The sequence below is a fragment of the Acidovorax carolinensis genome, assembly GCF_002157145.1.
Classification (GTDB): domain Bacteria; phylum Pseudomonadota; class Gammaproteobacteria; order Burkholderiales; family Burkholderiaceae_C; genus Acidovorax; species Acidovorax carolinensis.
In genome coordinates, this window is sequence record NZ_CP021361.1 from 3,789,221 (window position 1) to 3,846,891 (window position 57,671).

Here is a 57,671-nt window from a genome sequence, read left to right on the forward strand (position 1 = left end):
GCATGGCGCCTTGGCATCACCGACAGTTGTGCGCACGACCTTGCCACGCATCACGCCGCGCAGCCCCAGCTTGCGCATCAATCGCTCGACCGTGCAGCGAGCCACGACAACACCTTCGCGCCCCAGTTGGCGCCACACCTTGTCAGCGCCGTAGACCTGCATGTTGGCCTGCCAAACGCGTTGAATCTGCGGCACTAACTGCTCATCGCGCAGAGCCCGCTCACAACGCCTGTGGGGCTCGCGCAGCAGCGCAGCATGTCTTCGATAAGCCGACGGGGCAATCTGCAAGACCTTGCAGAGCGGCTCGACCCCGAAGGTATCGCGATGCTTGTCAATGAAGTCCTTCAGGACTTGAGTCGGCGGTCGAGCTCCGCCTGGGCGAAAAACGCGCTGGCCAGCTTCAGTATCTCGTTGGCCCGGCGCAACTCCTTGACCTCGCGCTCCAGATCCTTGACCCGCTGCGCCTCGCTAGTGGTGACGCCTTCGCGCACGCCAGTATCGACTTCGACACGCTTGACCCATTCATGCTGCGTTTGCGGCACGCAGCCAATCTTGGGGGCGATGGATTCAATGGCAGCCCATAACGATGGGTACTCCCCCCGGTGCTCCTGCACTAATCTCACCGCACGTTCACGGACTTCGGGTGAGAACTTGTTTGACTTCTTCATGGCTCAATCCTCTCAGAGAAAAGAGCCTCCTCAAAAACCGGGGCGGTTCATGTTGCCAAGTGGACTGTCGCAAACGCTGGTTCGCCTACCCCGGCAATCTTCGACATGTGAACACAATGGGATCAAGCTGCATGGATCGAGTAGGCGCAGCAGGTTACGGGCAACGACTCCATGTGCGGGCGCAAGCTGAGTGAACAACTCCGTCTGCGGCAGTTGTTGCTCAGACAGGCACTTGGACATACGATCTCTGCGGACGGCCGAGCAGGAATTGCCTCGGAGTGCCGGTCGAATCCCCTCCTTCCTTGAAATATCGGGTGCTGCGCTTCAGACATGAATCCGCCCCATACCACCGAAAATACTTATGCGCGTGTGTATTGCCCTGTTCGGCTTGAATCGCTCACTTCCATGGACACACAGAAGCATTCAAAACAACTTGATACATCCGCTGATGCAATACGGCGCACAAGTCAAATTATTCGGGCACTTCAATATTCCACAGGGCATCAATAACCCGCGCAGCGGCGAAAACGTAGGCTCGTTCAAGAACCGCGGAGTCGATCTACTTCAGTTTGATCAGGTCATCATGGCGCCGCAGAGAGATGAGGAAAATGCAGTCTTGCTTGAAACATTCAAACATCACGACTTGCAGAGCAATGACCCTACCACCAACTCACACCGAAACCTCATTAACCAATACCGCAGCCTGCAAGCCGTAATGCAAATGATAAAAAATGCAGAGGGCGATGAAATAGACGCCATATTATTTGCCCGCCCTGATGTCGAATATTTGGATCAACTCGTGCCGGCAGATGCATTGCCAAAGTTGCTAGATGGTCGATTTGACCTGTTGACACCTACATGGCAGCGTTGGGGTGGGCTCAACGATAGGGTTTGCATGTGCAACCTGCGCGCCGCAAAAGTTTATGCCGACAGAATATCTATAATTAACGACGTGGTTGCAACAAACAAACCAATGAACGCCGAATCGATTCTATTGCACACGGTTCAAAATAATTTATTGAAGAACGGGGACTTATCTCTCCGTGGAGTCCGGGTAAGAGCCACTGGGTACACAGTCGATGAAGGACTTGACCTCGACTACTTCACACGGCTCCGATTCTTCAAACGAAGGGTTATCAGCAAAATTCGGCGCACGCTCAATCAATAAGTGCCACAACAGTCAATTTGCCTCAACCAACGAATCGTTACAGATATCTCGGAGCGCAGCGGCAAAACGATGAGCAAACGCCTCATTTCCATAGAGTTGCACCACCCGCTCTCTCGCCAACCGCCCCATTTGCTCCATACGATTGTTATCAGCCAGTAGTGCTTTGACCGCCGTGCGCAAGGCTAGAGCGTCTCCGACAGGTACAACATCTGCGGTTTTTCCGGGTTCCAGGTAATCTCGAATAGGAGGATTGTCGCTGATCACCAAAGCTTTCCCCATCGCCATGGATTCCAGAACGCTGCCTACACCACTTACATTCAAAGTCTCCGATAAAGGGATCACGACAATACTAGCTTTCGCGTACAAATCCCTCAACTCACGGAAACTGACACGCTTCGAAATCTGTCGCACCCTCAAGCGTGCTCCTTCCGGCAGCTCTACTTTGCTACGTGTCTTGAGGACGAGTTCAATGTCCAGCGGCGCCAATGCCTCGATCAATGTTGGCCAATCCCGTCCGTGGTCGTCTCCTATAGCTAAAACTGGCCCCTGCGGCTGAGCAGGTTCAGGCTGATAAAAATCAGTATCTACGCTTTGCCAAATCATCTTCGCCTTGTCACCGGCATGCCAGCGCGCCTCAAGATAACTCTGTTGCTGAGATGACAGCAGCAATATGTTATCAACCCGAGGAACCGTTAAATTCTGCAACAAGCGTCTGGGCCGCCAAACCTCGTCAGGCGCTATATCCCACATAATCAACTTCGGCTTAAAGGGAATCAATGAACGCAGGAATGAGAGCACCGTGGCTGAACTCTCAAAAACAGAAATAACAACATCAACCTTGCGACGGCCAAACAGCACTTTGATAGCTCGAACGGGATCCAGCCCTCTATATATAGGATGCCTGTGCACCAGAGGAATCCATTTCGGAACCCCTGGATCGATCAACTCTACATCAATACCATGATTATTGGCGAGCAAATCAAAGAACACCACAGGATCGGGGCATTCTCCATGGACAAATGTTTCCATACCAGGAAGCCATTCTTCTGGCGGAATCAGAACAACTTTCAATCGTTTTGAATCGGCAATCATCAACCACTCTCCATTATTCAAAAATCATTCCAGACGCAATTCGAAATTTCACACCGATAATTGCAGAAATTGTCCACGCGATAACAACGACTGCAAATTCACGAGTGAAATTTCTACTTCTCACGGCCCTGATCGAGAACGCCGCAGCCGTTTCCACAGCGCCTATCTTGAACACTGCAGTTACTTTACATAGCAATCACGCAGTTTGCGCGAAATTTTGAAGAACAACATCAATCAATTCAAGAAAAGACGTGCAAACGATGACTGAACCTGTAGGATGGGCAGGCCAAGCACCGCCCAGGTGACCATGTGGCTCTGAAGAAACTGCAACGTGTCATCTGTTCGTCAAAAAGTCGCCCTTCAATTCATTGTCAGCAATTTGGCCCTGATAGCCAACTTTGTGCTGACCATCGTGCTGGCGCGCCTGCTCAGCCCGCAAGACATTGGGATTTTTTCCATGAGCGCGGTGCTGATGGCCGTTGCCCACGTTTTCCGCGACTTCGGTGTTACTTCATTCATCAAACGTGAAAAAGAGCTCACACCAGATAGCCTGAGCAGCGCGCTGGGCGTGCTCCTGATCACCTCTTGGAGCGTGGCAGCTCTGATGTTTCTGAGCGCACCTTACTGGGCCCATTTTTTCCACGAGGCACGCGTCGTACCCGTGGTTCAAGTGCTCGCCCTGGGTTTTGTGTTCATTCCATTTGGCTCCATCCCCATGGCCATCATTTCGCGTGAGATGGACGTGAAGAAGTCGGCCGCCATAGGCGCGGTGGCCACGGTGGTGTATTTCGGCGCCTCTCTAGGGCTGGCCCTGGCGGGCTTTGGTCCCATGACCATGGCTTGGGCCAATCTGATCAACATCATCATCACCGGAGCAATGGCCAGATGGCTCTTGGGTCGACCGTTGCCTTGGATGCCGAGCTTCCGCCAGATCAAAGGCATAGTGCACTTCGGCCTAGGCAACCTGCTGACAGCCCTGCTCAAAGCTGCCGACAACGCGCTACCCGACATCTTGCTCGGCCGGTGGATGACACCCACCGCGGTGGGCCTGTTCAGTCGCGCCAATTCCACCGTGAACATGGTCAGCACGGCCCTGCTGCCCACAGTCAACTACTTTGCCTTGCCTTACATGGCCAAAGTGCACCACGCCAACGGGCCAGTGGCTGGCGAATACCTTCGTGCCACATCACTGATCAATGCACTGATATTGCCAGCCCTCGCAGCCATCGCGGTGCTGGCGCAAGACATCGTGAGCCTGCTGTATGGCAGTGCCTGGATGCAGGCTGTACCCGCCATCCCCTGGCTGTGCCTGGCCTATGCAATCAACAGTTTGTTCACGCTAAGCGCCCCGGTGTTGACCGGCGTTGGCAAGCCTTACGCGGCCATCGGGCCCAACGCCTTGCTGGTGGTCGCCAAAGTGGCTTGCGCTGCTTGGCTGATGGATGGCACTCTCGGCACCTTCGCGCTGGCAATGGCGCTCGGTCAGTTGCTCAGCGTGCCGTATAACCTGTGGATTCACGAGCGTTACCTTAAACTGGGATGGACAGCATGGGTCCGGAGCACTCTGCCCGTGCTGGCGCAGGCCCTTCTAGTCGGAGGCGTTTGTTTGGGCATCCGTGAAGCACTACCCCTCGACCTTGCCTCATGGGCCGCTATATTGATAACGGGTGTTGGTGCATTCGCAGCATTCCTAGCTGGCTGCTTCCTGCTTTCGCTGCCTATGGCCGACGAGTTGAAACGGATGCACAAAGCCCTGTTACGGCGGCAGCAGAAGATATGAGGCCGTACAGTTCTAGACGAAGCATCGTGTACTCACACGCCTCCACCGTTTGGCCGCCGGGTTACACGAACTGGAGAGCTAAGTGAAATGATGTCATCTCATCGATTCAATGCAGCCCCGAGTAAGCCACGAGTCTCTGTCGTCATTCCGGTGCGCAATGGCAAGGACTACCTGCAGGAAGCCCTCGACAGCGTGCTGCAGCAATCGTTCACCGACCTGGAGTTGCTATTGATCAACGACGGATCCACGGACGACAACTATGACCGGTACGCCCTTCAGGATGAGCGCATACGAGTGATTCACCTGACGGGCACTGGCGTATCACGGGCCCGCAATGTGGGCATGGAGCAGTCGCGGGGCGAGTTGATTGCCTTTCTCGATGCCGATGACGTCTGGTTTCCCGGAAAGCTTTTGGCGCAGATTCAGTATTTCGACAGTCACCCCGCGGTGGGCGTTGTGTTTGGCAAATTTATTCGCTGGCCTGCTTTACCCAAGGGTGGGTTTGCACCGGCCAGCGCGCTGGCAGAAGACGCGAGCCAACTCACCGCCGCAGACCCCGAGCGATCTGGCTGGCTTTACACCAGGCTGCTTGACGGGCTGCTGGTGGGAATGAACACGGCCGTAGTGCGTCGCACGGTGTACGAAGCGATTGGGGGCTTCAACGAGGCCATGCGGCTGGGCGAAGACTATGACTTTTGGCTCAGGGCGTCGCGGGTGACTGAAATGCATTCGCTTAACGGCCCCGTGGCCCTGTATCGAATCCACGGCGCGAGTGCCATGCACAGGTTGTCGCCGCAAAATCACCTGGCCAACCTGCTCAAGGCTGCCTCGATGCGCTGGGGCCTGAACACGCTCGACGGCCAGAGGCTGTCGCCAACGTCATTTGATGAGCGTATGGGAAGCGTTCATTTTGACCACGCATATTCCCATTACTGGCACGGAGACCGAACCGTCGCACGCGCTGCTTTCTACCAGGCACTTCGCCGCGGCCATCGCCCTCTGCGCTGCTTGACCTATATCGCGCTATCTTTTTGGACGGCCCACGCGAAAGCGCCCAGTTCCTGATCAAGCAGAAAAACGCCAGATCAGGCGTTGCACCATGCACAGGATCTGGCCGCGAAATCCACTGCCGACAAGGCCCTTGAGAAACAGATGCTCTTCGTTGGCGAAGTCCCGCTTTGACGGGGAATCGCCCTCCCCCCGATCGATACATTCAATGCCGTGCGCCTGAGCCGCCAAGAGGATGTGCCGATACAAAATCCGCCCTGGCGAATAGGCAGAAAACCGGTTGTCGTACACAGGAAACCAATAGTGCAACAGAGGCCCGCACTGCAGACCGAAATGACTTGCCACCAATTGCCCTCCACAACGCAAAACACTGAGGCGGGGCTGGCAGTTGGTATCTTGTGAGGCCTGCAAACGGGCCAACAGACGCGCATTCGCCGGATCCAGCAGCGCGCCACCTTCATGCCCGGTTCTCCGGTACTGGGCGTTCTTCATGTTGACCAGGGACTCCAGATCCTGCATTGGCGAGGTTGACTGCATCTCAAACTGAAGCGGGCCGTGGTCCGCAACCAGTTTTCGTTCGCGCCGCTCCGTGTCACTGACCAGTTTTTTATCCTGTGTACGCAGCCATTCCCAGTGCGCCTCGCCGCCCGCGGGAAGAACACGGGTCCGAAGGCCAATTTTCGGGCTGTCACCGTCGAAGCCAACTGCTGACTGACTTTCGTCGAGGTGAGTGAAGTAAAGGCACGGAATACCCGCCTTCAGCAGGAGTGAGCGCCAATCAAGCTGAAGACCGGGCTTAGCCAGCAGACCAAAATAGTCAGTCATGTGCCGGCCCACCGGCTCTCGCATGCCCAAACGCCCCAGCCAGCCGCTAGCACGCTGCAAGGGCATCACGCCCACCAGCTCGTCGCCCTGCCACAGCAGCAGCACATCCACTGGCCCCAAGGTGGTGGTCACCGCCTCGGCATAAGTTGGCGACAAAAATGCCCAGCGCGAAGTAGGACTTTCACGCAGCAACTGCGCCCATCCAGCGCTTTCTGCGACTGTCAATTTGTCAAAGGGCTTGCGCTGGATGCGCAGGCGATGCGCATTCATCGAAGATAGCACCCTTGTATGGGGCGAAAAAACAAAAATGTGGCAAGGCGGGCCGGGTCAATGCGGTTCGCCCTGCAGGTCCAGACATTTTCAGGGACATGTATGCGACCCAGCGCCGGCATTGGGTCAAGCCAGTGAGATGCATCAACCAGCACGGGGTCGCTGGTAAATATCCAGTCGAACCCGCTCTTTCTCGCCAACGAAACCAGTTCACCTGACCACACGCCATGCGGGAACGACATACTTCTCACCCGCTGATTCACATCGCTCAGCATGCGCTGGCTGGCTTGCAGTTCAGCCTCAGGGTCGGGAGACAGGGTCAATGGGCTGTGCGTGTGCCCGTGCCCGCCTATGGCAAGGGAACACGGTTTCATGGCCTTAAGCTCGCTCAGTGTCACCATCTGGCGGACAGTAATCTGACCCAAGACGCCGGGCGTATGCTGCACCAACCACGCCTGACGCTCCGCCTCGTTCATGGCACCCAAGTGCGCCGCCAATGCCTGCCCAATGCTGCCAATCGGCTGCTCTGCCCATCCGGCAGCCGCACACAGGCGGGTCGATGCCCCGGGCTCGGCCAGAGCCGCCACCAAGGCGTCCTGCCACCAGCGTGGACTGTCAAGCTCGACGACCTCGCTGGCCAAGAACAGCACAGCCGGCAGACCGCGGCGCTCCAGTTCGGGGAGCGCATGGGCCAAGGTGTCGCGCCACCCATCGTCAAAGGTGATCAACAAGGGGTTGCGCGGCAAAGCCGTCTGCCCCAGGCGGGCCGCCTGCAAGTCGTCCAGGCTCACCACGCTGTAGTGGCGTTGCACAAAGTCCAGCGTGCGGCAAAAGCCGTCCTGGGAAAAGGTGAACTCCCTCTCGGCAAGCGCGAAAGCCGGGTCATCGGCGGGCAAAACCCGGTGAAACATCAACACAGTGAGGGCGCGGCGGTTACGCCAGCGGTGCAATGCCCCCAAAGCGCCACTACGGTATAGGACAGTGCGCAACCTGTCCTTCAGCATCACCTTTGCACTCATGTCGCGATCTCCGGCACTTGCATTGGCTCGGTCATCAGGTTGCGCACCAATTGAAAGGTAACGTGCCAATCGCGCTCGGCCCAGGGGGTAAAGCGCGGAATCTGATAGGGCGATGTCGAAACACCGGCCACGCCCCAATGGGTGGTGACGGCATAGCGATAGCCCGCCCGTTTTACGGCATCCACATGCAGGCGCGAAAAATCGGCATAGGGTCTGCCATTGGGGTACGCGAAACCATTCACTGGCCCGCGCACGATGGCTTGCAAGCGCTCGCGGGCCCCCCCAACTTCACGCTCGACCTCGTCGGCGTTGCAGTAGTCAAGGATGGGGTGCAAGGCAGTGTGGGCGCCAATGCCAAAGCCCTGGCTATGCAGGTCGCGCAACTGCGCCTCACTCATCACCGGCACGTCGGTCGCCCGCACCCCAGCTTCGGCCTCCAGACGCTGCAGGATCTGCTCGCGGCGGTAGAGGGTGAGGTACTTCAACTCCTGCTCCAGGCGCTGAACCTGACTGCGCCGGTCGTCGGTGGAGCCCACCGTCTGCGCTGGCAGGAAAGGAATGCCCAAATCTAGCGACGGTCCGGGCAGCCGACGCACTGCTGCCAGGATGCGCTCATGCCACAGTGGCACGCCGTCGAACTGGCCCGAGGTGATGAAAAAGGTGGCGTGCAGATTGCGCCGGCGCAGGGCCGGGACAACGCCCGCCAGCCAGTCGGGGTAACCATCGTCAAACGTGATGCAGGCGGCACGACGCGGCAGGGTACCGGCTTGCAGACGGCCAATGGCCTCTTCCAGCGGCAGCACGTGCAGCTTGGAAAACGTGTGGTCCAACAGTTGCTCGAATCGCGCAATGCTCACGTCGGTAGGTACCAGCGGGTCACATTGCTGCGGCACCTTGTGAAACAGAAACACCGACAACTTGTCTTTGGACAAGGATTGCAGGACGAGTCTGGAGATCACAGTTTCCCCCTTGGTCCCGGTGCAATGGCCTGTCGTTCGGGCAATGCGAAGGCACCTGCCACGTGCAGGCGCAGCAGCTCCATGAGCATCACGACCATGTAGATGACCTCCAGGTAAGCCAGGCTGACCGAGGCTCCACCCACCATGTAGGCCAGCACAGCCAGCATGAGCATGTCGGCCATGTCTCGCGCCCATTGGTACGACACGCCAAGTTGGTTTGTCATGCGCTTGATGGCCAGCCGGCTCCAGAGCGCCCGCAATAGGATGAACAGAAAGAGCCCCAAGCCCACAAAACCCAGGTCGCCCATCACCTCAAAGTAAATGCTGTGTGCTGCCTTGGCAGAAAATTCCGGAACGGGCAGATCCAAAAAACCAAGCAAGCCCGGGGACATTTTGAATCTGTCCCAGATCGCCTGGACCTGGACGGCATGAAACCCGCCACCAAAAACCGGGTTTTCCAGTGCGATGGCCGAACTGATCTTCCAGGCGATCACACGGCCCATGAAGGAGCTGTCTTCGCCTGCCTCTTTGATGGTGGTCAGGCGGCTGGTGATGTCTTCGGGCGCAAACGCCAGAAACGCCAGAACGGCGCCTCCCACCAGCATCAGCGCCATGCCTTTGCGCCGCGCGGTGAGGACGAGCCACAGCCCCACCACCGACACGGCAATGAAACCCGCCCGCGACCCGCCACCCAGAATGGCGAGCACCACAATGCAAAATGCGCCCAGGTAACCCAGGCGAATAAGGCGGTTGACTGTATGGGTCTGAAGGTAAAAGAGCACCGGCAGCACCAGTGCCAGCGCGGTGGACAGATGATTGCGGTCGCCCAGCATGGTGCCCGCAGGGCCCATCATGTTGTGACCACCACCCGAGGCCAACGTCTTCAGACCATTGAGTACGCCATGAACCCCCAGTCCCAGGGCAATGACGATGAACATGGCGTGAAAATGCACGCGCTCGCGCACGAAGAAGGGCATGACCAGGCAAAACAGCAAGCCCTTGATCAGGAACTCAAGGTACTTTTCGTTGTCGGGATTGCCAGGATAGGCCAGTAAAAAGGCCAGAGTGGCGTGGGCCGCCAGCAACACATAGAGCCACGTCACCTTGTTGGGCTGGTAGTCGCGCCAGGGCACCCGCCCAAGCGCCAGCAACACCAGGGTAAGCACAGCGCATACGAAATTGACCCGGTTGCCAACCATCCAGCCATAAAAGTATGTGGTCGGCGCGAGCAAGGCTGTCCACCCCCACAGCAGATAGGCGTTGAAGGGGCGCGCCAACGCCAGCGGCAATGCGGCCAGCAGCATCAGGGCAAAAGCCAAATCACGCATAGGATTTTTCGTGGATAAGGGAGACCGGCGGCTCAGCGCTGACGGTCGATATCGTCATAGCGCAAAAAACCCAGGTCGGTGTTCTTCTCGCGTTGGCCACGAAATAAACGCCAGCACAAATACAGCATGACACCCATGTCGATCACCAGAATAAATGCTTCCACTGAGAGCCTCCCTATATTTCGATCAGTCGGCGGAGATGCGCCGGTTAATGATCTTCAGTTCGATGTCGGTACCGTGCCGACGGGGCGCCACCGCCCCCTTGTTCCGGTAGATCACCAGTTCGGTCTCGTGCGCATTGTGGTTGGCCGGGGTGGCAATGCGCGCCACTGCTTCAAACTGGTCGCTGGCCATCACCCGCTCAAAGCGCTGCATGGCCTCCAGGTCGATCCAGAAGCCGGGCTGCATCACCACATAGTGCACACCGTTGGCATTGATGGCCTCGGCAATTTCGGCCTCGGTCAGGCCCTTTTGCTCGACGCCCAGTTCCCGCCGCACGGCCACGCCCAGCAGCAGTTTGTCAGCCCGCATCACCTGCAGGTCCCGGCGGTCTTCCCTAGCACGCATGCTGAACACAAACGAGCCGTCGCGATAACCCGAGAACATGACTGTGCTGTCACGCGGTGCAAGCCGTGCCACCTCAGCCGCGGCCTGGGCGTAGCCCTGCACGTAAAACACGGGGCGAGTCCACACGGTCAAGCCCACGGTGGCAAGCACCAACATGGCCAGCGCGGCATGCGCCCAACGGCCCAGGCGGGGTGGCACCACGGTGTGCACACATAGCACCGCAAAAAAGACCACCGAGGGCAGCAAGAAGACGCTGTGGCGGGCTTCCTTCAAATCGATGGATGAAAAGAACAGGTAGCCCACCGCGAAGCCCAGCCACCAGAAACCCAGGCCGGGTATGCGCCGCCATGCGGCCATGATGGCACCGGCCAGGCCTAGCAGAGTCAGTGGCCACCCTGCCTGCGCGGGGATCTGCTGCAGATACCACACCCAGCCTTGCCAGCTTGCACGCGAGGCCACGGCATCGGCCACGCCAGTGACCGACTGCAGGTTGGCCTGGCCGAACTTGAGGGTGAGCACGGCCAGGGGCAGCAAGCCCACCACAGACAAACCAGCCACCCACCAGTGGTGACGGTTGCGCAAGGCCGCCCAGCCATCGCGCTGCGCGATCAAGGCAGCATAGACCACCGCCATGTATGCCACACTGATTTTTGTGTACATGCCCAGCACTAGCAGCGCAGCCCCTAGGTACAGCCATCTGGGTGGCCCGCCACGCAGATAGGCCATCACAGCCACTGCGCTCCACACCAGAAAGGCAAAGGCAGGCACCTCGAGCATCACCTGTCGCCCCCAGAAGGCCACTTCGGGCAGCCAGAGCACGAGCACTCCAAACGCGAGCGATGGGGCGGCCGGCAGCCAATACCGCGCCAAGCGCCAGCAGCCCAGACCCAGCGCCAGGTAGTGAATTGCCACCACCAGCAGCGCCGTTTCGTGCGACACCCCGAGCACCGCATAGAACGGTGCACTGATGGCGTAGAACAGCGGGGGGTAGAACAAGATCGTGAGCGCCGGATACTGAGCGTAATACCGATAGGCATAGCCGGTCGGATCGTCGATGGGCATGGCCTTAATCATGTCCATGACGAACACACCGTTAAGGGCATGGCGCGGCGAGTCGCTCCAGTAAAAGGCACCGCCATGGGGTGCCTGCGCAAACAGCAAAGCCACACACACCAGTACCAGCGCCCACGCCAGCAGGCGCTCAGCAGCATGGATGGCAAGCGTGTCAGGCCGTGGCATCGACAACCCTCTGGAAAAGCTGCAGTTGCCCTTGCGTCGTCGCCTCCCACGAGAAGGTCTGCGCGTGGGCGCGCGTTGCTTCTCGCGCAGGCAACTGGGCGTGCAGTTGAACCCAGGCCTCAGCCAGTGCCGACGCATCGCGGCGCGCCATCAGCACGCCGGCCGCTGGGTTGCTCACCACCTCGGGCGTTCCCCAGGTGTCGGTAGCTATCACCGGCGTGCCACAGGCCATGGCCTCCAGCAGCACATTGGCCCAGCCCTCGCGGCTGCTGCACAAAGCCAGTATGTCGGCCGCGCTATACCACCACCTCAGTTCGGTCTGGGGAATCACGCCGACCCAGCGCAATCGATCGGCCACGCCCAAGCGCCTGGAGAGATTTTTCAGGGCTGCCTCCTCGGGGCCTGCACCCGCGATTAGCAGGGTCACCTCAGGCAAATGCTGCAGCGCTTCAACGGCAATGTGATGCCCCTTGCGCGCAATCAAATGCCCTACCGACAGCAGGTAGCGTCCATCGACCGGCAGACCCAGACGCCTGCGGGATTCTGCGCGGTCTTCAGGGACGAAGCGCTCCAGATCCACGCCGTTGCGCAAGGTATTGAGTTTGGAACGGTCGGCGCCCAGTTCACCCAGCTTGTCCATGAGCGCCTGGCACACACCAATGGACGCGTTGGCCCGCGCGGCAGTTTCCAGAATCAGTTTGCGCGGAAATGGGTACTGCGAAATGAGGGTCAAGTCGGTACCGCGCGCCGTTACCACAAAGGGCTTGCCGAGCCACTTGGCCAGCAGCGCGGCCGCCACACCGTCGGGATAGTAATAGTGAGCGTCGATGAGATCAAAGTCAAAGCCCTGACGCTGCAGCCGCCGGACGACGGGCAAGGCCCCCAGCGCCATGGCATAGGGGGCGTAGTTCATGCCCACCTTGGGCAGCAGCAGATAGCGCGGGTGGTGCACTTCCACGCCGTTGCGATGCTCCTCGCGTGGGGTGGCAGCAAACTGCGCATACTCGCCAAAGCGCTGGGCCCGGAAGGGAAACCACGGCACGGGCGCAACCACCCGGGCCTGCACCTGCCCGGTCTTGAGCAACTCGCGCAGGCGTGTCTCCACAAAGATGCCGTGGATGGGGCGCACCAAGCTGGGGTATAGGGTGGAGAACAGCAAGATTTTCATGCGCCCGCTTCCACCAGTGCAGTCACCCGCCGTGCATTGCCGATCCAGGTCAGGTCCAATCGATCGATGGTGTCGGCAGCGCCTTGTGCCAGGCGCTGCCGCAGCGATGTGTCGGAGCACAGGCGTGTGAGTGCGCCCTCTAGTGCGCCCGACTGGGCTGGATCGAACAGCAGGGCGTTGACGTTGTCAGTCAGCACTTCCCGCAAATTGGGTGTGGCCGGTGCCACCACCGCCTTGCCCAGCACCAGGTATTCCATCAGTTTCAATGGGGAGGCATAGGGCGTGACTGCGGGCTGCAGCGCCACATCAAACGCCGCTACATGGGCGGGAACCTGTTCGCGGTGGATCACACCTGTGAAGGTCACGCGCTCGGCCAGGCCAAGTCGCCTCGCCTGCGCTTCCAGCGCAGCGCGCACCGGGCCGTCTCCCACCACCAGCAGATGCGTGGTTTGCGGCGCCTGGGGTGACGCCATCCAGTCGACGATGCGGTCCACGCCATGCCAGTCGCGTACAAAACCGGTGAAGCCCAGCACCACCCTGCCCTCCAGGCCGAGCCGCATTTTGGCCGCCTCGGGCATGGGCGCATCGGCGAAATGCGCGCGGTTGATGCCGTTGGGTATGACATGGATGCGTTCGCTCGGCACGCCATACGCACGGACGTGATTGGCCAACACTTCCGTGACGGGCAATACGGTATCTGCACCACGCCATGCACCGCCCTCTGCCCAGCGAGCAAGTCGCCGCAGACCCAACCCGCCGCTGTGCTGCGATCGCTCCAGCACCAGGGGCGAGTTCACCTCCAGCAACAGAGGAATCCCCATGCGCTTCTTGACCATGAGGCCGGCCAGCAGGAACAGGTTGTACCGCTCGTAAATCACATGCGGCCGAAATTCGCGCGCGGCAGCTATCAGCTTGCGATAGGCCACCAGGTTGTAGCCCAGCTCCATCATCTCGTAGGCGGCCTTTGGCAGCATGGCCTTGAGGCGATGCACCCACCCCATGTCGCTACCCATGCGACCACTCCCTTGAGCCGCCGCATCCGCATTGGCCTCGGGCGCCCCGGGTGCCACCACGCGCACTTCGTGCCCCTCGCTGCGCAGGGCGTCGATCATTTCTTCGATGTGGACAGCCTGACCATCTTTCGAAGCAGTGCGGTGGTGGTAGAGGATTCTCATGACTGTCCGGAATAACCTGGAACGATGTGTACCGATTCATCCAGTCGCTGACCGGAAAACAGCCTTTCGTATGAGTGCGCCATCGCAGCAATGCCAAAACTCTTCACCGCCTGCCGGCGCGCTGATTGGGCAAAACGCCAGGCTCTGGCTGCGTCGGTGTACAGCCTACACAGGGCTTGCGCCGTCGCATCGGCGTCGTCAGACGGAACGAGCAACCCTGTGTTGCCTTCTTCCACCACTTCGGGTGTGCGCTTATTCTTGACTTTTTGTAGCCGACCCACGGCGCCGACCATCCGGTGTTGGCCGGCAGCAAAGGGGCAACCGGGAACAGCTTGTGCAACCCCACAGGGCGATGGTGTAAAGGTGTGGGCGTCCGCCCCATCCGCAATGAGAAAACGGAGGCGGGCGGGCGCGCAGATGGCCTGTGCGAGGTACTCGTCCGGGTCTTTCGACGCGGACACGTAGTGACTGGCGGAGGGCTTATACAGCTTGCGCAGGCGCCGGCGGCGCTGTGGGCCACTCATGCGGAAGCCCTCTCGCTTGTGGCTGTGGAGACAACAGCCCGGGCGGGCTCCAGCGCTTGCCGCAGGAACGCATCGAACATGATGAGCATCCACAAGGCCGTCGAATGGTCATGGTGCCCACCCATGTGTTGGTTGATGAGGGCTTGCAACGTGTCCGCGTTGAAGTAACCCGATGCCAACATGCGCGGACTGAGCACTGATTCCTTCATGCGTTGTGCCAGCGGTCCGCGCAGCCAGTTGGCCAATGGCACCGAAAAACCCATCTTGGGTCGGTACAGGACATCGTGCGGCAGCAAGGGCTCAAATGCTTTCTTGAGAACATATTTGCCCTCGCCACCCCGGATCTTCATGCCGCTGGGCAGCGTAGCCAGCCATTCAACGAGCTGGTGGTCCATCAGCGGCTCGCGCACTTCGAGCGAGTGCGCCATGCTGGCGCGGTCCACCTTGGTGTTGATGTCGCCGACCAGCCAGGTCTTGTAGTCCAGGTACTGGATCAGGGCCAGCGGGTCGTCGGTCTGGGCTTGGCTGGCATAGTGGCGGAACACCTCCACAGCGCTGTAGCCCCCCAGGCTGCGCTGGAATGCGGATGAAAACAGCGCCTGGCGCTGCTCGGCCCGCAGGTGCGACATGCTGTGGTGATAGGCCTGCACGCTATCCATGGCCAAGGCCTGCAACGTCGTCTTGGCGCGCAAGGGGCGCGGAGCCCAATCTGCCTTGGGGTACATCCGCGCCACCGCACCAAACAGCGTACGGCGCAGGCCATGCGGCAGGCAATTGCGCACCGACTCCTCGCCCTGGTGCATGCGGTAGCGCCGGTAACCGCCCAGGCTTTCGTCGCCGCCGTCGCCGGACAGCGCCACGGTGACATGCTTGCGCGCCATCTGGCAGACGCGGTAAGTGGGTATGGCCGAGCTGTCGGCAAAGGGCTCGTCGTACAGCCTTGCCAAGGTGTCGATGAGGTCGAAGTCGTTGCTGCTGACAATTTCGAGTTTGTGGTCGGTGCGGTAACGGTCCGCCACCTGCTGGGCAAAGGCGGATTCATTGAAACGTGGATCGTCGAAACCAATAGCGCAGGTGTGAACGGGCGTGTCAGAAAGACCGGCCATGGTGGCTACGACGGCGCTGGAGTCCACCCCGCCGGAGAGGAAGGCACCCAGTGGCACATCGGCGATCATGCGCAGCCGCACCGATTCCTTGACCCGCTCACGCAGCTCGGCTTGTGCATCGGCCAGACCGATGGAGTTGTCATTGCTGAAGTGCACGTCCCAATACGGCACCGGCTCGGCCTGGGCAGAGTCTCCTCGGCGCAGGGTCAGGTAGTGGGCCGCCGGCAGCTTGTGGGCGTCGAGGTAGATGCAGCGTGGATCGGGAACATAGCCGAACGAAAAATAGTCCTCCACAGCGAGCGGGTCGATGTCGCGCACAAAGCCGGGGTGGGCGGTAAGCACTTTGAGCTCGGAGCCAAAGATGAAGCTGCCATCGGGCAACCAGGCGTAGTGCATGGGCTTGACGCCCATGCGGTCGCGCGCAAGAAACAGGGTTTGCTGGTTGCGGTCCCACAGTGCAAACGAGAACATGCCCCGCAGCCGGTGCAGGCACGCCTCGCCCCAGGCTTGCCAGGCGTGCACGATCACTTCAGTGTCGCTGCGCGTCCTGAAGCGATAGCCCAATGCCTTGAGTTCGGGCATGAGCTCAAGGTAGTTGTAGATTTCACCATTGAAGACGATGCCTACCGTGCCGTCCTCGTTGAACAAGGGCTGCTTGCCGGTAGCCAGGTCGATGACGGACAGGCGCCGATGGCCCAGGGCCAGGCCGGGTTCCAGATGCACATCGTCTTCGTCAGGCCCACGGTGGGCCTGAATGTCGTTGATGCGCGAAATCAGATCGCGCGAGAAAGCGCGCGTACCCTGTGCATCGAAAAGGCCGGAGATGCCACACATGGTCAGTCGCGCCCTCGCGTTTGCCGAAGCGCCGCCACCAGCGCATCGCCCTGGCTGTCCAGATAGGACTGCAGGCGCGCCGAAGCGTCGACCTCGGCCCCCTTGGCGTCCGATAAGGGCGTGTAGATCACGATGTGGGCCCCGTCATCACCCCAGCCGCTGATGCGCCCCAAGGCGCCCTGAATCTTGCCCGCGTAGTCGCTGGCGGTGAAGGCCCCGTTGACCCAGTAGAAGCGCCAGGCCAGCAGACGCTGGCCCGCGTCGGCCATGCCAGGTGCGTGCTGGCGCAGCACGGCGCTGTTAACACGCAGGGGCCGGCCCTGAATCCGCGCATCGAAGGAACCGGTTGCCAACCGTGCCCACGTCGGGTCGTGGCTCTTTACCAGCACATTCTCTGAACTGACCAGCTTGCGCTGGTAGTTTTGGTGGCGGTAGTAGCTGACATGCAGCCCCAGCGGCTGACTCTGCCCGTCGATCAGACCCGCGTCCAGCGTGTCAGAGGCATCTTCAAAAGCCGGCTGCCAGTTGCTGGGCGGCTTCGCCGTGGCACGCCAGGGGTCAGCAACCACTGGCTCGACCAATTGAACAGGCCGTGTCTGCGTGCCCAAGTCCATTACAGCCAGCGCACCGTGCGGCGCCAGCACCACGGAAAAAGCGAGCGCCAACCCAAGCCACGGCGTTCGATGCGCGACGCTTTCTTCAACCCGAGCGTCGGCAACCGCCTCGTGAAAGATTTGCGGCGAAGGGTCCACCCAGCGCGCACCGATGAGGAACATCACGCCGATGACGATCCCAAAAAACAACCACCCGTACACGAGGTGGTCCACCCCAGTTGCAAGGGTGTTTCCTGAAAGATGCCCCAGCAAGACGATCAGGTAGGCGCGCACCCAGTTGGCCACCAAGGGGACCAATATGGCCACAGCCATGAACACCAGGCGCTTGCGCGTGCTCTGGTAGCTGAGATACGCGAAAAGGCAGCCCACTGTCACGGATGCAATCAGGTAACGAATTCCGCTGCATGCCTCTACGACCGACCATGCCCCCGAAGGGATGATGAATTGCAGGCCCTCCCGGTAGACCGGGATACCACTCGCACGCAGGGCCATCACCGTGAAGTCAGCGGTCCACTCCATCAAGCGGGGCAACAGAAAGTCACCGATCGGCACCGCAAAGAACAAAAAAGCCAAAGGGAAAGCCAGTGCCTTGGCTACGCGCCAACCGAGCACCGCAGGCACGGACAACACGATCAGCGTCGTCAGCGCGAGCTGTGTGGCTGCATTCACGGCCACCAGATCACCAGCCAGCCAGAGCGCCGCGGCGCCCGCCATGAGCAGCCAGGCCAAGCGCCCCGGACGGGGAACCATGGGCGCCAGGACCGCGCGCTGGCGCCACACCAACCACAGCGAAATGATGGGCACAACGAAGCCATGCGCATAGGTGTCGGAGCGCGTCCAGATCATCGCCATGCCCCAGGCCGAATGCCTGTATGCAACCAGAATAACTGCGAGCAGCAGTACCAGTGCAACCAACGGCCGACGCCAATGATCGGGCAGGGGTTGGATATGGCTTGTCATATTGGCACTCTCATGCGTCGGCATCGTGGGGGTGTGCGTCACGCGTCCTGCCCAGGCAACTGTCAATGCCGCTCAGATGTGCCTGCCAGCTGCACTCCTTTTCCACGTACCGACGGGCCTGCTGTCCAAGGGCGGCAGCGTTGTAGGGCGACTCCAGCAGCAGCTGCAGGGCCTGAACAAATTCTTCAGGCGTGTCTGCACGCAGCAGCCCCTGCCCCGCCGTGGCGCCAATCGCATCGGCGCAACTGCTAACCGTGATTACGGGCTGCTGCATGGCCATGGCTTCCAGAATCTTGTTCTGAATGCCGCGCGCCACGCGCAAGGGCGCCACCACCGCACTGGCGTACTGCAAGTAGGGCCGGACATCGGGCACGGTACCAGTGACCACCACATGCCCACTGGCCAGCGCCTGCACCTGAGGCGAAGGACTGCGGCCCACGATGTAAAACCGCGCCAGCGGCCAGCGTGTGCGCAAGAGCGGCAGCACGTCGGCGACGAACCAACTGACACCGTCAATGTTGGGCCAATAGTCCATCGCACCAGTGAACACGATGGCCTGTTCTCCGGCCTCGAAAGGGTTGAGCCGGCGGGGACCCGGCATGAAAAAGTCGGCATCCACCCCGTTGCCCATGGACTGCACGCGCCCCTCACATTCCGGCGCCTGCGAGAGAAACAAGGCGGTTTCATTGGGCGTCACGAAGTACGAGCGACGCGCCAACAAGGCCATTGCGCGCTCGTACGCGCGCAGGCGATTGCCCTCGCGGCGATACAGCATGGACATGGGCCAGCGGTGCGCCGGGGCATACTGGGTCCATTTGGCGGAGTCCACATCGACAAAGTCCACCAGCATGGGCACCTGCGGCAGCAGCGGCTGCGCATACTGCGCCATGGCCGAGGAAAATACCACGCAGGCCTGCAGATTGTGTTCTGCGGTCGTCTGCGCCACCCAGCGCTGCATGCCGGCGCTGCGGTAGTAAGACAACGTGAGCGCCTCGCCCGTCAGAAGACCGCTCAGGCTCTTGACCTTGGCACTGCGTGCATGGATGCGCTCCACATGCAAGTCGGGGCACATGGCCTGGAGTGTGGGCAGATGTTGCGCGTCCTCCGGGTCATCAATGAAGGTGCCCAGAAACACGCGGTGGCGCTGCTGCAAGTGGCGCAGCAGGTGGTATGAGCGCACCTTGTCGCCCTTGTTGGGGGGGTACGGCAGTCTGTGCACCAGGTAGAGAATGTTGCCCATGGCGGTCATGCGTTGGTGGCGGTCAGCCAAGGCTGCGGACAATCTTGGGCCCGAGCCAATTGGCCACCCCAATGGGCATGCGCCGCCACGCGGCAATCAGAAAGCGATACTTGGCATTCGCGGGGTTGTTCTGCGGCACGCTGTCGCTTTTGTACAGCCGGTATTCGTAGTGCAGCGGCGTGGGCTCAAAGCCCCAGTTCTTCTTGAACGCGTACGAGCCCGTATCCCGCTTGCTGCGCCCGTAGTCAAACACCTTCAGGCCCCGCGCGCAGGCCATGCGCATTAGCTCCCAGTACTTAAAATCGTTGGCCGCCAGATCGCGTGCCGCCTCGTCGTCACCGGCATAGTAGGGCAGCACCTCGTCGCGGAAATAGAAGCTCAACACGCTGCTGACGGGGCGGCCATCGGGCGCGCAAACGGTGAGCACCTCGCAGTCAGGCCCGAAAACACGGCACAGCCCGCTGAAGTAAGCCTTGGGCAGGGCCGGCGTGCCATGGCGGTGCACGTTGTCGGCGTATAGCGCAAAGAAGCGGTCGACCGTGGTGTCGATTTGGGATGTGAGCCCGTTCTTGATGCCTTTGCGCACCATGGCGCGTTGCTTGCGCGGAATGGCCAGCATGTTGTCCTCTTCTTTCGGCGCAATCGGTTTGCGGAAAGTGACATAGAGGTCTTGCAACGGCCAGTCGGTGTGGCGGCGCTGGACATTGCGCAACTCGAGGTGATCGACATCCAGACGCTGCGCCAGCTGCTCGGCCTCCCGCTCCAGCGCTGCAGCAGCTTCTTCGTCCAGCGCGGCAACGCCTCCGTACACCGAAAAAGGCAGGCTGGTGAGTGCATTGCCGAACAGGCGGCTTTTGACATGCCCCAGCGGCAACACGCCCCGGATGCTTGCCCCGGCCTCAGCGTAGAGAAAATAGGTGTCGTGGCAGAACACCTCGCGGATCAGCGCCTGCCAGCCAGCACGGTGGAAAAAAGTGGCCTGCGGACAAGCCAGCACGAAAGCATCCCAACGTGCAGCGTCGACTGCGCTGTGTGCATCCAGCCGGCGAATGGTGAGCTTCGATGCCACTTCAGCCACGGGCCACCTCTTTCGTATGCGGGGAGAGAAAAATATGGTCCATGCGGCCCCAGTGAAAGTCCCGCAGCAGGTGCCCCAGCCGCAGCTCCATGCGACCGATATTCACGTAGTGCCGGAAGCGGGTCTTGACACCGATGCCTGGCACGCGCGGCTGTCCCTCATCCATTTCCCAGGGGTGAAAGTAAAAAACGGCAGGCGAGCCGTCCTGGCGGTGGACCTCGCGCAGCATCCAGCGCGACAGCGCGTAGGGAAAAAGGCGAAAGTAGCCGCCACCGCTCGAAGGCAAGTTGCGGTTGAACATGCGCAGGGTGGTTGGAGGCACTTCGATCAGGCCGTCACGTACCTGGTGGGCAAAACGTGGTGCGTCCGGCATGCCATAGTGGTCGTGCCGGATGGGGTAAATGCTGGAGCTGTAGCGGTAACCGGCACGTTGCAATGTGTCCAGCGCCCACAAATTGCCTGCTCCGATGGAAAAGCTGGGTGCACGGTAACCCTGCACCCGCACACCGGCAATATCCTCCAGCAGGGATTTGGCGCGGTGGATGTCGCTGAAGAACGCCAACTCCGACAAGTCACTCACACGCTCATGGCCGTAGCCATGGCTGGCAAGCTCATGTCCACCATCCACGATGCGGCGCACCAACGCCGGATACCTCTCTGCGATCCAGCCCAAGGTGAAGAAGGTGGCCTGGGTGTGGGTCTCTTGCAGCAAGGCCAGGATGCGTTCGACGTTGCGCTCCACCCGGCATTCGCGCAAGTCCCACTCACTGCGTTCAATGTAGGGCGCAAAAGCCGATACTTGGAAGTAGTCCTCGACGTCAATGGTCAGCGCGTTGGTGATGGAGGGCGTGCTGCGCATGGCGATGGACTTCCGGTTTTAGCCTACGGCACTGTCAGCACGCGGGCGCCGACTTGCATCCACCAGCTTTTGCAGGTGCATCAGGATTTCCAGGGTCACGCGCTCCTGGCGCAGGACGCTGCGTTCGATGCGCAGCAAACGGGCACTCAGTTGCTCGGCCGTAATGTGCGCGAGTTGCTGGGACATGCTGTCTGCCAGCGCGCAATCCAGGTTCAAATCCAGGTCCAACGGCCCCAACGCCGAATCGCCATCGACCAGTGCTTCGAAATCCGGGCCTCGCGCGGCGGCATGCAGCGGCATCTCCCAGGGAGACGCCGCCTTGGGAGGCACATGCGATTCAGACTGAACCTCTTGAATGATCTCGTTAACCAGTTCCAGGTCAATGTGTGTCCGGTCCGTCAGAAACCCCTGCAAAAGGATTCGGTCAAACAGGGTGTTGACGCGCCGGGGAATCCCACCTGTGTAGTGGTAGATGCGGTCGAATATTTCTGGATCGAAGGTAGGCTTTTCACTGGCCCCAGCACATTTCAAGCGGTGCAGGATGTACTCACGGGTTTCATCAGCCTCCAGCGGACCGAGGTGGCAGGTGGCTGTCACCCGCTGGCGCAATTGCACCATGCCAGGGCTTTGCAATATTTCACGGAACTCAGGTTGGCCAACCAGGAAAGTCTGCAGCAGTGCGTACTGGCCATTCTGAAAGTTGGACAGCATGCGCAGCTCTTCCACCGCCTGCGGCTGAAGGTTTTGCGCTTCATCGACGATCAACAGGCAACGCTTTCCTTGCAGTGTCTGGGTGACGAAGAATGCTTCCAGTGCCATCAACAGGTCGGCTTTGGAAACGCCCCGCACAGGGATGCCGAATGCCGCACCCACCAGTCGCAGCGTATCTTCGGCACTCAATTGCGTGCTAACCAGATGGGCCGCTACAACAGTACCTGGATCCAGACTGTCAATCAGGCCACGCACAATCGTCGTCTTGCCCGCCCCCACCTCGCCCGTGATCACGATGAAACCCTCGCAACGCATCACGCCGTATTCCAGGTACGCGCGTGCGCGCTGATGCTGCTTGCTGCTGAAATAGAAGCCGGGATCGGGATTGAGCTGGAAGGGTTTACTGTTCAACCCATAGAACGCTTCGTACATGGATCAAAACCGGTGCGTGATGGTGCCGACTATCGCCGATTCACTGTATGGACTGGCGGGGCCATCCGACAGAACGCGACGTATCTGAATGCCTGCGCTGGTACGACGGGCCACCAGGGTATTCCAGCCTAGTACGAGTGAGCGCACCCGGGTTTCGAGCCCCGGCAAGGTGCCTACGCTGCGCTGATCGCCCCAACTGACATGGATCGAAGAATTCGGCGTGAGACGGTGGGCAAGCCACAGGTTCCAACCACGCTGGCGAATCCGGGAATTGGTATCGAAATCATCGCCCAACTGGAGCGGCCCGCCGATGGAGCGGTTGTCAGAACGCGAAATAGCCAGCGTCACGGTACTACGCTGGCCCAACAACGCCAGCGATAGCTGCTGCACCCGCTGCAACGTGCTGGATGATCGAAGAAAATCCTGAAACACTTGAACATTGGCGGGCAATCCCAATCGTTCTATTTCTGCCAGAACGAGCTGTGTGCGGCGAATCGGGTCAGGCTCAAGCTGGGTGTAAAAGCCGTCGAGCAGGTCGAACAGCGACCCCAGTGACGCCGACTGTGCGCCCAACCCATTGGAAATGGCCTTGATATCGGTGTAACGCCATACAGTGCGTCCCGTGCGATGCTCCAGTGACGCATTGTGGGATTCGCCAAAATATCGGCTCTCACGCTCGAACGACAGTCGTGACCGCTCCGACGGTTGCCACGCAGCACCGAAACCTGTAATGCGGTGTGACTCGCGTGTTGGCGAAAGCTGGTTAGTGGATTCGGTTCCGCCAATCCCCGTGAGAACCAATTGCGACGTCACCGCAAAACTCACCCGAGCGCGCAGTGCATTGGTCTCGATACTCCGGCCGAGTGAATAATCGGCAACCTGATTGCTGGCATCTAAGGCCCAACCAACTATCCGACCGCTTTCTCGACTACCCAGATGCAAAAGCCAGTCTTGCGTAGTGATGTCAGAACGGCTATCCGTCTTGGTGCGGGTGTCTTGGACGCTGTAACGCGCCTCGTAGTCCACGGCGGCTCCAATGCGGCCTCGCAAGTATGGCGAAAATCGGAAGCTCGACGTCTGCGAAGTGTTGGGATTGGCTGGAAGGCCACCCACCGGCGCACCAAAAGCCGAAATAGGCTGCGAAGCAACGACGGCTGCCACATCAACAAAGGCCCATTGCTCAACCGCTTCGACGACAGCGCTGGCATTCAGGTTGTGCCGAATGCTGTTAAACCTTGACTCCCGCGCGTAATAAACATCGTGCAGGGAGTAATCGACAAAACCCTTGACACGGGCCGTGTTGCTGATCAGCTGAAACCCGGGTATCACCTCGGTTATCTGGTCACTGACACTGGTTGCATCTAGCCGTGCATTGCTGGTGATGGTGTGCTGCACCGAAACACGCGGCTCAAATACCAGGCTGGGTTGACGCGGTGCGGCCTGCACATCGTCTGGTTGTGCAGTGACGGCGCCGGGAAGAAGCGCTGGTACGCTGGCCATAGCAAGCGAGACCCAGCGAATCAGGGAAGGACTTGCGGCGTAGCGATACGGTCGGTTCACTCAAACGCTCCTTTTCCCGTCACGCCGCAGCTGTGGCCATGCTGGGCTCGCCGACCAACTGATCGTAGCCATAGCCGTGGCCATATCCATACCCGTAAGCACCCAAGCCACGGCTGCGTGCCTGGTTGAGCACCGTGAGCCTGATAGGGCAAGCCTCGATGGCGGACAGGGCATGCTGAACTTGCGATTGGAGCGTTTTTTCAGCCTGCACGACGATAACAACCTGGCCCATATGACTGGCCAGCACACGCGCTTCCGTGGTCAGCAGCAATGGGGGGGAATCGAAAATGATGATGCGGTCCCGGTAGCGCTTGCCCATGTCATTGAGCAAGGCGACCATGGCATCACTGGCCAGCAATTCCGTCGCACGCGGATTTGGCAGACCCGTTGGCAAAAGTGTGAAATTGTCTATATTGGTGCGCAACAGCACATCGGGCAATCCGATCCTGTCATCTACCAATAAGTCCAGCAAGCCGGGAGCAGGGGGCAAACCCATTGTCTGCATGATGGACTGGCGTGCGACATCGGCATCGACAAGCATCACCGTATGGTTCAGTTCCATGGCCAGACTCATCGCGAGATTGATGGCCGTGAACGTCTTTCCCTCCCCGGGTAAGGAACTGGTGACCATGATGAGGTTGCCATTGGCCACCAACGATGCGCCTTTGCCTGTTGCATTTTCCAGGAGGGGCCGTTTGATGACACGAAACTGGTCCGTCATGGCGGAACGCGGCGCGTTGGGAGTGATAAAGCCCGCCGCAGCCAGTGCCGTCAAATCGATATGTACGGACTTGGACACCGGCTTGAATGTTGGTACGCCCCGCCGCACATCAAGGTCGGCATCTTCTACGGGCGACACTGTTTGTGCCGGCTGCTCCATGGTGCTCGGCCCGACGGACTCGGCAGGCTGCACCACGCCACCAGGCACAGGCGCACCCGCTTTTCGCAATTGTTCGAGCCGTTGGGCCGCTTTTTCGATGGAACTTGTCATGATTGCAGGTCACCCCAGAAGGCCCGACAGATAAGACAGCGCAAGCATTCCACCCGCATAGAGCAACACGAGTGCAAGCAAGGCCGCGATGAATCGCCTCAAGCTTCTCGATTCACGTTGACGGAACGCATCACTGGGCATCAGCTCCACCACCCCCAGCAATGGCAGCTGGGTCAACTGGCGCAATGCAGCACCATCAAAGAAAACTGGCCTGATCTGGCTCATGAGAAACGCCATTCCAAGCCCTGCGGCCAAGGCCGCCAGCAAGGTGATTGGCATCAGCAGCACCCGATTGGGAGCAACAGGCTTGGGCGAAACGCGCGGTGGGTCGATGACTCGAAATTCAGCCACACTGGACGTGTTTTCCAACTGTCCCGACATCATGGCCGATTCACGGCGGGACACCAGATCGGCATAGTTTTTCTGGTTGATCTGATAGTCCCGGTTCAACTGCGCCAACTCAGCTTCCAGTTGCGGGGCCACCTTGAGTTGCTCCTGGGCATGCTTGGCACGTGACTCGTATTCAACGACGCGCGCGCGCAGTGACGCCACTTGAACCTCGGCAGCCGAATAAACGCGATTGAGCTCCACCACTGCCGGATTGGTTTCCACTGCAGGCGATCCAGGTGCCGCCTGGGCTTTGCGCCGCAGCTCTTCCACTTCGCGGCGCTTTTGTGCTTCAAGCTCCCCAATCAATCTGCGCGTATTGACCACATCGGGGTGCTCGTCGGTATAGCGTTGCAGCAGGGTATCCAGATTGCGCTTTTGCTCATGAAGGCGCGCATCGAGCTCAGGCGTCTGCATGCCAACTGCAGAACCAATGAGAGACTGCCCAGTCTGCGCACGCAGCATCTCCAACTGACGGCTCGCCGCCGCCCGCGCACTTTCAGCCTCACGCAGTTCAAGCCTGGCCTGACTTAAAAGGTTGCCGATTTCTGCGGCCCGCCCTGCCGAGTCCAGGCCGCTCTGCGATTGCATTTCGATGTTGCGCAGCTTGAATGCCTTGAGGCGGCCTTCGGCGTCTGTGAGCTTGGCCTCGTAGCTCTTGATCTGCTCATCGAGAAAACGACGCGCACTGTCCGAATCCTGGCGCGAAGCCCCCAGACTGGATTCGACGAAGATGGTCAGCAGCGCCTGCACGACTCGCTGCGCTTTCTCGGGGTTCTGATCGCGATAGGACAGTGTGTAGAGATTGTCACGCCCGGTGGTCTGGATACTGATGGACTTGGTCACGGTATCGACCACGGCATCTTTTGCCGCCTTGGAATGCGCGCCCAGATCCAGATCGACGGTGCGAACCAGACGCTCCACGGTAGGCCGGCTCAGTAGCGTGCGGCTGAGCATGGCCACCTGCTGCTCGATGTTCGGCTGCACGGCAATGCCCGTCATGAGTGGACGCAGGATGGACTGCGTATCGACAAATACACGCGCTGACGCCTGGTAGTGATCCGGCATCATGAGCACAACACCCACGCCCACTGCAGCGACCAACCAGGTGATCAGCATAGCCAGACGGCGATAGATCCACATGCCGCGAACGGTCGTGGTGATCTGACCTAGAAACTCATCCATTCATTCCCCCTTACAAGTCCGCTGGGCGCCTGTCTGCCGCCAATCCTTGCTCAGGCAAGTCAGAACCACCCTTGGGGGATGATGAGAATGTCGCCGGGAAGCACTTCCACATTGGCGTCAATATCGCCGCGCTTCACCAGATCATTCAGGCGTACGTTGTAACGCTTGTTGCCCTCGGCGGTACGTACGAGCGTAGCGCTGTTGCCATCGGCAAAATCGGTCAAACCACCAACCGCGATCATCACATCGAGGACCGTCATTTTTTGCTTATAGGGAAGGAATTGCGGTTTGGCCGCTTCACCCACCACGCGGATCTGCTCGCTGTAGGGGCCGACGAAGCCAGTCACAATCACGGTGACGACCGGGTCCCGCACGTATTTCCCCAGTTCCTTTTCCACGTCCCGAGCGATCTGCGCCGAGGTTTTGCCTTGCGCTACGAGCCCGTCAACCAAGGGCGTGGACACCTGGCCATCGGGACGCACCGGCACAACCTGTGACAGTTCGGGGTTTCGCCACACGATGATGTTGAGCGTATCGCCAGGCCCCACGATGTAGTTGTAATCTGGGGCGGACGCTTTCACCGGGGCAGCCGGATGGCCCCCTCCCCGCATGCCCGCACAGCCAGCCACCGCCGTGGCCAAAGTGGCGGTTGCGACAACGCGGACCATTGAACCCAGGAGCCTCGAAACGTATTTCTGCATGGCGCAACTCCTTACATCGTTTGTACGGCCATAGCCAAAATAACCAAGCCTCGTTGCAGCATACCCTGAACGAATGTCACACGTAAATGCATTTTTGGTTGCACAAAATTGCGCTTGCACGCCGTCCATCCGGACAATGGCTCGTATCTGACCCCAGGGGACAACGCCTGAGCGCACCACTCGCATCCCCGATCAGGCAGACTCAACCGCAGTGGTAGTACTCCCGGTACCAACGGACGAAATGCCCAATGCCTTCAGCCAGCGGCGTAGAAGGCGCAAACCCCACCCAGTCCTGCAATGCCTGGGTGCTGGCGTAGGTGGCCGGCACATCCCCAGGCTGCATGGGAAGCAGCTGCTTGATGGCCGTTTTGCCCAGCGCGCTTTCAATGCACCCGATGAAATCGAGCAGCTGCACGGGCTCGCTGTTGCCGATGTTGAACACGCGGTATGGTGCGGCGCCCGCGCGTTCCGGCGTGGCGGGCCGATCCAGTACGCGCAGCACACCCTCGGTGATGTCGTCGATGTAGGTGAAGTCGCGCCGCATGTCACCGTGGTTGAAAACCGAGATCGGCTCGCCGGCCAGGATGGCGCGGGTAAAGAGGTGGTACGCCATATCAGGCCGCCCCCAGGGGCCATAGACCGTGAAAAAGCGCAACCCGGTGGTGGGAAATCCGTAGAGGTGGCTATAAGTGTGGGCCATGAGCTCGTTGGCCTTCTTGGTGGCGGCATACAGGCTCACGGGGTGGTCGACGGGGTCCGTTTCAGCAAACGGCATTTTGGTGTTGCCGCCATAGACACTGGAGCTGGAGGCATACACCAGGTGCGCGACACCCTGGGCGCGGCAGCCTTCCAGGACATGGCCAAAGCCTGTCAGGTTGGAGTCCAGATAGGCATGGGGATGGGTAATGCTGTAGCGCACACCGGCCTGGGCCGCCAGATGGATGACGCTGTCAAAACGCTCGGCAGCAAACAGTTCGGCCATGCCCGTGCGGTCGGCCAGATCGAGTTGCACAAAACGAAAACCCTGCGCCCCTTCAAGCCGCCGTAGCCTAGCCCGCTTGAGCGCGGGGTCGTAATAGTCGTTGAGGTTGTCCAGACCCAGAACCCGGTCTCCGCGCTGCAACAGGCGCTCGGCCACGTGGCTGCCAATGAAGCCGGCGGCGCCGGTCAGAAGAATGTGTTGGGGCTTTCGCTCTGTTGTCATGAAAGATAGTTCCTGCGCGCTGGGCCAGCGCGGAAATCAGCGCCCATACAGGTCTTCGAACCGCACGATGTCGTCCTCGCCCAGGTAGGAGCCAGACTGGACTTCGATCATCTCCAGATCGACCTGGCCGGGATTTTCAAGGCGGTGCGTCACGCCCAGAGGGATATAGGTGGACTGGTTCTCGGACAGCAGGAACACTTCATCGCCCTTGGTCACGCGGGCAGTGCCGCGCACGACAACCCAGTGTTCGGCACGGTGGTGGTGCATCTGCAGCGACAACTTGCCGCCCGGCTTGACCATGATGCGCTTGACCTGAAAGCGCTCGCCCCCGTCAACGCCGTCGTACCAGCCCCAGGGGCGGTACACCTTGCGGTGCAGCAAGCCCTCGGTATGACCATCGCGCTTGAGGCGATCAACGATTTTCTTCACATCCTGGGTATGGCGCTGATCGGCCACAAGCACCGCGTCGGGCGTTTCCACCACCACCAACCCCTGCACCCCCACGCAAGCCAGCAGGCGACCGGAGGACAATGCCAGGGTGTTGCAGCTGTCCTGCATCAGCGTGCGCCCCTGCACCACATTGCCGTCGGCATCTTTGGGCAGGATTTGCCAAAGTGCGTCCCAGGCACCCACATCGGACCACCCCGCCGACAGCGGCACCACCACGCCCGCAGGCAGGCCTGCCACGACCTTCGGGCCGGCCAAACGCTCCATCACGGCATAGTCGATGGAATCGCTCGGGCAGGCGCCAAATGCCTCGGCATCCACACGCAGAAACGACAGGTCGGTGGCGCCGTTTTTCCACGCCGCTTCACAAGCCGCCAGGATGTCGGGACGGCACAGCGCCAGCGCTTTCAACCAGACCGAGGCCCGCAGCACAAACAACCCACTGTTCCACAGGTAGTCGCCCGCTTGCAGATAGCCTTCGGCCGTTGCGAGATCGGGCTTTTCGACAAAACGGCTGATTGCACGCGCGCCGACTTCATCCAGCGTGGCACCGCCCTGGATGTAGCCATAGCCCGTCTCGGGTCGATCGGGGGTGATTCCGAAAGTGACGATGGCGCCCTCCTGCGCCAGCCGGGCAGCATGGCGCACACCTTGCTGGAATACCGCGGGCTGGGTAACGACATGGTCGGCAGGCATGACCAGCAGCACCGGGTCGCCCCCGACGGACTGCGCCGCCAGCGCCGCGAGCGTCAGCGCAGGAGCGGTATTGCGGCCCACCGGCTCCAGCACGATGCGGCCTGGCTTGCCGATCAGGCGCAATTGCTCTGCCACCACGAAACGGTATTCCTCGTTGCAAACCACCAGCGGCGGTGCGCTGTCGGCATCGGCCAGGCCTTCCAGCCGACGCAGCGTTGCTTGCAGCAGCGAGTCCTCGCCCATGAGCGGGAGCAATTGTTTAGGGTATTTTTCCCGCGACAGCGGCCACAGGCGTGTGCCCGAACCACCCGACAACACCACCGGCTGGATCAACATGGTTTGCTTTTTCCCCGTTTGTCTGCGGACATGAACGCCACCCTCTGGATCAATCCGGCGCTGCCGGATGATCCGCGCTTCACACCGGAAGGCGTGTCTCTGGTCCATCTTATTGCATATGCCTCGTAAATCACGCTGCGAAATTGCCATGGCACCGGCGAGCCCAGCACACACATCCCGCTGTGCAGGCCCCGCCCTACAATCGCGCCCTCATTCACTGACGGGGCGGCATTCCGGAAAATGGGCCAGTTTTCTGTTCTCTTTGTCTGCATGGGCAACATCTGCCGCAGCCCCACGGCCCATGGCGTGTTTCGCCAGCGCGTGGCGCGCGCTGGGCTGGCCGATCAGGTGCGCATTGATTCCGCCGGCACCCACAGCGCCCACAGGGGCGAGCCGCCCGACGCACGCGCCCAAGCCCATGCCCGTCAGCGCGGCTATGCAATGGCAGATCTGCGATCGCGCCAGATCACTGATCGCGATTTCTACAGCTTCGATCTGGTATTGGCCATGGACGACGACAACCTGTCCGAACTGCAGCGCCGTTGCCCCCCCGAGCAGCAATACCGCTTACGGCGCATGACAGAGTTCTGTCTGCGCACCAGCAGCCCCGTGGTGCCAGACCCCTACTATGGCAATGCGCAGGGGTTCGAGCATGTGCTGGACCTGCTGGAGGATGCCTGTGACGGGCTATTGGCGCATGTGCAGCGGCAGCTGAACCCGGCTCCCTGATCACCGCAGCGACGGCCGACAGCGAAATCAGGCGAGCTGCGCGCGCATGGTATCGATCACACCCTTGTAATCCGGCTTGCCAAAAATGGCGCTGCCCGCCACAAACGTGTCAGCGCCCGCATCCGCCACGCAACGGATGTTGTCGGTCTTGATGCCGCCATCCACCTCCAGACGGATGTCCTTGCCCGACGCGTCGATGCGCTTGCGCACTGCCTCGACCTTGCGCAGCGCCGAGTCGATGAAGCTCTGGCCGCCAAAGCCGGGGTTGACGCTCATGATCAGGATAAGGTCGATGTCGTCGATCACCCAATCGAGCACATCCAGCGGCTCGGCGGGATTGAAAACCAGGCCCGGTTTCGCACCCTTGCTGCGGATGGCCTGGATGCTGCGGTGCACATGGCCCGACGCATCGGGGTGAAAGCTGATGTAGTCGGCACCCGCGTCGGCAAACGCTGCGGCCAAGGCATCCACGGGCTGGATCATCAGGTGCACGTCCACCGGCACCGCAACACCGGCGGCCGTCCTGGCATGCGGCTTGAGCGCCTGGCAGACCATAGGTCCGAAGGTGAGATTGGGCACGTAATGGTTGTCCATCACGTCAAAGTGAATCCAGTCGGCGCCCGCGGCAATGACGTTGCGCACTTCTTCGCCCAGGCGGGCGAAATCGGCAGAGAGGATCGAAGGGGCAATGCGAAAAGGTCGGCTCATGGCGCGATTGTCGCAGTTACCATGCGCCCATGCCCAAATACCAGTTTGATGTGCAAGTGGCGCCAGAGTACCTGCCGGAGCAGTCCTCCCCCAGCTCCGGTGTCTTTCGTTTTGCCTACACCATCACCATCACCAATGCGGGTGAAGCACCAGCGCAACTGATCTCGCGCCACTGGATCATCAGTGATGCCAGGGGCCACACCGAAGAGGTCAAGGGCTTGGGCGTGGTGGGCCAGCAGCCTTTGCTCAAGCCGGGACAATCGTTTCAGTACACCAGCGGATGCAGCCTGCGCGCCGCCAGCGGAACCATGCATGGCACGTTCCATTGCGTCGCTGATGACGGTGAGCCGTTCAGCTGCCCGATACCCTTGTTTGTGCTGGAGGCGACCAACCCCGGCGCTTCCAACCAGCCGTTGAGCACAAGGGTGCTGCATTGAAGCGGCCGGCCACCGACCTGGCCGGCCTGCTCGCGGCGCTGGACCCGCAGGCCGGCTTGGCGCAGCGCCATGTATGGCTGATTGATCTGCTCGACTGGGTGCGTGGCGCGCGCGATTCCGTGCCCGCCGCCACGGCGCGCGTCCAGCTGTTTCTGGAAGCGGTCGAGGCGCGCTCCGATGTGCAGCGCCAGCTGCAAGCCTGGTGGGCCTCCCTGGTGGAATCGGTGGACATCACCACACTGCTGGCCGATTTCGGTTTCGCCAAGGACACGGCACTGCTCAGCGAAGCGGCGGAGCGGATACGCAACAAGCTGCTGCCGCACAGTCCCGAAACCATCGACGCCTCGGAGCTATTCGTGCTGGCCCTGCCCAGTGCCTTCGATGCAAAGTGGCTGGGCGCGCTGGACGAAACCACCATGCATCGGCTGTCGGCACTGCTGATGCCCCAAAGCCCGCAGGGTGCGTCCCGCTGGCAGCATGCCCTGCTTGACGCCATCACCTACTGCGCGGGGCAGATCCTTTCGACCGGCTTTGCGCCCGGTTTGCGGCTGCGCATGAGCGAATCGGCCCGCGATGCGCAGCCCTTTCACGCACTCATCCGCGACGTGGAAAGCCTGCGGGTGGAAGTGCTGCACGCGCTGCGCACGCCCGACCGCCTGCACGAGGCAGCCCAACGCCTGCGCGAGCGCCTGGAAGCCTGCCGGGCCGCCGCGGCCACCGTGTACACCCATTTCGAAGACAACGGCATTTCCGTGGACCTGGTGTTCCGGCTGCGCCAGCTGCGTGCCCGCATCCTGCGGGTGCGGGAACTGCTCGACTGCCTGCTGTCCCCCCAGCCCGCCGCCACGGCGGCCCGCCTTCTGGCGCACCTGGTGGAGGTGGGCCAGGAGCGGCGCAGCCTGCGGGCGCTGCTGGCATCCAACTCGTCACTGCTGGCCGCCAAGGTGGCCGAGCGCAGCGCCGAAACGGGCGAACACTACATCACGCGCACCGCGGGCGAATACCGTTCCATGGTCAAAAAGGCCGCCGGCGGCGGTGCCGTGATGGCCTTCACCACGCTGGCCAAGTTTGGCCTGTATGCCCTGGCACTCTCGGCGTTCTGGGGTGGCTTCTGGGCAGGCGTGAACTACGCCGTAAGTTTTGTGCTGGTGCAGCTGCTGCATTTCACCGTGGCCACCAAGCAGCCGGCCATGACCGCCCCCGCCATGGCAGCCAAGCTCAAGGAGCTGGGTTCTGGCGAGGCCATCGAATCCTTCGTGGATGAAGTCACCCACCTGGTGCGCTCACAGGTCGCTGCCGTGCTGGGCAACGTGCTGGTGGTGTATCCCCTGGTTCTGGGTCTGGCGCTGCTGATCGCTTGGGCCAAGGGCTCGCCCGCCATCAGCGCGCGCGAGGCCGGCCATGTGCTGGAGTCGCTGCACCTTCTCGGGCCCTCGCTGCTGTTTGCCGCCTTCACGGGCGTGCTGCTGTTCGCCTCCAGCATCATCGCGGGCTGGACCGAAAACTGGTTTGTGCTGCACCGCCTCGACTCGGCGGTGCGCTACAACCCGCGCATCACCGCGCGGCTGGGCAAGGAGCGCGCGGCGCGCTGGGCGCGCTTCCTGCGCAATAACCTGTCGGGCTTTGCCGCCAACATCTCGCTGGGCTTCATGCTGGGCCTTGTGCCGGCGTTTGCAGGGTTTTTCGGGCTGGGCCTGGATGTGCGCCATGTCACACTGTCTTCGGGCCAGTTGGGTGCGGCCACTGCCGCATTGGGCTGGGACATTGTTCACCACAGTGGGTTCTGGTGGGCCGTGGCCACCATTCCCCTGATTGGCGCCCTCAATGTCGGCGTGAGCTTTTACCTGGCGTTTCGCCTGGCATTGCGTGCGCACAACGTCAGCGGTGTCGACCGTTCACGTATCTATGCCGCAATGCGAAGCCGCCTGTTCAAGGCGCCGCTGAGCTTTTTCGTGCCTGAACGCCAGGCCGCCTGATTCGGGCGCCCTGGCCGGCGGAAACACGGACGCTCCTGTCCTACAGGGGCAGCGCGTTTCCGCATGTAAATTCAGGCGACTGCCGGGAAGGACCGCGGCGCCACCACGCGCCCTGCCGGTTCTTCCCTCCCACCGGGCACTGCCCGTCTGATGGAGAGGACCCATGACATGAACGAAATCCTGAGCTTCTGGGCGCAGTGGCTGCGCCCTTCGGCCGGGTTGCCCACGGTGCAATGGTCGCTGCTGCTGGCGGTGGCCGCCATGGCGGGCTACCTGTGCCAACGCCACACGGGCCTGCCCAAGGTGGTGGGCTATTCGCTGGTGGGCACCGCAGCCGGCCTGGCCGGCTTCAGCGGGGCGGTGTGGCCGCTTCAGGGCATCGGGCTGTTTCTGCTCGAACTGGGCATCTCTATCGTGCTGTTCGAATGCGGCGGGCGCATTCCGCTGCGCTGGTTTCGTCACAACCCCATGGTGCTGGTGCAAAGCATTGCCGAATCGGCACTGACCTACTTTGCCGTCTATTGGGTGCTGGTGTGGCTTGACATGCCCGCGCATGTGGCGGGGCCGCTGGCCCTGGTGGCGCTGGCCGCTTCGCCCGCAGTGCTGACGCGCGTGGTGGCAGACACCCGCGCTGCCGGCCCCGTGACCGAGCGCGCCATTGTGCTGGCCACGCTCTCCACCCTGTATGCGCTGACCCTGGGCAGCGCCCGCGCAGAGCAGATCAACCGCCAGAGCATCACGCTGCTCGACACCATGTATCCCGTGGTGGTGGTGCTGGGTGTGTCGATCATCGTGGCGGCCGTGCTGTCGCTGGTGCTGCGCATGGCCTTGCGCTTCATGAGCCCCACCAGCGAAAACACCTCCATGCTGCTGCTGGCCCTGATTGCCGCGGCCACCGCGGTGGCCGCACACATGGGCGGCTCGGCGCCCCTCGCGGCGCTGCTGGGCGGCATGCTGCTCAAGCAGCTCAACCCGCGCCCGTGGGCCTGGCCGCGCCAGCTGGGCAACGCGTCGTCGCTGCTCACCATGCTGATGTTCGTGCTGGTGTCCACCGTGGCGGCGCAGGCCGACTGGAGCGGCCCGGTGGCCGGCGTGGTGCTGGCGCTGATCGCCGTGCGCCTGGTGGCCAAGGCGGTGGGCGTGGGCCTGGGCAACGTGGGCAGCGGCGCCAGCTGGCGCCAGGCCCTGTGGGTGGGCTGCGCCATGACGCCGATGTCGTCGATTGCACTGCTGATCGCATCGCAGTTCGTGGTGGCATCGCCCTCCACGGGCCACCTGATCGCCCGCGTGGCCTTGCCCGCCATCTTGCTCATGGAAGTGCTGGGCGCCGTGATTGCCACCGTGGCCATTTACCGCGCCGGCGAGAGTTCCAAACCCTGGGCCCCGCTGTCGCGCGGCGGCAATGGAGACCGCAGTGAGTCTTGAAGCCTTTACCCATTCCGAGCCGCTGACGCTGGGCGTCGAACTGGAGCTGCAGCTCGTCAACACCCACGACTACGATCTGGCGCCCTACGCCGAAGACATGCTGCGCCTGATGCACAAGGTGCCGTTGCCCGGCAGCGTGGTGCCGGAGATGACGAACAGCATGATCGAGATCTCCACCGGCATTTGCCATTCGGCCAGCGAGGTGCTGGGGCAGCTCAGCCCCATCCGCGATGCGCTGGTCAAAAGCGCCGACAAGCTCAACATTGCCGTCGTGGGCGGCGGCACGCACCCGTTTCAGCAATGGCATGAGCGCCGCATCTACGACAAGCCGCGCTTTCAGGAGCTGTCGCAGCTGTATGGCTACCTCTCCAAGCAGTTCACCATCTTCGGCCAGCATGTGCACATTGGCTGCCCCGATGCCGATGCCGCGCTCTTGATGCTGCACCGCATGTCGCGCTACATCCCGCACTTCATTGCGCTGTCGGCATCGAGCCCCTATGTGCAGGGGCAGGACACGGCGTTCGATTCGGCGCGGCTCAATTCCGTGTTCGCGTTTCCACTGTCGGGCCGCGCACCGTTTGCGCTGACCTGGGACGATTTCACGGCCTATTTCAACAAGATGGCGCGCACCGGCGTTGTCAAGAGCATGAAGGACTTTTACTGGGACATCCGCCCCAAGCCCGAGTTCGGCACCATCGAGATCCGCGTGTTCGACACGCCGCTGACCATCGAGCGCGCCGCCGCGCTGGCCGGCTTCGTGCAGTCGCTGGGTGCCTGGTTCCTGGCCGAGCAGCCCTTCATGCCGCAGGAAGACGACTACCTCGTCTACACCTACAACCGCTTCCAGGCCTGCCGCTTTGGCATGGATGCGGTGTATGTCGACCCGGCCACTGGCAGCCACATGCCCCTGCGCGACCATATCCGCATGACCATGGACCAGATCGCCGGGCACGCGGCCCAGCAAGGCGCATCCAACGCCCTGCACATGCTGTGCAACGAGGCCGAGGCCGGCCAGAATGACGCCCGCTGGCTGCGCGAGCGCCAGCGCGAAGAGCAGTTGCTGGCAGAGGTCAGCCGCCGGGCCGCGCTGCGATTCAGGGGGTAGGGAGAGGCCTTCGCATCTGGTGCATCGACCCTGGGAAGCTGAAGCGAGTGTCGAACAATTTGACAACGGCACCCGCACGCAGCGGCCAAAGCCCGTGCGCGCCCTCGGAAGCGCCATTTCCGGCACAAAAATTGCCTCTTGATTACCGGCAACCCAATACCACCGGAGACCGCCATGATTCGCTCCCTGTTCGCCCCCGCAATGCTCGCTTTTGCCGCCGCGGCCCCGCAGGCACAGGCGGGCGTCGTCATCAACTACAGCAACTTCACCGGCGCCTGCGGCGATGGCACCCTCACCTGCGTCGGCAATGCAGCAACCCCTAGCAGCGCTTTGCGACTGACCCCGGCAGTTGATGGGCAAGCCGGTGCTGGCTACAGCACCACGCCGATCACGCTGGGCACGGGTGCGACCTTCAGCACCAGCTTTCAGTTCCGCCTGAGCCAGGCTGGCGGCATCGACCCCGCCGACGGCATCACCTTCGTACTGGCCCAGGCCACCAACGGCCTCGGCGGCGCCGGGGGTGGAATTGGCTACTCAGGTGTGCCCAACAGCGTTGCCATCGAATTCGACACCTATGACAACGGCGAGGTGGGCGCCAGCAACCATATCGGCCTAGACAGAAACGGCTCGCTGAACAGCTCTCCCGTGAGCAGCCCCTACGGTGTGTCGTACTGCCACCTGTTTGACAACTCCTACCTGAGCGACGGCTGCATGAGCAACGGCAAGGTCTGGTCGGCCTTCATCAACTACGACGGCACGACACAAAAGCTCAACGTCAGCGTGCAGCAGCAAGGCCTGGCGCTGATCCAGATCATCAGCGACTATTCCATCGACGTCGGTAGCTTTTTGGGCACCAACTCGGCTTATGTCGGGTTTACGGCCGCAACCGGCGCAGGCCATCAGAACCACGACATCCTGAACTGGCAGCTCGCCACCGACACCTCCATCACCCCCGGCGGCAATAACGTGCCCGAACCCGCCAGCCTGGCGCTGCTGGCAGTTGCCGGGATTGCAGCCCTGGGCGCCAGGCGGCGCCGGTAAGCGAAGTTGCCGGGGCTGCGCGAAGATAAACGACTGGCCCCGATCCGCTGCCAGTCCGCGCTGCGCTGGCCTGGCGCAAATTGCCCCCCCCTGATTACCGCCCCCAAGAGGACGCCGCCGGTGCGGAGGAGCGCACTTGCGCGACGACACTGCGCCCGATGCACCGCACAATCCCCACCCATGGGTGAATTCGATTTGATCGCACGCTATTTCACGCGGCCCGTGCACCGCGCAGCCTTGGGCGTGGGCGACGACTGCGCGCTGCTGACACCCGCGCCGGGCATGCAGCTGGCTATCTCCAGCGACATGCTGGTGGAGGGCCGCCATTTTTTTGCGGACGTGGACCCCGGGCGCCTGGGGCACAAGGCGCTCGCAGTGAACCTGTCGGACCTGGCCGCCTGCGGCGCACGCCCGCTGGCCTTTACGCTGGCACTGGCGCTGCCCCGCGTCGATGAAGCCTGGCTCGAAGCCTTCTCGCGCGGGCTGCTGGCGCTGGCCGATGCCCATGGCTGTGAGCTGGTGGGCGGCGACACCACGCAAGGCCCGCTCAACATCTGCATCACGGTGTTCGGCGAAGTGCCCGCTGGCCACGCCCTGCTGCGCAGTGGCGCGCAACCCGGTGACGATATCTACGTGAGCGGCACGCTGGGCGATGCCCGCCTGGCGCTGGAGGCGCTGCAGGGGCACATCGCCCTGCCGCCCGAGGCGCTCACCACCGCCCGCCTGCGGCTGGAGCAGCCTAAGCCCCGTGTGGCACTGGGCCAGGCTCTGCGCGGCGTGGCTAGCAGTGCCCTGGATGTGAGCGACGGTCTGCTGGGCGATCTCGGCCACATCCTGCGCGCCTCGGGCACAGGGGCCTGCATAGACACGTCGATAACTATGAATTTAATAGCTACCAGCGCTTATTCCATAAACGCTAGATGCCAACTTGACACTGAAATGCTTCACCAGTGCACCCTGGCCGGGGGCGATGACTACGAACTGGCCTTCACCGCACCGGTGGTCCGGCGCGCTGCGGTGGCCGCAGCGGCACAGGCCAGTGGCACGCCTGTCACGCGCATCGGCCGCGTGGAGGCAGAGCCCGGCCTGCGGCTCGTGGACGCACAAGGCCAGCCGGTGGCGCTGCGCTACGCGTCGTTCGATCACTTTGCCGGCGGTTGAGGCACCGGCTGCGGCAGGATTCGGGACGCCGGGTCGAGCAGTTCGCACAGCAGGGCAACATGGCCCTGGCGGTAATGGTCGAGGTCCTGCGGGTTGGCGCCGCCCAGCACCACCTGCGAGAGCAGGGCATGCACCACCGGCGATAGCGCCAGCCAGGGCTCTTGCGTGATCACGCTGGGAACCACGCCCTCCTGCACGGCATGGGCACGCAGAATGTCGCCCAGCAGGATCAGATGCGGCTGCACCACGTTGCGCTTCCACAGCACGATGAGGTGCGGCACCCGCGCGCTTTCCGCCACCAGCAGGCGCAGCGTGGCCACCGCCCCCGGCCGGCCCAGCGAGTCATAGAGCTTGTCCACCACCCACTGCGCCATTGGCCGCACGCCGGCACCCAGCACCGGCATTTCCCCCAGGTCCGGCGGGGCGAGAGAACGGGTCAGCAGCGCTTCGAACACCTCTTCCTTGCCTGCGAAATGGGCGTAGAGGCCTCCTTTGGATAGCCCGCAGCGGCGTGCGATGTCGTCCATCCGTGCGGCGGCAAAGCCTCGTTCTGAGAATTCCACCAGCGCGGCGTCCAGAATCTGCACCACACGTACCTCCGGGGTAGTCGCTGTCGCGGGGTGCGACGGCCGGGGCAGCGGGCGAAGAGTGCAATGGCGGGGTCATCGTTTTGTCTCGGCGTTTGGCTATGCTACGCATTATTATCTACCGACTGGTCGGTAATAAGGCGCAGATTGATACACATCAAGCCAGAGGGTGCGATGCCTTCGTAAAGTACCCCCTGCACGGCCCGGCACATTCATCACCTGGGAGACCATTCATGCCAACCCCTGCGAACGCACCCCTGTCCATGGCCGAACGGCTTGACCCCACCGTCCACGCCGCCTTGGCCCGCAGCGTTGCGTCGCTGTCGCACGCATCCGCCCTGATGGCGGCCAGCGACTGGGCACTGCATCTGGCCGCCTCGCCGGGCCGTTGCATGGACCTGGCCCACCTGGCGCTGCGCCAGGGGCAGGAGATGGCAGCGTACGCCCTGGCGCGCATGGCGGCCGGCCCCGACAAGGAGGCCCGCCATGCCGTGGCCACCCCCACCCAGGACCGGCGCTTTGCCGACCCCGCCTGGCAGCAGTGGCCGTTCAACCTCATGCACCAGTCGTTTGTACTCACAGAGCAATGGTGGGCGGCCGCAACGCATGGCGTCTGGGGCGTGGACAAGCACCACGAAGACATGGTGGCCTTTGCTGCGCGGCAGTTTCTGGACATTTTCTCGCCCGGCAATCAGGTGGCCACCAACCCCGTGGTGCTCAGCCGCACGCTCACGCAAGGCGGCGCCAATCTGCTGCGTGGCTCGCTCCATCTGCTGGAAGACGCCAGGCGCAACGCCGCAGGCGCGCCACCGGCGGGTGTCGAGAATTTCGTGGTGGGCCGCGACGTGGCCATCACGCCGGGCAAGGTGGTGCTGAAAAACCGCGTGATGGAACTGATCCAGTACACGCCAACGACCACGGTCGTGCACCCCGAGCCAATCCTGATCGTGCCGGCGTGGATCATGAAGTACTACATCCTCGACCTGTCGCCCCACAACTCGCTCATCAAATACCTGGTGGACCAGGGCCACACGGTGTTCTGCATCTCCTGGATAAACCCGGACGCAGACGACCGCGATCTGGGCATGGACGACTACCTGGACCAGGGCTTTCACGCCGCACTGAATGCCGTCAACACCATCGTGCCCGGCCCCAAGGTGCACGCCGCAGGTTACTGCCTGGGCGGCACGCTGCTGGCCATTGCGGCCGCGGCCATGGCGCGCGACGGCGACGAGCGCCTGGCCTCGATGACGCTGTTCGCCGCACAGACCGACTTCACCGAACCGGGCGAACTGGCGCTGTTCATCGACGACAGCCAGATCAGCCTGCTGGAGGCCCAGATGGCCGATACGGGCTACCTCACCGGGGCCCAAATGGCCGGCGCGTTCCAGATGCTGCGCTCCTACGACCTGCTGTGGTCACGCCTGGTCAACGAATACCTGCTGGGCGAGCGGGCCACCATGAACGACCTGATGGCCTGGAACGCCGATACCACGCGCATGCCCGCCAGGATGCACTCGCAGTACCTGCGCCGGCTGTTCCTCAACGATGACCTCAGCGAAGGACGCTACCCCGTGGGCGGCAAGCCCGTGACGCTGGGCGACATCACGCTTCCCACCTTCATGGTCGGCACCGTGACCGACCATGTGGCCCCCTGGCGCTCGGTGTTCAAACTGCAGCAGTTGAGCCCCGCCGAGAACACCTTCGTGCTCACCAGCGGCGGCCACAACGCCGGCATCGTCAGCCCGCCCGGCAACCCGCGCCGACATTTTCAAATGCTGACCCGACCCGCGGGCGGCAACTACATGCCCCCGGACGCGTGGCTGGCCGCCGCATCCGAAACACCCGATTCATGGTGGCCAGCCTGGCTGGCATGGTTGCAGGCGCGCTCGGGCACGCCCGCCAAGCCCCCGCGCATGGGGGCGGCCGCCTACAAGCCGGTTGGCGATGCGCCGGGCACCTACGTGCTGCAGAAATAGCTATGGATCACAGCCCGAACCACGCAAGTCAACCCGCCGCACTGCGCGCAGTCACGCTGGCTGCCGCCATCTGGGCGCTCGCCGGCTGCGCCTCGATGGCGCCACCCCCAGAAACGCCGGCCCTGCCGGTGCCCGCGCATTACGCCATGTCCGCGCCAGACGAGGGCACCCCGGCCGCCACCACCAGCTGGCGCGACTATTTCACCGACCCGCGCCTGCAGACCCTGATTGCCCAGGCACTGGAGAACAACCGCGACCTGCGCGCCACTGCGCTGCGCGTGCAGGAGGCCCGGGCCGCCTATGGCATCCAGCGCGCCGATCTGCTGCCCGCCATCGGCGCCCAGGCCGGCATGGACCGCTCACGCGTGCCGGCCGACCTGAACCTCACCCGCCAGCCCCTGCTCGGCAGCCAGTACCAGGTGGGGCTGGGCCTGGCCAGCTGGGAAATCGACTTCTGGGGCCGGGTGCGCAGCCTGAGCAATGCGGCCCTGGAAAACTACCTGGCCACCGATGCGGCCCGCCACGCCGTCACGCTGGGCCTGATCGCCCAGGTTGCCCAAAGCGATCTGGCGCTGCGGGAGCTGGAGGAGCGCCTGGTGCTGGCGCACCAGGCCATCGCCAGCCGAAAGGAAAGCCTGCGCATCTTCCAGCGGCGCGTGGACGTCGGCTCCGCATCGCGGCTGAATCTGACCCAGGTGCAAACGCTGCTCACCCAGGCCCAGGCACTGGGTGCACAACTGATACAGGCGCGCGCGCAACAGGCCAACGCACTGGCGCTGCTGGTCGGCGCTACGGTGGAGCCAGCGCCCAACGCGCGCCTCGATGAAGTGCACCTGCCGCCGCTGCGCGCGGGCCTGCCCTCCGACCTGCTGGTGCAGCGCCCGGACATCATGGCGGCCGAGCACCAGCTCAGGGCGGCCCGGGCGCAGATCGGCGCAGCGCGTGCGGCGTTTTTCCCGCGCGTGGCCCTCACGGGCTCGCTGGGCACCGCCAGCGCCGAACTGGGTGGCCTGTTCGACAGCGGCAGCCAGGCCTGGACGTTTTCGCCCAGCATTTCGCTGCCCCTGTTCAACGGCGGGCGCCTGCGCAACAACCTCAACCTGACCGAGGTACGCCGCGACATTGCCGTGGCCAACTACGAAAAAACCGTGCAGGGCGCGTTCCGCGATGTGTCCGACGCGCTGGTGGCGCGCCAGTCTCTGGCGGGCCAGCTGGCGATTGCCCAGAATGCGCGGGCCGCCCAAAGCGAGCGCGCACGCCTGTCCCAGTTGCGCTACGACCATGGCGCCGCCGCGTTCCTGGAAGTGCTGGATGCCCAGCGCGACCTGCTGGTGGCCGAGCAACAGGTGGTGCAGATGCGCCGTGCCCTGCTGTCCAGCCAGGTGAGCCTGTATGCCGCGCTCGGTGGTGGCGCGCTGGCCGCGCCCGCCACCGACTTCACGCCAACACGTCCCGCCCCCTGAGCCAGACCCTTTCAAGCACCATGAACTCCACCCTCAAGAACCGGCTGATTTTCCTGGCCATTGCGGTCGCCGTGTTGGCCGCAGGCGCCTACACCTGGACCACGCTGCGCCCACAGGACCCCGGCGACAGCCTTGTCAGCGGCAATGGCCGCATCGAGGCCACCGAAATCGACGTGGCGGCCAAGCTGGGCGGCCGCGTGCAGAGCATTGTGGTGAAGGAGGGTGAGTTCGTCACCGCCGGCCAGACCCTGGCCCACATGCAGATCGACACGCTCGAAGCCTCACGCGATGAAGCCAGGGCACGCCAGCAACAGGCTGTGGCCGCCGTAGCCAGCGCCCAGGCCCAGGTGGCCGTACGCGAAAGCGACCGCCAGGCCGTGCTGGCACTGGTGGCGCAGCGCCAGAGCGAGCTCGATGCGGCGCAGCGGCGCCTGGCACGCTCGCAGACGCTGGTGCGCGAAGGCGCCTCGTCGGACCAGGAAGTGGATGACGACCGCGCCCGCGAACGCAGCCTGCAGGCGGCCGTGGTGGCGGCCAAGGCCCAGGCCGATGCCGCCCAGGCCGCCATCACCGCGGCACGCACCCAGGTGGCCAGCGCGCGCGCCGCAGTAACGGCTGCAGAAGCCTCGGTGGCGCGCATCAAGGCCGACATCGACGACAGCGCGCTGGTTGCCCCGCGCAGTGGCCGCGTGCAATACCGCATTGCCCAGCCCGGCGAGGTGATCGGCGGCGGCGGCAAGGTGCTCAATCTGGTGGACCTGTCCGATGTCTACATGACGTTTTTCCTGCCTGAAACCGTGGCCGGCAGGCTGGCGCTGGGCAGCGAGGTGCGCATCGTGCTCGATGCGGCGCCGCAGCTCGTGATTCCGGCCCGGGTGTCGTTCGTGGCCAGCACCGCGCAATTCACCCCCAAGACCGTGGAAACCGCCAGCGAGCGGCAAAAGCTGATGTTCCGCGTCAAGGCGCAGATTGCGCCCGAATTGCTGCAAAAGCATGTGCAGCTGGTCAAGACCGGTTTGCCCGGCATGGCCTGGCTCAAGCTCGACGCCAACGCGCCCTGGCCGGCCCATCTCGCCGTGAAGCTGCCGGAGTAAAGCGTGGCAGCAGCTTCCCCCTGCGTGGCCCAGCTGGCCGATGTAGGCCTGCGCTATGGCAAGACCGTGGCGCTGGCGGGCATCCACCTGGACCTGCCGGCCCAGCGCATGGTCGGGCTCATCGGGCCGGACGGCGTGGGCAAATCCAGCCTGCTGGCACTGTTGGCGGGCTCCCGGGCGCTGCAGCAGGGCAGCCTGCAGGTGCTGGGCGGCGACATGCGCAGCAAGCAGCACCGCAATGCGGTCTGCCCGCGCATTGCCTACATGCCGCAAGGGCTGGGGAAAAACCTGTACCCCACGCTGTCGGTGGAAGAAAACCTGCAGTTCTTCGCCCGCCTGTTTGGTCACAACGCAGCCGAGCGGCGCCGGCGCATCGATCACCTCACGCACAGCACCGGTCTGCAGCCCTTTCTGGCGCGCCCGGCAGGCAAGCTTTCGGGTGGCATGAAGCAAAAGCTGGGGCTTTGCTGCGCACTGATCCACGACCCCGACCTGCTGATCCTGGACGAACCCACCACCGGCGTGGATCCGCTGGCGCGTGCCCAGTTCTGGGATTTGATTGCCAGCATCCGCCTGGAGCGCCCGCAGATGAGCGTGGTGGTGGCCACCGCCTACATGGACGAAGCCCAGCGCTTTGACTGGCTGGTGGCCATGGACGATGGCCAGGTGCTGGCCACCGGCACACCCCACGAATTGCTGGAACGCACCGGCACCCGCAACCTCGAGGCCGCCTTCATCGGGCTGCTGCCCGAGGCAAAAAAACGCGGCCACCAGCCCGTGGAAATCACGCCGCTGGCGCTCGGCGACGACGCGCAGGTCGCCATCGAGGCGCGGGGCCTGACCATGCGCTTTGGCGACTTCGTGGCCGTAGACCACGTGGACTTTCGCATCCGACGCGGCGAGATTTTCGGTTTTCTCGGCTCGAACGGCTGCGGCAAATCCACCACCATGAAGATGCTGACCGGGCTCTTGCCAGCCAGCGAGGGCGAGGCCTGGCTGTTTGGCCAGAAGGTGGACCCCAAAGATATCGAAACCCGCCGCCGCGTGGGCTACATGTCGCAGGCGTTCTCGCTGTATGGCGAGCAGACCGTGCGGCAGAACCTGGTGCTGCACGCGCGCCTGTTCCATGTGCCCGAGGCCCAGGTGCAGGGGCGCGTGCAGGCCATGGTCGAGCGCTTTGGCCTGCAGGACGAAATTGACAGCCTGCCCGACGCCCTGCCTCTGGGGCTGCGCCAGCGCCTGTCTCTGGCGGTGGCCATGGTGCACCAGCCCGAACTGCTGATCCTGGACGAACCCACCTCGGGCGTGGACCCGGTGGCGCGCGACAATTTCTGGCGCCTGCTGATCGAGCTGTCGCGGCGCGACCAGGTGACCATCTTCATCTCCACCCATTTCATGAACGAGGCCGAGCGTTGCGACCGCATCTCGCTGATGCACGCCGGCAAGGTGCTGGTCAGTGCCAGGCCGACAGACATCGCCACCCAGCGCGGCGCCGGCTCGCTGGAGCAGGCCTTCATTGCCTACCTCGAGGACGCCTCGGGCACCCGGCGTGCCGTGCCCGCCGAAGGCACGCCAGTGCCTGCAGCGCCTGCGCCCACACCGCACAGCGAGCCCGCCTCCGCGCCAGCAGGTCGCCACCGAGGTTTCTTCAGCCTGGGCCGCGCCCTGAGCTACATGTGGCGTGAAACGCTGGAGCTACGGCGCGACCCGGTGCGCGCCACGCTGGCGCTGCTGGGCACCGCCCTGCTGATGTTCATCATTGGCTACGGCATCAGCATGGACGTCGAAGACCTCAGCTATGCCGTGCTGGACCAGGACCAGACCACGCTGAGCCAAAACTACACGCTCAACCTCGCAGGCTCGCGCTACTTCATCGAAAAGCCGCCCCTTCGCAGCCACGCAGAGCTGGACCAGCGCATGCGCAGTGGCGAGCTGGCCCTGGCCATCGAGATTCCGCCCGGCTTTGCGCGCGACCTGCAGCATGGCCGATCGGTGCAGGTGGCCGCCTGGGTCGATGGCGCCATGCCCATGCGCGCGGAAACCGTGCGCGGCTACGTCGGCGCCATGCACCAGATGTGGCTGGCCGACCAGGCCAAACACCGGCTGGGCGTGCGGCTGGCGGCGGCCAGCTCGGTTGAGACCCGCTTTCGCTACAACCCCGATGTGAAAAGCCTTCCCGCCATGGTGCCGGCCGTGATTCCGCTGCTGCTGATGCTGATACCCGCCATGCTCACGGCGCTGTCGGTGGTGCGCGAAAAGGAGCTGGGCTCGATCATCAACCTCTATGTCACGCCCGTCACGCGGGCCGAGTTCCTGCTGGGCAAGCAGTTGCCCTACATCGTGCTGGCCATGTTCAACTTCCTGCTCATGACTGCGATGGCCGTCATGGTGTTCGACGTGCCGCTCAAGGGCAGCTTTGCCACCCTGGCGCTGGCGGCGCTGGTGTTCGTGGTGTCGTCCACGGGCATTGGCCTGCTGGCCTCTACCTTTACGCGCAGCCAGATTTCGGCGATGTTTGTCACCATGATCGGCACCCTGATCCCGTCCATCCAGTATGCGGGGCTGATCAACCCGGTGTCCTCACTCGAAGGCGTGGGCGCCTTGGTTGGCCGCATTTTTCCGGCCACGCATTTCCTGACCATCAGCCGGGGCGTTTTCAGCAAGGCGCTGGACCTGGGAAGCCTGCTGCCTTCGTTCTGGCCCTTGCTGATCGCAGCGCCGGTGATCGTCGGCACAGCAATCGTGCTGCTGCGAAAGCAGGAGTCCTGAGCATGCGCGCCGCTTCCCTTGCCAACGTCTGGCGACTGGGCATCAAGGAACTGTGGAGCCTGGTGCGCGACCCCATGATGCTGGTGCTGATCGTCTACACCTTCACCGTGTCGATCTACGTGGCCGCCACGGCCATGCCCGAGAGCCTGCACAAGGCCGCCATCGCCATCGTGGACGAGGACGACTCGCCCCTTTCGGCGCGCATCGTGGGCAGCTTCTATCCGCCGCAATTCATCACCCCGCGCCTGATCACGCTGGCCGAGATGGATGCCGGCATGGACAACGGCGCCTACACCTTTGTGCTCGACATCCCGCCCAACTTCCAGCGCGAGGTGCTGGCCGGGCTGGCCCCCGCAGTGCAGCTCAACGTGGACGCCACGCGCATGAGCCAGGCGTTCACCGGCAGCGGCTTTATCCAGCAGATCGTGGCGGGCGAGGTCAACGAGTTCGTGCAACGCCATCGCGGCGAAGCGCGGCTGCCGGCCGATCTGAACGTGCGCATGCGCTTCAACCCGAACCTGGAGCAAGCCTGGTTCGGCTCGCTGATGGAGATCATCAACAACGTCACCATGCTGTCCATCATCCTGACGGGCGCGGCGCTGATACGCGAGCGCGAACACGGCACCATCGAGCATTTGCTGGTCATGCCCGTGACGCCCGGCGAGATCATGCTGGCCAAGGTGTGGTCCATGGGGCTGGTGGTGCTGATCGCAGCGCTGGTGGCGCTGGTGTTCGTGGTGCAGGGCGTCCTCAGGGTGCCGGTGCAGGGCTCGGTGCTGCTGTTCATGGTGCTGTCGGCGCTGCACCTGTTTGCCACCACCTCCATGGGCATCTTCCTGGCCACCGTGGCCCGCAGCATGCCGCAGTTCGGCATGCTGCTGGTGCTGACCCTGTTGCCGCTGCAAATGCTGTCGGGCGGCGTCACGCCGCGCGAGAGCATGCCTGAATTCGTGCAACAGGTGATGCTGGCCGCGCCCACCACGCACTTTGTGGCGGGCGCGCAGGCCATCCTGTACCGCGGTGCCGGCCTCGACATGGTCTGGCCACAAATGCTGGCCATACTGGCCATTGGCGGTGTGCTCTTCACCGTCTCGCTGGGCCGTTTTCGCAAAACCATCAGCCAGATGGCCTGACCATTGACAAGATCTTCCGGAGTCCCATGCCAGAAACCCTGCCCGCTCCCCTCCCAGCGCACAGTACCGGCGACGACCTGGGCACAGTACGCAACCGCACGTTCGACGAGATCGCGGTAGGCGACACCGCCTCGTTCGAGCGCACGCTCAGCACCGAAGACATCCAGCTGTTTGCCGTGCTCTCGGGCGACGTGAACCCGCAGCACCTGGATGCGGAATACGCCGCCTCCACGCGCTTTCAGGGCGTCATTGCCCACGGCATGCTCGGCGGCGCGCTGATCTCGGCGGTGCTGGGCACGCGCCTGCCCGGCCCCGGCACCATTTATCTGGGGCAGACGCTCAAGTTCCTCGCACCCGTGCGCGTGGGGGATACCCTGCGCGTGAGCGTGACCGTGACCGTACGCGACGAGGCCAAAAAACGCCTCAAGCTCGCCTGCAGCTGCACCAACCAGGACGGCGTGGCCGTGATCAGCGGCGAAGCCGATGTGATTGCCCCCACCGAGCGCATCGAGCGCGCCCGCACCACGCTGCCCGAGGTGCGCCTGACCGTCAACGGCGACGGCCTGCACCGCCTGCTGGACCATGTGCGCCCGATGGGCGCAACCCCCATGGGGTGGTGCACCCCTGCGATGCACTGAGCCTTTCGGGTGCACTGGATGCGCGCGCGGCCGGGCTCATCACCCCGGTGCTGATTGCCCCGCGCGCGCGGATTCTGGCGGTCGCGCAAGAGAACGGCCTCGACATCTCGGGCATCGACATCGAAGACGTGCCCCACAGCCATGCCGCCGCCGCGCGCGCGGTGGAGCTGGTGGCCCAGGGGCGTGTGGAGGCCCTCATGAAAGGCAGCCTGCACACCGACGAACTCATGGCCGCCGTGGTGGCCAGCGGCACCGGCCTGCGCACCAAGCGGCGCATCAGCCACTGCTACCTGATGCAGACCCCGGCCTACCCGCGCCCCTTCATCATCACCGACGCCGCCATCAACATCGCGCCCACGCTGGACGACAAGGCCGACATCGTGCGCAACGCCATCGACCTGGCCCATGCCATCGGCGTGGCCGAGCCGCGCGTGGCCATCCTGGCGGCGGTGGAAACCATCAACCCGCACATGCCGGCCACGCTGGACGCAGCCGCGCTGTGCAAGATGGCCGACCGCGGCCAGATCACCGGCGCCCTGCTCGACGGGCCGCTGGCCTTCGACAACGCTGTGTCGATGGCAGCCGCACACACCAAGGGCATCGTCTCCGAGGTCGCGGGCCGGGCCGACATTCTGGTGGTGCCCGACCTGGAGAGCGGCAACATGCTGGCCAAGCAGCTCGAATTCATGGGCAGCGCGGCCAGCGCCGGCATTGTGCTGGGCGCGCGCGTGCCCATCGTGCTCACCAGCCGTGCCGATTCGCGCGAGACCCGCATCGCCTCGTGCGCCGTGGCCGTGCTGCTGGCGCACCGCTACAAGGTGTTGCCGCCATGAGCGACCTGGTCCTGGTGCTCAACTGCGGCTCGTCGAGCATCAAGTTCGCGCTGTTTGACGCCAGCGTGCAGCCGCTGCCGCGCCAGCCCCTGTGGAACGGCAAGGTCGAGGGCATCACCGGCCCCGCCCCCACCTTTGGCGAAACCGGCACCGTGCCCGGCCCGGTGGCGCTGGACAGTGCCCAGCCCTACCATGCCGCTCTGGAGCACATCCGTGCGCGTGTGCTGGCCCGCCTGGGCAGCCACCGCATCGCCGCCGTGGCGCACCGCGTGGTGCACGGCGGCGCCAAATACTTCGACCCGGTGCGCGTGGACGCTGCCGTGCTGGCAGACCTCAAAACCTACATCCCGCTGGCGCCGTTGCATCAGCCGTTTGCGCTCGAAGCCATCGAGACGCTGCTGGCCACGGCGCCCAGCCTGCCCCAGGTGGCCTGCTTTGACACGGCCTTCCACCACACGCTGCCCGATGTCGAGAAAATGCTGCCCCTGCCCTACGACGCATGGGAGCGCGGCCTGCGCCGCTATGGCTTTCACGGCCTGTCGTACGAATTCATGTCGGTCGCGCTGGCCGAACGCTATGGCGATGCCGCGCGCGGCCGCACCATCGTCGCCCACCTGGGCAGCGGCGCCAGCCTGTGCGCCATGCAGGGGCTGCGCAGCGTGGCCACCACCATGGGCTTTTCGGCGCTTGACGGGCTGATGATGGGCACGCGCTGCGGCGCGCTCGACCCCGGCGCCGTGCTGTATCTGATGGAGATCGAAAAGCTCACGCTCGAACAGGTGGGCCATGTGCTCTACCACGAGTCGGGGCTGCTGGGCCTGTCGGGCGTGTCGTCCGACCCGCGCGTGCTGCTGCAGCAAGAGGCCGGCAACGAACGCGTGCAGGCCGCGCTGGCGCTGTATGTGCGGCGCATCGTGCGCGAGATCGGTGCCATGGCCGCCGTGCTGGGCGGGCTGGACATGCTGGTTTTTACCGCCGGCATTGGCGAGCACAATGCCGTTCTGCGCGAGCGCATCTGCCGCGATCTGGCCTTCCTGGGCGTGGCGCTGGATGCCGACGCCAACGCGCTGAACGCGCCCGTCATATCCCCCGCCGCCAGCCGCGTGCAGGTGGCGGTGGAGCCCACCAACGAAGAGTGGATTGCCGCCTGGCGCACCCTCTCGCTGGTCGGCTTGCCCAGCCACTGAAATCACCCTTTCACTTTCGCCAAGAGTTCCCCATGTACGAAAAAATCCTGGTTCCCTTCGACGGCAGCCCGACCTCTGAACAAGCCCTGAAAGAAGCCGCCGGCCTGGCGCTGAAATTGGGGGCGCAGGTGCGCCTGCTGCACATCATCGATCCGCTGACGCACGCGGTCGGCTTTGTGCGCCCCGAGGTCTATCGGAGCGACTTCCTCCCCGCCGCCATGAAAGGCGCCGAGACCATGCTGCGCACGGCCTGCGATCAGCTCACCGCGCAAGGCATCCAGGCCGAAATCCGCCTGCTGGAAAACCTGGACGCCCAGGTGGCAACGCTCGTGATCGATGAAGCCCGGCAATGGGGCGCCCGCCTGATCGTGCTGGGCACCCAGGGACGGCGGGGCCTGGCGCGCATGTTCCTGGGCAGCGACGCCGAGCAGATTGCGCGCACCGCCCCCGTGCCGGTGCTGCTGGTGCGCCTGCCTGCCGACGTACAGTCTGCCGCGTCCGCCTGAGCGCGCAGCAGCGGGGCCGGCGCGGGCAATCCGGGGTGATATGGGTGATGGGGGCAATGCGGGTAATGGGGGCAACGTGGCTGCTAGCATCCCCTCTCCTGATGCAACGCCCCGGAGTTCCTGCGTGATCCCTACCCCATCTGGCGCCCCCGCGACCCGGTCGATGTGACCGATGCCACGCCGCGTGCCCCGGCACGCCGCCGCCGGCGCGGCGCCCCACCGCCGCTTTCATGCTGCAGCACCCGGCGCACTGCATTGCGCTGGGCTTTGGCGCGGGCCTGAGCCCCAAGGCGCCGGGCACCGTGGGCACCCTGTGGGCCTGGCTGGCCTTTCTGGTGCTGCAGCACTGGCTGGGCACGCAGCAAATGGGCCTGCTGATCGGCGCGGGCACGCTGGTGGGCTGGTGGGCCTGCACCGTCACCGCGCGGCACATGGGTGTATCCGACCCTGGCAGCATCGTCTGGGACGAGGTCGTGGCCTTCTGGCTGGTGCTGTGGCTGGCCATGCCCATGGGGCTGTGGGGCCAGGCCGTAGCGTTTGCCCTGTTTCGCTACTTTGACGCCGCCAAACCCGGGCCCGTGGGCTGGGCCGATCAGCTGTTCAAGGGCTTTGGCTGGCGCGGCGGCTGGGGCATCTTGTTCGACGACTTTGTGGCGGCGTTCTGCACGCTGCTGGTGATCGCGGTGTGGAGGTTCTTCTGGTGAGCCCTCCACCACTATCAAAAAATGAGCTGCCAGCGCTTGATACACAAGCGCCAGAGGCCATTTTGATGGATATTTCAGGCCAGCTGCTGGCGCGCGGCTGGATGCTGGCCACCGCCGAAAGCTGCACCGGCGGCATGATCGCCGCCGCCTGCACCGACCTGGCGGGCTCCAGCCAGTGGTTCGAGCGCGGCTTTGTCACCTATTCCAACGCCGCCAAGACCGAGATGCTGGGCGTGCCCGCCCCGCTGATAGAGCAGCACGGCGCCGTCAGCGAGCCCGTGGCCCGCGCCATGGCCGAAGGCGCCGTGGCGCACGCGCACGCCCAGGTGGCGCTGGCCGTGACCGGCGTGGCCGGCCCCACGGGCGGCAGCGCCGACAAGCCCGTGGGCACGGTGTGGTTTGGCTGGCGCGCGAACGGGCGCACCACCAGCGAGCGCCAGCTGTTCGCCGGCAACCGCGCCCAGGTGCGCGCCGCAACGCTGCGGCACGGCCTGCAGCGGCTGGCGCAATTGCTGCGCGCCTGATGCGGCGGGCGCCCAAAGCGGGGCGCAGCCATGCACCCGGCTCGAGCCCCCAGCCTGTGCTCAGGACGGGGTGGCGCCCAGGCGGTCGATCAGCACCGCGCTGGCGGTGTTCAGCTCCACAACCTCCACGGTGCAACCGTGGTGGCGCAGGCGCTCCACCACCTTCTCCAGGGCGGCCACCGCAGTGATGTCCCAGAAATGCGCCTGGGCCACGTCGATGCGCACGGGCCTGTGCTCGGCGGAAAGAATGTCGAAGGCCTCGATAAAAGCATCGGCCGAGGCAAAAAACACCTGCCCCCGCACCCGCCAGGTGCGCAGGCCCGAGGCGGCGTCGTCCTCGCTGCGCACTTCGAGCATGTGTGAGACCTTGACCGCAAAGAACACGCCACTGAGCACAACGCCCACCAGCACACCGGCGGCCAGATTGTGGGTGGCGATCGTCACCGCCATGGTGGCCAGCGTGACAGCGCTGGACAGGCGAGGGTGACGCACCAGGGTGCGCAGGGATTTCCAGTCGAAGGTTTCGACCGACACCATCACCATGATCGCCACCAGGGCGATCACCGGCACCTGCGAGACCCAGGGCTTGAGCAGCACCATCAGCACCAGCAGGAACACGCCGGCAAACAGGGTGGACAGTCGACCGCGCCCGCCATATTTCACATTGCCGACCGCCTGGCCGATCATTCCGCAACCGGCAATACCGCCAAACAGGCTGGCCGCCACATTGGCCACGCCCAGGCCCGTGCATTCGCGATTTTTGTCGCTGGGGGTGTCGGTCATTTCATCGACCACCGCCGCCGTCAGAACCGACTCCAACAGGCCCACCATGGCAATCGCCATGGCTGGCAGGGCGATGATGCGCAGCGTTTCCCAGGCGATGGGCACCTCGGGCAGCGCGAACATGGGCAAGGAGTCGGGCAACTTGCCCAGGTCGCCCACAGTGGCCACCGGCAGGCCCAGGCTGGCCACCAGCACGGTGAGCACCAGCACGCAGACCAGCGGCGGCGGAATCACCGTGAAGGCCTTGCCCAGCCAGGGCAGACCATAAATCAGCGCCAGGCCCAGCGCCAGCAGGGCCCAGGTGGCCGGGTTGGCGCCGCTCAGGTGCGGCAGCTGGGCCGCAAAAATCAGCACCGCCAACGCGTTCACAAAACCGGTGCGTACCGAGCTGGAGACAAAGCGCACCAGCACCCCCAGACGCATTGCACCAAACAGGATTTGCACCAGCCCCGCGAGCAGGCCCGCCGCCAGCAGGTAGCCCAGCCCATGCGAAGCCATCAGCGGCGCAGCCACCAGCGCCACCGAGCCGGCTGCCGCAGACACCATGGCCGGCCGCCCACCAAAAAAGGCGATCACGATGCTGATGACGAACGAGGCAAACAACCCCACCGACGGGTCCACACCCGCGACAAAGGAGAACGCAATCACCTCGGGGATCAGCGCAAACGTGGCCACCGCCCCGGCGAGCAGTTCACGCGGAATGCTGGGCGCCCATTCGGCGCGCAGGCGTTGGAGTGACAAATCAGCCATGGCAAACATTCAGAACTTCAAACAAAAAACCGCTTGACCCCAATGGAATCAAGCGGCGGTTGCTATTGACTCAATAGCAAACAAACATCTCGGCTGGGAGGGCGCAAAGGGACTCGTGAGAGGGCTTTCTTGCTCAGAGGCTGAGAATGAATTGGCCGTGCCCGAGAGGTGCGCAAAAACGCACCCAATCGAGGCGCAAAACGCAGCCATAGCTCGGGCTATGGCGAGTATTTGCAACGATGAGTGGGGGTGTTTTGGCGTGCAAAGCGGGCATGGGGAATTTTTTTCTCAGCCTCTCAGGCCCCGTGGCACTTCTTGAATTTTTTGCCGCTGCCGCACCAGCAGGGTTCGTTGCGGCCGGGTTCGGGCAGCTTGCGCACGGTTTCGATGCGCGGGCCCAGGCTTTTCCACAGCTGGCGCAGGTCGTACACGGCCCAGATGGCTTCGCCAAAGGTTTCCACGCGGGCCTGGCTGGTGCTGGGCGGGCCGTCCTCGCTGAACATGCAGACCTCGGGCTTGCCGGTGTCGTCCTCGGTCAGGGCGACGATGCTGTCGAGCGCATCGTCGAGCCACTTGGCGGCTTCCTTGTCGCGCGGGGCGGCCCAGTCTTCGGGCCAGTTTTCCACGGCGAACATGAAGCCCAGCGCCCACACCTGGCCAAACGAGGGTATCTCCTGGCCGGCCATTTCGGCGCGCTGGTCTTCGGGCAGGCTGGCCACGGCGCCGCGCATGTCCATGGCCTCGGGCTGGAAGGTGCGGTCGTCGTCCAGCGTTTCGACCGGGGCGTCGAGCTGCGCCTCGACCTCGTTCCAGCGGCGCATCCACAGCTCGATGAACCGCGCCTGCTGGGCCGCATCGGCAAACGCCGGCAGCAAGGGCAGCGCCTCGCCTTCGGCCAGATCGATGGCCGAGCCATCGCCCAGCAGCATGGGCAGGTATTCCGACGGCGGGATGGGGCGGCGGCTGCAGATCAGCGCCGTCAAAAAGCCGTCGCAGAACTCCCACTGCGGAATTTCTTCGCCCCGCGTGCGCAGGTCATCGAGCAGCGTGTCGATCTCGTCCAGTTCATCGGGGCCCAGGGCCGGTGCGGCCGATGCGGCGGCGGCGTCAGAGGGTTCTTGGTGGGGGGTGTTCATAGCGGGGCTCCAGTCGGCGGGGCCACAGGGCCTGGATGCTGTCCATGGCCCCTGGCAAAGGCGGCCAGTGTAGCCGCCCGGGGGAGCGACAAGTCAAGTCATCTGCACGGCAGCACGCATGGCAGCCGTGCGCCCCAGCGAAACCTCGGCACACCCGCTTGCTTCAAAAACAATAGCTGTAGCCGCTTGCGCACCCAGCGCCAGCAGCCTTTTTTGCATGCAAAGAACCGCCTTGTCCTTGCTGAGCAGGATGGCGCGGTGGGCCACGGCCAGGTCGATGAAGTGCTGGTCGTCGGCGTCCTTGCAAACGGCCGACACGCGCGGCGCCACATCCACCCAGCGCACCTGGGCCTCGTAGGACTGCAGCAGCGCGCCGGCAGTCAGCCCATAAAACGCCAGCCGCGGCACGATTTGCGGATAGGCCAGCACGCGCGCGAGTTCGTCGCGCATGGCTGGCGTAGCCACCCAGCACAGCCGCTGGGCGTCGAGCAGCGTGCGCACAGGCGCCACGGCCGCGTCGGCAAACACCAGCAGGTCGAGCACGATGTTGGTATCGAGCACCAGCGCGCGCGCCTCGGCATCGGCTGCGCCACGTTCGGGCAGCGGCAATACGCAGCGCGGGGCTTAGCCGCCATGGGCCTTGGGTGTGGCGGGTGCAGCGCCGTCGCGCGGCGCACGCACCGAGCCCTTGACCATGTCGAAGCGGAACAGGCGGCATTCGATGGGGCCGTTCCACATCGGCACGCGGCGCGACTCTTTGAGGCGCATCTTGCCGGGCAGCTTGAGGTCGGGCGTGAGCATCCAGGCCTGCCAGCCGGCATAGTTCTTTTTCCAGTGCGCGGCCAGCTGGCTGAAGAATTCGCCGCCATCGTCGGTGTGCGCGGCTTCGCGGCCCACACTGGCGCCCAGGGCGCGCTCGGCCGCGCGCTCATTGGCGTTCTGCCCGGCGGTGCCAGCAGCGGCAATGCGCTCGCCATAGGGCGGGTTGAGCAGCATCACGCCGGGCTGCTCGCAGGGCGGCATGCGCTGCAGGGCATCGCCGCCGCGCAGCTGCACCGCATCGGCCACCCCGGCGCGCTCGGCATTGCGCTGCGCAAAATCGACCATGCGGTGGGCCACATCACTGCCAAATAGGGGCACAGCGCTTTTCTGGATTGCGCTTTCAGCTTCGATTTTGATAGCACTCCAGACATGCGTCTGGAACGGTAGCATCTTCTCGAACGCAAAGCGGCGCAACATGCCCGCCGGGATGCGGCAGGCGATCTGCGCGGCCTCGATGGCGATGGTGCCGCTGCCGCAGCAGGGGTCGTACAGCGGCACCGGGTGGTCGCCCAGCGGGTCCCAGCCGCTCGCAGCAATCATGGCGGCGGCCAGGGTTTCCTTCAGCGGCGCGTCGCCCTTGTCCTCGCGCCAGCCGCGCTTGAACAGCGGCTCGCCCGAGGTGTCGATGTAGATCGTGGCCTCGTCGGTGGTCAGGTGCAGGTGGATGCGCACGTCCGGCCACTGCGTGTTCACGTCGGGGCGCACGCCGGTCTTGGCGCGAAAGCGGTCGGCCACGGCGTCCTTGACCTTGAGGCCCGCGAAATTCAGGCTCTGCAGCGGGCTGTGCTGGGCCGTCACTTCGACCTTGAAGGTCTGGCGCGTGGTGAACCAGATCTCCCAGGCCACATCGCTGGCGGCGGCATACAGGTCGTTTTCAGAGCGATAGGGACGGTGCGCCAGCTGCACCAGCACGCGTTGCGCCAGGCGGCTGTGCAGGTTGAGCAGCAGCGCATCGCGCCACGACGCGCGCAGCAGCACGCCGCCCCGGCCGGTGAGCAGGTCTTGCCCCGTGAGGCCGGTGATGGCGTGCACCTCGTCGGCCAGATAGCTCTCGACGCCGGCGGCGCAGGGAAGAAAAAGTTGGAGTTGGTTCATAAGACTGGGCGAAAGGATACGCGCTCAGGCCTTGAGCAGCAGCAACTGGCGGATGGACTCGGGAATCGGCGCCACCTTGCGGTCTGCCTTGCCGATGAAGACGATGCCGATCTTGCCGCGCGCCACCTCGCGGCCCGATGTCTTCTCGGTCATGCGAAAGACGAGGTCGAAACCATAGCGGTTGAAGTCCGCTGGCGCCATCTCCACGCGCATCGTCTCGCCGTGGAAACCCTCGGACTTGTACTGCGCCACGATGTCGCCCACCACGATGGACAGGCCGCCCACGTCCGCCTCGGGGTAGCCCAGCGACTGGAAGAAGCGCACGCGCGCTTCGGACACCAACGTGAGCAGCTGTGCGTTGTCCAGGTGCCCGCCCTGGTTGACGTGGCTGATGTAGATCTGCATCTCGGTGGCAAAACCGAAATGCGGGGGAAGGTCGAAAACGATGCGGGCCATGGTGGGTACGGCGGGTAGATAAACGAAAGAATCGCACAGGGGGCGCCATGCGCCCCAAGCGGGGGTGTGCCTAGAGCGCCTTGCGCAGGTTGGCGGGCGCGATCTTGAGCGCCTCGCGGTACTTGGCCACCGTGCGGCGCGCGCACTCGATGCCCTGCTCCTTGAGCATCTCGGCGATCTGGCTGTCGGACAGCGGCTTGGCGGGGTTTTCAGCGGCGACGAACTGCTTGATCAGCGCACGCACCGCCGTGCTGGAGGCATTGCCGCCGGTCTCGGTGCCCAGGCCCGAGCCAAAGAAGTATTTGAGCTCATAGGTACCGATCGGCGTGGCCATGTACTTGGCGGTGGTCACGCGGCTGATGGTGGACTCGTGCAGGCCCAGCTCGTCGGCGATGTCGCGCAGCACCAGCGGGCGCATGGCCAGCTCGCCGTGGGTGAAAAAATTCTTCTGCCGCTCGACGATGGCGCGGGAGACGCGCAGGATGGTGTCAAAGCGCTG

The 57,671-nt window shown here is 63.4% G+C and carries 50 protein-coding genes, 1 pseudogene and 1 other annotated feature (2 of these 52 running past the window's edge); of the genes and pseudogenes, 20 read left to right on the forward strand and 31 right to left on the reverse strand.

The annotated features are described in order from the left end of the window. A protein-coding gene (locus tag CBP34_RS17835) for an IS3 family transposase (protein WP_157896455.1) occupies positions 1-668 on the reverse strand; the annotation gives its coding sequence in 2 pieces (ribosomal slippage) (positions 1-377 and positions 377-668; 1,233 coding nt in all) (it extends 564 nt beyond the left edge of the window). Beyond that, positions 274-390 (reverse strand) — a sequence feature (AL1L pseudoknot). Its footprint overlaps the gene before it by 117 nt. A gap of 448 nt (positions 669-1,116) precedes the next feature. Here CBP34_RS17835 and CBP34_RS17840 point away from each other — a divergent pair. Next, entirely contained in the window at positions 1,117-1,836 is a 720-nt protein-coding gene (locus CBP34_RS17840; RefSeq protein WP_094098796.1) for a hypothetical protein, read from the forward strand. A gap of 12 nt (positions 1,837-1,848) precedes the next feature. On the opposite strand, the gene CBP34_RS17845 is transcribed toward CBP34_RS17840, so the two are convergent. Further along, complete coding sequence (locus CBP34_RS17845) at positions 1,849-2,928, reverse strand: glycosyltransferase family 4 protein (RefSeq protein ID WP_094098797.1); 1,080 nt, start codon at positions 2,926-2,928, stop codon at positions 1,849-1,851. Between the two features lie 331 nt (positions 2,929-3,259). Between CBP34_RS17845 and CBP34_RS17850 the strand changes: the two genes are divergently transcribed. Beyond that, positions 3,260-4,708, forward strand: coding sequence for an oligosaccharide flippase family protein (locus CBP34_RS17850; RefSeq protein ID WP_094098798.1), 1,449 nt, complete (start codon positions 3,260-3,262; stop codon positions 4,706-4,708). Positions 4,709-4,795: 87 nt separating this feature from the next. Further along, entirely contained in the window at positions 4,796-5,773 is a 978-nt protein-coding gene (locus CBP34_RS17855) for a glycosyltransferase family 2 protein (RefSeq protein WP_236748462.1), read from the forward strand. Here CBP34_RS17855 and CBP34_RS17860 read toward each other — a convergent pair whose 3' ends face one another. The 21 genes from CBP34_RS17860 to CBP34_RS17955 form a co-directional block, all read right to left on the reverse strand. Beyond that, complete coding sequence (locus CBP34_RS17860; protein WP_094098799.1) at positions 5,774-6,811, reverse strand: GNAT family N-acetyltransferase; 1,038 nt, start codon at positions 6,809-6,811, stop codon at positions 5,774-5,776. Then, a complete protein-coding gene (locus tag CBP34_RS17865) occupies positions 6,808-7,815 on the reverse strand; it encodes a polysaccharide deacetylase family protein (protein WP_236748598.1) in 1,008 nt (335 codons plus the stop codon). The genes CBP34_RS17860 and CBP34_RS17865 overlap by 4 nt, the downstream gene beginning before the upstream one ends. 11 nt (positions 7,816-7,826) lie before the next feature. Further along, positions 7,827-8,762: a polysaccharide deacetylase family protein gene (locus tag CBP34_RS17870; protein ID WP_236748463.1), complete on the reverse strand. Its 936-nt coding sequence runs from the start codon at positions 8,760-8,762 to the stop codon at positions 7,827-7,829. A 23-nt stretch (positions 8,763-8,785) separates the two neighbouring features. Beyond that, complete coding sequence (locus CBP34_RS17875; RefSeq protein WP_094098802.1) at positions 8,786-10,117, reverse strand: putative O-glycosylation ligase, exosortase A system-associated; 1,332 nt, start codon at positions 10,115-10,117, stop codon at positions 8,786-8,788. A 32-nt stretch (positions 10,118-10,149) separates the two neighbouring features. Further along, a complete protein-coding gene (locus CBP34_RS20285; RefSeq protein ID WP_257789677.1) occupies positions 10,150-10,281 on the reverse strand; it encodes a hypothetical protein in 132 nt (43 codons plus the stop codon). Positions 10,282-10,303: 22 nt separating this feature from the next. Then, on the reverse strand, positions 10,304-11,923 hold the full coding sequence (locus tag CBP34_RS17880) for an ArnT family glycosyltransferase (protein WP_094098803.1): 1,620 nt from the start codon (positions 11,921-11,923) through the stop codon (positions 10,304-10,306). Next, a complete protein-coding gene (locus CBP34_RS17885) occupies positions 11,910-13,091 on the reverse strand; it encodes a glycosyltransferase family 4 protein (RefSeq protein ID WP_094098804.1) in 1,182 nt (393 codons plus the stop codon). Before CBP34_RS17885 ends, CBP34_RS17880 begins: the two co-directional genes overlap by 14 nt. After that, the gene (locus tag CBP34_RS17890; RefSeq protein ID WP_094098805.1) at positions 13,088-14,266 is read right to left on the reverse strand and encodes a glycosyltransferase family 4 protein; all 1,179 of its coding nucleotides are present in this window, start codon (positions 14,264-14,266) and stop codon (positions 13,088-13,090) included. The genes CBP34_RS17885 and CBP34_RS17890 overlap by 4 nt, the downstream gene beginning before the upstream one ends. Continuing rightward, on the reverse strand, positions 14,263-14,790 hold the full coding sequence (locus tag CBP34_RS17895) for a hypothetical protein (protein WP_094098806.1): 528 nt from the start codon (positions 14,788-14,790) through the stop codon (positions 14,263-14,265). The genes CBP34_RS17890 and CBP34_RS17895 overlap by 4 nt, the downstream gene beginning before the upstream one ends. Further along, positions 14,787-16,730 carry an XrtA/PEP-CTERM system amidotransferase gene (locus tag CBP34_RS17900; protein WP_094098807.1) on the reverse strand — a complete coding sequence of 648 codons (1,944 nt, stop codon included), beginning with the start codon at positions 16,728-16,730 and terminating at the stop codon, positions 14,787-14,789. Before CBP34_RS17900 ends, CBP34_RS17895 begins: the two co-directional genes overlap by 4 nt. Before the next feature lie 2 nt (positions 16,731-16,732). Then, entirely contained in the window at positions 16,733-18,346 is a 1,614-nt protein-coding gene (gene xrtA, locus CBP34_RS17905) for an exosortase A (protein ID WP_236748464.1), read from the reverse strand. Beyond that, positions 18,315-19,553, reverse strand: coding sequence for a TIGR03087 family PEP-CTERM/XrtA system glycosyltransferase (locus CBP34_RS17910; protein ID WP_094098808.1), 1,239 nt, complete (start codon positions 19,551-19,553; stop codon positions 18,315-18,317). Before CBP34_RS17910 ends, xrtA begins: the two co-directional genes overlap by 32 nt. Positions 19,554-19,566: 13 nt before the next feature. Next, positions 19,567-20,622, reverse strand: a complete 1,056-nt coding sequence (locus CBP34_RS17915; protein WP_094098809.1) for a FemAB family XrtA/PEP-CTERM system-associated protein — start codon at positions 20,620-20,622, stop codon at positions 19,567-19,569. Beyond that, positions 20,615-21,481: an XrtA system polysaccharide deacetylase gene (locus tag CBP34_RS17920; protein ID WP_094098810.1), complete on the reverse strand. Its 867-nt coding sequence runs from the start codon at positions 21,479-21,481 to the stop codon at positions 20,615-20,617. The genes CBP34_RS17915 and CBP34_RS17920 overlap by 8 nt, the downstream gene beginning before the upstream one ends. Positions 21,482-21,499: 18 nt before the next feature. Further along, positions 21,500-22,624: an XrtA/PEP-CTERM system-associated ATPase gene (locus tag CBP34_RS17925; RefSeq protein ID WP_086913607.1), complete on the reverse strand. Its 1,125-nt coding sequence runs from the start codon at positions 22,622-22,624 to the stop codon at positions 21,500-21,502. 3 nt (positions 22,625-22,627) lie between these two features. Beyond that, positions 22,628-24,184 carry a TIGR03016 family PEP-CTERM system-associated outer membrane protein gene (locus CBP34_RS17930; RefSeq protein WP_236748465.1) on the reverse strand — a complete coding sequence of 519 codons (1,557 nt, stop codon included), beginning with the start codon at positions 24,182-24,184 and terminating at the stop codon, positions 22,628-22,630. Between the two features lie 19 nt (positions 24,185-24,203). Further along, entirely contained in the window at positions 24,204-25,175 is a 972-nt protein-coding gene (locus CBP34_RS17935; protein ID WP_094098812.1) for an XrtA-associated tyrosine autokinase, read from the reverse strand. Positions 25,176-25,184: 9 nt separating this feature from the next. Then, on the reverse strand, positions 25,185-26,747 hold the full coding sequence (locus CBP34_RS17940) for an XrtA system polysaccharide chain length determinant (protein WP_094098813.1): 1,563 nt from the start codon (positions 26,745-26,747) through the stop codon (positions 25,185-25,187). Positions 26,748-26,806: 59 nt separating this feature from the next. Beyond that, the gene (locus CBP34_RS17945) at positions 26,807-27,448 is read right to left on the reverse strand and encodes an XrtA/PEP-CTERM system exopolysaccharide export protein (protein WP_086913611.1); all 642 of its coding nucleotides are present in this window, start codon (positions 27,446-27,448) and stop codon (positions 26,807-26,809) included. 202 nt (positions 27,449-27,650) lie between these two features. Further along, on the reverse strand, positions 27,651-28,652 hold the full coding sequence (locus CBP34_RS17950; protein WP_086928326.1) for an NAD-dependent epimerase: 1,002 nt from the start codon (positions 28,650-28,652) through the stop codon (positions 27,651-27,653). Positions 28,653-28,688: 36 nt separating this feature from the next. Continuing rightward, positions 28,689-30,131: a mannose-1-phosphate guanylyltransferase/mannose-6-phosphate isomerase gene (locus CBP34_RS17955; RefSeq protein WP_094098814.1), complete on the reverse strand. Its 1,443-nt coding sequence runs from the start codon at positions 30,129-30,131 to the stop codon at positions 28,689-28,691. A 240-nt stretch (positions 30,132-30,371) separates the two neighbouring features. Here CBP34_RS17955 and CBP34_RS17960 point away from each other — a divergent pair, with 240 nt between their 5' ends. Further along, positions 30,372-30,860 carry a low molecular weight protein-tyrosine-phosphatase gene (locus CBP34_RS17960; RefSeq protein WP_086928328.1) on the forward strand — a complete coding sequence of 163 codons (489 nt, stop codon included), beginning with the start codon at positions 30,372-30,374 and terminating at the stop codon, positions 30,858-30,860. A gap of 27 nt (positions 30,861-30,887) precedes the next feature. Here the strand turns inward: CBP34_RS17960 and rpe are convergent, their stop codons facing one another. After that, positions 30,888-31,568: a ribulose-phosphate 3-epimerase gene (rpe, locus tag CBP34_RS17965; protein ID WP_094098815.1), complete on the reverse strand. Its 681-nt coding sequence runs from the start codon at positions 31,566-31,568 to the stop codon at positions 30,888-30,890. 29 nt (positions 31,569-31,597) lie between these two features. Here rpe and apaG point away from each other — a divergent pair, with 29 nt between their 5' ends. The 6 genes from apaG to thiL all read left to right on the forward strand — a co-directional run bounded on the left by apaG (position 31,598) and on the right by thiL (position 38,713). Beyond that, complete coding sequence (gene apaG, locus CBP34_RS17970) at positions 31,598-32,005, forward strand: Co2+/Mg2+ efflux protein ApaG (protein ID WP_094098816.1); 408 nt, start codon at positions 31,598-31,600, stop codon at positions 32,003-32,005. Next, entirely contained in the window at positions 32,002-33,981 is a 1,980-nt protein-coding gene (locus tag CBP34_RS17975; RefSeq protein ID WP_094098817.1) for a site-specific recombinase, read from the forward strand. The genes apaG and CBP34_RS17975 overlap by 4 nt, the downstream gene beginning before the upstream one ends. Positions 33,982-34,149: 168 nt before the next feature. Then, entirely contained in the window at positions 34,150-35,406 is a 1,257-nt protein-coding gene (locus CBP34_RS17980; protein WP_094098818.1) for a cation:proton antiporter, read from the forward strand. Then, positions 35,396-36,511: a YbdK family carboxylate-amine ligase gene (locus CBP34_RS17985; RefSeq protein WP_094098819.1), complete on the forward strand. Its 1,116-nt coding sequence runs from the start codon at positions 35,396-35,398 to the stop codon at positions 36,509-36,511. The genes CBP34_RS17980 and CBP34_RS17985 overlap by 11 nt, the downstream gene beginning before the upstream one ends. 174 nt (positions 36,512-36,685) lie before the next feature. Then, positions 36,686-37,552, forward strand: coding sequence for a lectin-like domain-containing protein (locus CBP34_RS17990; RefSeq protein WP_094098820.1), 867 nt, complete (start codon positions 36,686-36,688; stop codon positions 37,550-37,552). Positions 37,553-37,732: 180 nt separating this feature from the next. Further along, the gene (gene thiL / locus CBP34_RS17995) at positions 37,733-38,713 is read left to right on the forward strand and encodes a thiamine-phosphate kinase (RefSeq protein ID WP_094098821.1); all 981 of its coding nucleotides are present in this window, start codon (positions 37,733-37,735) and stop codon (positions 38,711-38,713) included. Here the strand turns inward: thiL and CBP34_RS18000 are convergent. Continuing rightward, a complete protein-coding gene (locus CBP34_RS18000; RefSeq protein ID WP_335622251.1) occupies positions 38,695-39,303 on the reverse strand; it encodes a TetR/AcrR family transcriptional regulator in 609 nt (202 codons plus the stop codon). The two genes, thiL and CBP34_RS18000, sit on opposite strands and share 19 nt — an antisense overlap. Before the next feature lie 230 nt (positions 39,304-39,533). Between CBP34_RS18000 and CBP34_RS18005 the strand changes: the two genes are divergently transcribed. From CBP34_RS18005 to CBP34_RS18050, 10 genes and pseudogenes are all read left to right on the forward strand, one after another. Continuing rightward, entirely contained in the window at positions 39,534-41,279 is a 1,746-nt protein-coding gene (locus tag CBP34_RS18005) for an alpha/beta fold hydrolase (RefSeq protein ID WP_094098823.1), read from the forward strand. 2 nt (positions 41,280-41,281) lie between these two features. Next, a complete protein-coding gene (locus CBP34_RS18010; RefSeq protein ID WP_094098824.1) occupies positions 41,282-42,742 on the forward strand; it encodes an efflux transporter outer membrane subunit in 1,461 nt (486 codons plus the stop codon). A gap of 20 nt (positions 42,743-42,762) precedes the next feature. Then, complete coding sequence (locus CBP34_RS18015) at positions 42,763-43,836, forward strand: HlyD family secretion protein (protein ID WP_094098825.1); 1,074 nt, start codon at positions 42,763-42,765, stop codon at positions 43,834-43,836. 3 nt (positions 43,837-43,839) lie between these two features. Next, positions 43,840-46,605: a ribosome-associated ATPase/putative transporter RbbA gene (gene rbbA / locus CBP34_RS18020; protein WP_094098826.1), complete on the forward strand. Its 2,766-nt coding sequence runs from the start codon at positions 43,840-43,842 to the stop codon at positions 46,603-46,605. A gap of 2 nt (positions 46,606-46,607) precedes the next feature. Then, a complete protein-coding gene (locus tag CBP34_RS18025) occupies positions 46,608-47,738 on the forward strand; it encodes an ABC transporter permease (RefSeq protein ID WP_094098827.1) in 1,131 nt (376 codons plus the stop codon). Positions 47,739-47,764: 26 nt separating this feature from the next. Further along, positions 47,765-49,209: pseudogene (locus tag CBP34_RS18030) on the forward strand (bifunctional enoyl-CoA hydratase/phosphate acetyltransferase). Next, entirely contained in the window at positions 49,206-50,396 is a 1,191-nt protein-coding gene (locus CBP34_RS18035) for an acetate/propionate family kinase (RefSeq protein WP_094098828.1), read from the forward strand. Before CBP34_RS18030 ends, CBP34_RS18035 begins: the two are co-directional and overlap by 4 nt. A 32-nt stretch (positions 50,397-50,428) precedes the next feature. Beyond that, positions 50,429-50,902: a universal stress protein gene (locus tag CBP34_RS18040; protein ID WP_094098829.1), complete on the forward strand. Its 474-nt coding sequence runs from the start codon at positions 50,429-50,431 to the stop codon at positions 50,900-50,902. Between the two features lie 230 nt (positions 50,903-51,132). After that, a complete protein-coding gene (locus CBP34_RS18045; protein WP_094098830.1) occupies positions 51,133-51,606 on the forward strand; it encodes a phosphatidylglycerophosphatase A family protein in 474 nt (157 codons plus the stop codon). Positions 51,607-51,671: 65 nt separating this feature from the next. Beyond that, the gene (locus CBP34_RS18050; RefSeq protein ID WP_094098831.1) at positions 51,672-52,130 is read left to right on the forward strand and encodes a CinA family protein; all 459 of its coding nucleotides are present in this window, start codon (positions 51,672-51,674) and stop codon (positions 52,128-52,130) included. A gap of 60 nt (positions 52,131-52,190) precedes the next feature. On the opposite strand, the gene CBP34_RS18055 is transcribed toward CBP34_RS18050, so the two are convergent. From CBP34_RS18055 to CBP34_RS18080, 6 genes are all read right to left on the reverse strand, one after another. Then, positions 52,191-53,663: a SulP family inorganic anion transporter gene (locus CBP34_RS18055; RefSeq protein WP_094099261.1), complete on the reverse strand. Its 1,473-nt coding sequence runs from the start codon at positions 53,661-53,663 to the stop codon at positions 52,191-52,193. A 296-nt stretch (positions 53,664-53,959) separates the two neighbouring features. Beyond that, positions 53,960-54,799 (reverse strand): UPF0149 family protein, encoded by an 840-nt coding sequence (locus tag CBP34_RS18060; protein WP_094098832.1) that lies wholly within the window; start codon positions 54,797-54,799, stop codon positions 53,960-53,962. A 93-nt stretch (positions 54,800-54,892) separates the two neighbouring features. Beyond that, the gene (locus CBP34_RS18065) at positions 54,893-55,408 is read right to left on the reverse strand and encodes a putative toxin-antitoxin system toxin component, PIN family (RefSeq protein ID WP_094098833.1); all 516 of its coding nucleotides are present in this window, start codon (positions 55,406-55,408) and stop codon (positions 54,893-54,895) included. 15 nt (positions 55,409-55,423) lie between these two features. Further along, the gene (locus CBP34_RS18070; protein WP_094098834.1) at positions 55,424-56,716 is read right to left on the reverse strand and encodes a THUMP domain-containing class I SAM-dependent RNA methyltransferase; all 1,293 of its coding nucleotides are present in this window, start codon (positions 56,714-56,716) and stop codon (positions 55,424-55,426) included. A gap of 24 nt (positions 56,717-56,740) precedes the next feature. Continuing rightward, the gene (locus tag CBP34_RS18075; protein ID WP_094098835.1) at positions 56,741-57,172 is read right to left on the reverse strand and encodes an acyl-CoA thioesterase; all 432 of its coding nucleotides are present in this window, start codon (positions 57,170-57,172) and stop codon (positions 56,741-56,743) included. Between the two features lie 70 nt (positions 57,173-57,242). Next, positions 57,243-57,671: the final stretch of an RNA polymerase factor sigma-54 gene (locus CBP34_RS18080; protein WP_086913635.1), read on the reverse strand. 1,161 nt of this gene lie beyond the right edge of the window; the window shows 429 of its 1,590 coding nt (coding positions 1,162-1,590); its start codon lies off the right edge, out of view; it ends in the stop codon at positions 57,243-57,245.

Bases quoted from the DNA above. Each gene is read 5' to 3' on its own strand.
- CBP34_RS17840 (WP_094098796.1), top strand. From the start codon at position 1,117: ATGCAATACGGCGCACAAGTCAAATTATTCGGGCACTTCAATATTCCA.
- CBP34_RS17845 (WP_094098797.1), bottom strand. From the start codon at position 2,928: ATGATTGCCGATTCAAAACGATTGAAAGTTGTTCTGATTCCGCCAGAA.
- CBP34_RS17855 (WP_236748462.1), top strand. From the start codon at position 4,796: ATGATGTCATCTCATCGATTCAATGCAGCCCCGAGTAAGCCACGAGTC.
- CBP34_RS17860 (WP_094098799.1), bottom strand. From the start codon at position 6,811: ATGAATGCGCATCGCCTGCGCATCCAGCGCAAGCCCTTTGACAAATTG.
- CBP34_RS17865 (WP_236748598.1), bottom strand. From the start codon at position 7,815: ATGCTGAAGGACAGGTTGCGCACTGTCCTATACCGTAGTGGCGCTTTG.
- CBP34_RS17875 (WP_094098802.1), bottom strand. From the start codon at position 10,117: ATGCGTGATTTGGCTTTTGCCCTGATGCTGCTGGCCGCATTGCCGCTG.
- CBP34_RS17880 (WP_094098803.1), bottom strand. From the start codon at position 11,923: ATGCCACGGCCTGACACGCTTGCCATCCATGCTGCTGAGCGCCTGCTG.
- CBP34_RS17885 (WP_094098804.1), bottom strand. From the start codon at position 13,091: ATGAAAATCTTGCTGTTCTCCACCCTATACCCCAGCTTGGTGCGCCCC.
- CBP34_RS17890 (WP_094098805.1), bottom strand. From the start codon at position 14,266: ATGAGAATCCTCTACCACCACCGCACTGCTTCGAAAGATGGTCAGGCT.
- CBP34_RS17895 (WP_094098806.1), bottom strand. From the start codon at position 14,790: ATGAGTGGCCCACAGCGCCGCCGGCGCCTGCGCAAGCTGTATAAGCCC.
- CBP34_RS17900 (WP_094098807.1), bottom strand. From the start codon at position 16,730: ATGTGTGGCATCTCCGGCCTTTTCGATGCACAGGGTACGCGCGCTTTC.
- CBP34_RS17910 (WP_094098808.1), bottom strand. From the start codon at position 19,553: ATGACCGCCATGGGCAACATTCTCTACCTGGTGCACAGACTGCCGTAC.
- CBP34_RS17920 (WP_094098810.1), bottom strand. From the start codon at position 21,481: ATGCGCAGCACGCCCTCCATCACCAACGCGCTGACCATTGACGTCGAG.
- CBP34_RS17925 (WP_086913607.1), bottom strand. From the start codon at position 22,624: ATGTACGAAGCGTTCTATGGGTTGAACAGTAAACCCTTCCAGCTCAAT.
- CBP34_RS17935 (WP_094098812.1), bottom strand. From the start codon at position 25,175: ATGACAAGTTCCATCGAAAAAGCGGCCCAACGGCTCGAACAATTGCGA.
- CBP34_RS17940 (WP_094098813.1), bottom strand. From the start codon at position 26,747: ATGGATGAGTTTCTAGGTCAGATCACCACGACCGTTCGCGGCATGTGG.
- CBP34_RS17945 (WP_086913611.1), bottom strand. From the start codon at position 27,448: ATGCAGAAATACGTTTCGAGGCTCCTGGGTTCAATGGTCCGCGTTGTC.
- CBP34_RS17950 (WP_086928326.1), bottom strand. From the start codon at position 28,652: ATGACAACAGAGCGAAAGCCCCAACACATTCTTCTGACCGGCGCCGCC.
- CBP34_RS17955 (WP_094098814.1), bottom strand. From the start codon at position 30,131: ATGTTGATCCAGCCGGTGGTGTTGTCGGGTGGTTCGGGCACACGCCTG.
- CBP34_RS17960 (WP_086928328.1), top strand. From the start codon at position 30,372: ATGGGCCAGTTTTCTGTTCTCTTTGTCTGCATGGGCAACATCTGCCGC.
- rpe (WP_094098815.1), bottom strand. From the start codon at position 31,568: ATGAGCCGACCTTTTCGCATTGCCCCTTCGATCCTCTCTGCCGATTTC.
- apaG (WP_094098816.1), top strand. From the start codon at position 31,598: ATGCCCAAATACCAGTTTGATGTGCAAGTGGCGCCAGAGTACCTGCCG.
- CBP34_RS17980 (WP_094098818.1), top strand. From the start codon at position 34,150: ATGAACGAAATCCTGAGCTTCTGGGCGCAGTGGCTGCGCCCTTCGGCC.
- CBP34_RS17990 (WP_094098820.1), top strand. From the start codon at position 36,686: ATGATTCGCTCCCTGTTCGCCCCCGCAATGCTCGCTTTTGCCGCCGCG.
- thiL (WP_094098821.1), top strand. From the start codon at position 37,733: ATGGGTGAATTCGATTTGATCGCACGCTATTTCACGCGGCCCGTGCAC.
- CBP34_RS18005 (WP_094098823.1), top strand. From the start codon at position 39,534: ATGCCAACCCCTGCGAACGCACCCCTGTCCATGGCCGAACGGCTTGAC.
- CBP34_RS18010 (WP_094098824.1), top strand. From the start codon at position 41,282: ATGGATCACAGCCCGAACCACGCAAGTCAACCCGCCGCACTGCGCGCA.
- CBP34_RS18015 (WP_094098825.1), top strand. From the start codon at position 42,763: ATGAACTCCACCCTCAAGAACCGGCTGATTTTCCTGGCCATTGCGGTC.
- CBP34_RS18025 (WP_094098827.1), top strand. From the start codon at position 46,608: ATGCGCGCCGCTTCCCTTGCCAACGTCTGGCGACTGGGCATCAAGGAA.
- CBP34_RS18035 (WP_094098828.1), top strand. From the start codon at position 49,206: ATGAGCGACCTGGTCCTGGTGCTCAACTGCGGCTCGTCGAGCATCAAG.
- CBP34_RS18040 (WP_094098829.1), top strand. From the start codon at position 50,429: ATGTACGAAAAAATCCTGGTTCCCTTCGACGGCAGCCCGACCTCTGAA.
- CBP34_RS18045 (WP_094098830.1), top strand. From the start codon at position 51,133: ATGCTGCAGCACCCGGCGCACTGCATTGCGCTGGGCTTTGGCGCGGGC.
- CBP34_RS18050 (WP_094098831.1), top strand. From the start codon at position 51,672: ATGGATATTTCAGGCCAGCTGCTGGCGCGCGGCTGGATGCTGGCCACC.
- CBP34_RS18055 (WP_094099261.1), bottom strand. From the start codon at position 53,663: ATGGCTGATTTGTCACTCCAACGCCTGCGCGCCGAATGGGCGCCCAGC.
- CBP34_RS18060 (WP_094098832.1), bottom strand. From the start codon at position 54,799: ATGAACACCCCCCACCAAGAACCCTCTGACGCCGCCGCCGCATCGGCC.
- CBP34_RS18070 (WP_094098834.1), bottom strand. From the start codon at position 56,716: ATGAACCAACTCCAACTTTTTCTTCCCTGCGCCGCCGGCGTCGAGAGC.
- CBP34_RS18075 (WP_094098835.1), bottom strand. From the start codon at position 57,172: ATGGCCCGCATCGTTTTCGACCTTCCCCCGCATTTCGGTTTTGCCACC.